The organism is Salinivibrio sp. PR932 (assembly GCF_001996125.1).
Taxonomy (GTDB): domain Bacteria; phylum Pseudomonadota; class Gammaproteobacteria; order Enterobacterales; family Vibrionaceae; genus Salinivibrio; species Salinivibrio proteolyticus.
Window position 1 is genome coordinate 1 of record NZ_MUFM01000021.1, and the last position, 53,108, is coordinate 53,108.

44 protein-coding genes and 13 tRNA genes are annotated in these 53,108 nt (G+C 49.6%); 17 read left to right on the forward strand and 40 right to left on the reverse strand.

The window, feature by feature from the left end:
- Positions 1-515 precede the first annotated feature (515 nt).
- The 5 genes from BZG84_RS10840 to BZG84_RS10860 form a co-directional block, all read right to left on the reverse strand.
- Positions 516-606 (reverse strand) — tRNA-Ser (locus BZG84_RS10840).
- A 130-nt stretch (positions 607-736) separates the two neighbouring features.
- Complete coding sequence (pstB, locus tag BZG84_RS10845) at positions 737-1,489, reverse strand: phosphate ABC transporter ATP-binding protein PstB (RefSeq protein WP_077479194.1); 753 nt, start codon at positions 1,487-1,489, stop codon at positions 737-739.
- Between the two features lie 133 nt (positions 1,490-1,622).
- Complete coding sequence (gene pstA / locus BZG84_RS10850; protein ID WP_077479195.1) at positions 1,623-2,927, reverse strand: phosphate ABC transporter permease PstA; 1,305 nt, start codon at positions 2,925-2,927, stop codon at positions 1,623-1,625.
- Positions 2,920-4,302: a phosphate ABC transporter permease subunit PstC gene (gene pstC, locus BZG84_RS10855; protein ID WP_077479196.1), complete on the reverse strand. Its 1,383-nt coding sequence runs from the start codon at positions 4,300-4,302 to the stop codon at positions 2,920-2,922. Before pstC ends, pstA begins: the two co-directional genes overlap by 8 nt.
- 66 nt (positions 4,303-4,368) lie before the next feature.
- Positions 4,369-5,409, reverse strand: a complete 1,041-nt coding sequence (locus BZG84_RS10860) for a substrate-binding domain-containing protein (RefSeq protein ID WP_069588285.1) — start codon at positions 5,407-5,409, stop codon at positions 4,369-4,371.
- Positions 5,410-5,743: 334 nt separating this feature from the next.
- Here BZG84_RS10860 and BZG84_RS10865 point away from each other — a divergent pair, with 334 nt between their 5' ends.
- Positions 5,744-6,217: a hypothetical protein gene (locus BZG84_RS10865; RefSeq protein ID WP_077479197.1), complete on the forward strand. Its 474-nt coding sequence runs from the start codon at positions 5,744-5,746 to the stop codon at positions 6,215-6,217.
- A 57-nt stretch (positions 6,218-6,274) separates the two neighbouring features.
- On the opposite strand, the gene BZG84_RS10870 is transcribed toward BZG84_RS10865, so the two are convergent.
- Positions 6,275-7,891, reverse strand: coding sequence for a methyl-accepting chemotaxis protein (locus tag BZG84_RS10870; RefSeq protein ID WP_198536729.1), 1,617 nt, complete (start codon positions 7,889-7,891; stop codon positions 6,275-6,277).
- A 151-nt stretch (positions 7,892-8,042) separates the two neighbouring features.
- Complete coding sequence (locus BZG84_RS10875; protein ID WP_232112141.1) at positions 8,043-8,504, reverse strand: DUF3429 domain-containing protein; 462 nt, start codon at positions 8,502-8,504, stop codon at positions 8,043-8,045.
- Positions 8,505-8,826: 322 nt separating this feature from the next.
- Here BZG84_RS10875 and BZG84_RS10880 point away from each other — a divergent pair, with 322 nt between their 5' ends.
- Entirely contained in the window at positions 8,827-10,509 is a 1,683-nt protein-coding gene (locus tag BZG84_RS10880) for a BCCT family transporter (protein ID WP_077479199.1), read from the forward strand.
- 63 nt (positions 10,510-10,572) lie between these two features.
- Here BZG84_RS10880 and glpC read toward each other — a convergent pair whose 3' ends face one another.
- From glpC to BZG84_RS10915, 7 genes are all read right to left on the reverse strand, one after another.
- The gene (gene glpC / locus BZG84_RS10885) at positions 10,573-11,829 is read right to left on the reverse strand and encodes an anaerobic glycerol-3-phosphate dehydrogenase subunit GlpC (protein ID WP_077479200.1); all 1,257 of its coding nucleotides are present in this window, start codon (positions 11,827-11,829) and stop codon (positions 10,573-10,575) included.
- Complete coding sequence (glpB, locus tag BZG84_RS10890) at positions 11,819-13,132, reverse strand: glycerol-3-phosphate dehydrogenase subunit GlpB (protein ID WP_069588276.1); 1,314 nt, start codon at positions 13,130-13,132, stop codon at positions 11,819-11,821. Before glpB ends, glpC begins: the two co-directional genes overlap by 11 nt.
- A complete protein-coding gene (glpA, locus tag BZG84_RS10895; protein ID WP_077678205.1) occupies positions 13,129-14,823 on the reverse strand; it encodes an anaerobic glycerol-3-phosphate dehydrogenase subunit A in 1,695 nt (564 codons plus the stop codon). Before glpA ends, glpB begins: the two co-directional genes overlap by 4 nt.
- Before the next feature lie 290 nt (positions 14,824-15,113).
- Positions 15,114-15,797, reverse strand: coding sequence for a YoaK family protein (locus BZG84_RS10900; RefSeq protein ID WP_077479202.1), 684 nt, complete (start codon positions 15,795-15,797; stop codon positions 15,114-15,116).
- Between the two features lie 8 nt (positions 15,798-15,805).
- Positions 15,806-16,573: a glucosaminidase domain-containing protein gene (locus BZG84_RS10905; protein WP_108743614.1), complete on the reverse strand. Its 768-nt coding sequence runs from the start codon at positions 16,571-16,573 to the stop codon at positions 15,806-15,808.
- A 100-nt stretch (positions 16,574-16,673) separates the two neighbouring features.
- A complete protein-coding gene (locus BZG84_RS10910; RefSeq protein ID WP_077479203.1) occupies positions 16,674-17,960 on the reverse strand; it encodes a HAMP domain-containing histidine kinase in 1,287 nt (428 codons plus the stop codon).
- 42 nt (positions 17,961-18,002) lie between these two features.
- A complete protein-coding gene (locus tag BZG84_RS10915) occupies positions 18,003-18,707 on the reverse strand; it encodes a response regulator (protein ID WP_077479204.1) in 705 nt (234 codons plus the stop codon).
- A gap of 175 nt (positions 18,708-18,882) precedes the next feature.
- Here BZG84_RS10915 and BZG84_RS10920 point away from each other — a divergent pair, with 175 nt between their 5' ends.
- Positions 18,883-19,662: a MipA/OmpV family protein gene (locus BZG84_RS10920; protein WP_443216365.1), complete on the forward strand. Its 780-nt coding sequence runs from the start codon at positions 18,883-18,885 to the stop codon at positions 19,660-19,662.
- A 251-nt stretch (positions 19,663-19,913) separates the two neighbouring features.
- Positions 19,914-21,083, forward strand: a complete 1,170-nt coding sequence (locus BZG84_RS10925) for an MFS transporter (RefSeq protein WP_077479206.1) — start codon at positions 19,914-19,916, stop codon at positions 21,081-21,083.
- A 32-nt stretch (positions 21,084-21,115) separates the two neighbouring features.
- On the opposite strand, the gene BZG84_RS10930 is transcribed toward BZG84_RS10925, so the two are convergent.
- The 7 genes from BZG84_RS10930 to BZG84_RS10960 form a co-directional block, all read right to left on the reverse strand.
- Entirely contained in the window at positions 21,116-21,928 is an 813-nt protein-coding gene (locus tag BZG84_RS10930) for a 4Fe-4S cluster-binding domain-containing protein (protein ID WP_077479207.1), read from the reverse strand.
- Entirely contained in the window at positions 21,915-23,474 is a 1,560-nt protein-coding gene (locus tag BZG84_RS10935; RefSeq protein ID WP_077479208.1) for a YjjI family glycine radical enzyme, read from the reverse strand. The genes BZG84_RS10930 and BZG84_RS10935 overlap by 14 nt, the downstream gene beginning before the upstream one ends.
- 97 nt (positions 23,475-23,571) lie before the next feature.
- Positions 23,572-24,456 (reverse strand): sterol desaturase family protein, encoded by an 885-nt coding sequence (locus tag BZG84_RS10940; RefSeq protein WP_241825780.1) that lies wholly within the window; start codon positions 24,454-24,456, stop codon positions 23,572-23,574.
- A gap of 188 nt (positions 24,457-24,644) precedes the next feature.
- The gene (locus BZG84_RS10945; protein ID WP_077479209.1) at positions 24,645-24,920 is read right to left on the reverse strand and encodes a hypothetical protein; all 276 of its coding nucleotides are present in this window, start codon (positions 24,918-24,920) and stop codon (positions 24,645-24,647) included.
- A 255-nt stretch (positions 24,921-25,175) separates the two neighbouring features.
- Positions 25,176-26,612, reverse strand: coding sequence for an esterase-like activity of phytase family protein (locus BZG84_RS10950; RefSeq protein WP_077479210.1), 1,437 nt, complete (start codon positions 26,610-26,612; stop codon positions 25,176-25,178).
- 708 nt (positions 26,613-27,320) lie between these two features.
- Positions 27,321-27,782, reverse strand: coding sequence for a GNAT family N-acetyltransferase (locus tag BZG84_RS10955; protein ID WP_131825047.1), 462 nt, complete (start codon positions 27,780-27,782; stop codon positions 27,321-27,323).
- A 174-nt stretch (positions 27,783-27,956) separates the two neighbouring features.
- A tRNA-Ser gene (locus BZG84_RS10960) sits at positions 27,957-28,047 on the reverse strand.
- 181 nt (positions 28,048-28,228) lie between these two features.
- On the opposite strand from BZG84_RS10960, the gene BZG84_RS10965 reads away from it, so the two are divergent.
- The gene (locus BZG84_RS10965; RefSeq protein ID WP_069586822.1) at positions 28,229-28,588 is read left to right on the forward strand and encodes a HopJ type III effector protein; all 360 of its coding nucleotides are present in this window, start codon (positions 28,229-28,231) and stop codon (positions 28,586-28,588) included.
- Positions 28,589-28,640: 52 nt separating this feature from the next.
- On the opposite strand, the gene BZG84_RS10970 is transcribed toward BZG84_RS10965, so the two are convergent.
- Positions 28,641-29,618 (reverse strand): arginine deiminase-related protein, encoded by a 978-nt coding sequence (locus BZG84_RS10970; protein ID WP_077479212.1) that lies wholly within the window; start codon positions 29,616-29,618, stop codon positions 28,641-28,643.
- A 320-nt stretch (positions 29,619-29,938) separates the two neighbouring features.
- On the reverse strand, positions 29,939-30,913 hold the full coding sequence (locus BZG84_RS10975) for an ABC transporter substrate-binding protein (protein ID WP_077479213.1): 975 nt from the start codon (positions 30,911-30,913) through the stop codon (positions 29,939-29,941).
- Positions 30,914-31,112: 199 nt separating this feature from the next.
- On the opposite strand from BZG84_RS10975, the gene BZG84_RS10980 reads away from it, so the two are divergent.
- Positions 31,113-32,072 (forward strand): sensor domain-containing diguanylate cyclase, encoded by a 960-nt coding sequence (locus BZG84_RS10980; protein WP_077479214.1) that lies wholly within the window; start codon positions 31,113-31,115, stop codon positions 32,070-32,072.
- A gap of 17 nt (positions 32,073-32,089) precedes the next feature.
- Here the strand turns inward: BZG84_RS10980 and BZG84_RS10985 are convergent.
- The 7 genes from BZG84_RS10985 to BZG84_RS11015 form a co-directional block, all read right to left on the reverse strand.
- Positions 32,090-32,165: transfer RNA gene (locus BZG84_RS10985), tRNA-Gly, on the reverse strand.
- Positions 32,166-32,297: 132 nt separating this feature from the next.
- A tRNA-Met gene (locus BZG84_RS10990) sits at positions 32,298-32,374 on the reverse strand.
- 37 nt (positions 32,375-32,411) lie between these two features.
- A tRNA-Gly gene (locus BZG84_RS10995) sits at positions 32,412-32,487 on the reverse strand.
- Positions 32,488-32,523: 36 nt separating this feature from the next.
- Positions 32,524-32,600, reverse strand: a tRNA-Met gene (locus BZG84_RS11000).
- A gap of 37 nt (positions 32,601-32,637) precedes the next feature.
- Positions 32,638-32,713, reverse strand: a tRNA-Gly gene (locus tag BZG84_RS11005).
- A 137-nt stretch (positions 32,714-32,850) separates the two neighbouring features.
- Positions 32,851-32,927, reverse strand: a tRNA-Met gene (locus BZG84_RS11010).
- Between the two features lie 29 nt (positions 32,928-32,956).
- Positions 32,957-33,030 (reverse strand) — tRNA-Cys (locus BZG84_RS11015).
- A 399-nt stretch (positions 33,031-33,429) separates the two neighbouring features.
- Here BZG84_RS11015 and BZG84_RS11020 point away from each other — a divergent pair.
- A complete protein-coding gene (locus BZG84_RS11020; protein WP_077479215.1) occupies positions 33,430-34,938 on the forward strand; it encodes a M28 family metallopeptidase in 1,509 nt (502 codons plus the stop codon).
- 33 nt (positions 34,939-34,971) lie between these two features.
- Here the strand turns inward: BZG84_RS11020 and BZG84_RS11025 are convergent, their stop codons facing one another.
- The 3 genes from BZG84_RS11025 to BZG84_RS11035 form a co-directional block, all read right to left on the reverse strand.
- Positions 34,972-35,544 (reverse strand): alpha-ketoglutarate-dependent dioxygenase AlkB family protein, encoded by a 573-nt coding sequence (locus BZG84_RS11025; RefSeq protein ID WP_077479237.1) that lies wholly within the window; start codon positions 35,542-35,544, stop codon positions 34,972-34,974.
- A gap of 116 nt (positions 35,545-35,660) precedes the next feature.
- Positions 35,661-36,269, reverse strand: a complete 609-nt coding sequence (locus tag BZG84_RS11030) for a 2OG-Fe(II) oxygenase (protein WP_077479216.1) — start codon at positions 36,267-36,269, stop codon at positions 35,661-35,663.
- Between the two features lie 115 nt (positions 36,270-36,384).
- Positions 36,385-37,665 carry an NAD(P)/FAD-dependent oxidoreductase gene (locus tag BZG84_RS11035; protein ID WP_077479217.1) on the reverse strand — a complete coding sequence of 427 codons (1,281 nt, stop codon included), beginning with the start codon at positions 37,663-37,665 and terminating at the stop codon, positions 36,385-36,387.
- A gap of 297 nt (positions 37,666-37,962) precedes the next feature.
- Here BZG84_RS11035 and BZG84_RS11040 point away from each other — a divergent pair, with 297 nt between their 5' ends.
- The 7 genes from BZG84_RS11040 (at position 37,963) to BZG84_RS11070 (ending at position 46,598) form a co-directional block, all read left to right on the forward strand.
- On the forward strand, positions 37,963-39,006 hold the full coding sequence (locus BZG84_RS11040; protein ID WP_077479218.1) for an ABC transporter substrate-binding protein: 1,044 nt from the start codon (positions 37,963-37,965) through the stop codon (positions 39,004-39,006).
- A 234-nt stretch (positions 39,007-39,240) separates the two neighbouring features.
- Positions 39,241-40,251 carry a low-specificity L-threonine aldolase gene (ltaE, locus tag BZG84_RS11045; RefSeq protein WP_077479219.1) on the forward strand — a complete coding sequence of 337 codons (1,011 nt, stop codon included), beginning with the start codon at positions 39,241-39,243 and terminating at the stop codon, positions 40,249-40,251.
- A gap of 181 nt (positions 40,252-40,432) precedes the next feature.
- Positions 40,433-42,823 (forward strand): Lon protease family protein, encoded by a 2,391-nt coding sequence (locus tag BZG84_RS11050; RefSeq protein WP_077479220.1) that lies wholly within the window; start codon positions 40,433-40,435, stop codon positions 42,821-42,823.
- 233 nt (positions 42,824-43,056) lie between these two features.
- A complete protein-coding gene (locus BZG84_RS11055) occupies positions 43,057-43,284 on the forward strand; it encodes a FeoA family protein (RefSeq protein WP_069589119.1) in 228 nt (75 codons plus the stop codon).
- A complete protein-coding gene (gene feoB, locus BZG84_RS11060) occupies positions 43,284-45,611 on the forward strand; it encodes a Fe(2+) transporter permease subunit FeoB (protein WP_077678206.1) in 2,328 nt (775 codons plus the stop codon). Before BZG84_RS11055 ends, feoB begins: the two co-directional genes overlap by 1 nt.
- The gene (locus BZG84_RS11065; RefSeq protein ID WP_069589117.1) at positions 45,562-45,783 is read left to right on the forward strand and encodes a FeoC-like transcriptional regulator; all 222 of its coding nucleotides are present in this window, start codon (positions 45,562-45,564) and stop codon (positions 45,781-45,783) included. The genes feoB and BZG84_RS11065 overlap by 50 nt, the downstream gene beginning before the upstream one ends.
- 185 nt (positions 45,784-45,968) lie before the next feature.
- Positions 45,969-46,598, forward strand: coding sequence for a Fic/DOC family protein (locus tag BZG84_RS11070; RefSeq protein WP_077678207.1), 630 nt, complete (start codon positions 45,969-45,971; stop codon positions 46,596-46,598).
- Between the two features lie 60 nt (positions 46,599-46,658).
- On the opposite strand, the gene BZG84_RS16335 is transcribed toward BZG84_RS11070, so the two are convergent.
- The 6 genes from BZG84_RS16335 to BZG84_RS11095 all read right to left on the reverse strand — a co-directional run bounded on the left by BZG84_RS16335 (position 46,659) and on the right by BZG84_RS11095 (position 48,286).
- A complete protein-coding gene (locus tag BZG84_RS16335) occupies positions 46,659-46,826 on the reverse strand; it encodes a hypothetical protein (protein ID WP_157891193.1) in 168 nt (55 codons plus the stop codon).
- Between the two features lie 176 nt (positions 46,827-47,002).
- Positions 47,003-47,089: transfer RNA gene (locus BZG84_RS11075), tRNA-Leu, on the reverse strand.
- 38 nt (positions 47,090-47,127) lie between these two features.
- Positions 47,128-47,203: transfer RNA gene (locus tag BZG84_RS11080), tRNA-Gly, on the reverse strand.
- A 101-nt stretch (positions 47,204-47,304) separates the two neighbouring features.
- Positions 47,305-47,381, reverse strand: a tRNA-Met gene (locus BZG84_RS11085).
- A gap of 24 nt (positions 47,382-47,405) precedes the next feature.
- Positions 47,406-47,479, reverse strand: a tRNA-Cys gene (locus BZG84_RS11090).
- Between the two features lie 219 nt (positions 47,480-47,698).
- The gene (locus BZG84_RS11095) at positions 47,699-48,286 is read right to left on the reverse strand and encodes a TfoX/Sxy family DNA transformation protein (RefSeq protein ID WP_077479223.1); all 588 of its coding nucleotides are present in this window, start codon (positions 48,284-48,286) and stop codon (positions 47,699-47,701) included.
- 283 nt (positions 48,287-48,569) lie between these two features.
- On the opposite strand from BZG84_RS11095, the gene BZG84_RS11100 reads away from it, so the two are divergent.
- From BZG84_RS11100 to BZG84_RS11110, 3 genes are all read left to right on the forward strand, one after another.
- Positions 48,570-49,157 (forward strand): LON peptidase substrate-binding domain-containing protein, encoded by a 588-nt coding sequence (locus BZG84_RS11100; protein ID WP_077479224.1) that lies wholly within the window; start codon positions 48,570-48,572, stop codon positions 49,155-49,157.
- A gap of 133 nt (positions 49,158-49,290) precedes the next feature.
- Entirely contained in the window at positions 49,291-50,214 is a 924-nt protein-coding gene (locus BZG84_RS11105; RefSeq protein WP_077662110.1) for an HDOD domain-containing protein, read from the forward strand.
- Between the two features lie 119 nt (positions 50,215-50,333).
- Positions 50,334-51,239 (forward strand): lysine exporter LysO family protein, encoded by a 906-nt coding sequence (locus BZG84_RS11110; RefSeq protein ID WP_077479226.1) that lies wholly within the window; start codon positions 50,334-50,336, stop codon positions 51,237-51,239.
- Between the two features lie 86 nt (positions 51,240-51,325).
- Here the strand turns inward: BZG84_RS11110 and ptsG are convergent, their stop codons facing one another.
- Complete coding sequence (gene ptsG, locus BZG84_RS11115; RefSeq protein WP_069589109.1) at positions 51,326-52,753, reverse strand: PTS glucose transporter subunit IIBC; 1,428 nt, start codon at positions 52,751-52,753, stop codon at positions 51,326-51,328.
- Positions 52,754-53,108 lie beyond the last annotated feature (355 nt).

The following is a 53,108-nucleotide window of genomic DNA, read 5'->3' on the forward strand; positions in this document are numbered from 1 at the left end:
ATATAAACCGTCTTCACTAACTTACTTTCTCCTTGGCTGAATAAAGTTAACATTGTATTAGTGCGCGTGCTCGATTTGTCAAAATCGTTATACGCCCTGTTTTATCCATAACCTCATGATACGCATGTGGTTTTTCCATCTATCTCATCAAGCTCTCTTCGGTGATAGTGTGCATGCCGCCTATCCCGGTTGAGGTATTCACATTATCCCCGCGCTTGTACTTTTAACCGATTGATTATTCGTGTTTTTTATTTTTTCGCCTAGGGAAAGTGTGAATAGGTCATGAGAAAGCGTGCATCCATGTGGGCGCTTTTGTTGCGTTCCACGCTACCGCCCTTCGGTTGGCGGCGTCCAAAAGGCCATGTAAGAGACAGAAATATAAAGGGTTAGCGTACCAGAGTGCAGAATAGCTGTTTAGACACAAGCGCCTAAAATGTTGGCAAGGTCAGGGTTTGGATGTTTGCGGGGGCATGAATGCAAAAAAGCCGCTGACTTATCAGCGGCTTTTCGGTATGTGGCGGAGAGATAGGGATTTGAACCCTAGAAGGGCTATTAACCCTTGCCGGTTTTCAAGACCGGTGCTTTCAACCACTCAGCCATCTCTCCGGAACGGGGCGTATACTAGAGGCAGCTCAGAGCGATGTAAAGTCCATTTTTACTTTTTCACACTTAAGTGCTGAAATTATCAGCAAAAGCCTATTTTCAGTGCTTTTCTCCACTATGCCCCGCCGTTTATTTAGCCAAATCGGCCATTAATGTAATCATGAGTCAGCTTGTGCTCTGGGTCGTTGAACACTTTTTCGGTGCTGTTCACCTCAACCAAACTCCCTAAGTGGAAATAGGCCGTTCGGTCAGACACACGCGAGGCTTGTTGCATGGAGTGCGTGACGATCACTATGCTGAAGTTTTTCTTCAGTTCGGCAATCAGCTCTTCAATAATACCGGTGGCAATCGGGTCAAGGGCTGAGCATGGTTCATCCATCAAAATCACTTCTGGCGCGACGGCAATGGTGCGAGCAATGCATAGACGCTGCTGCTGACCACCAGATAAGCCTGTGGCAGGCTGGTCGAGGCGATCTTTCACTTCGTTCCATAGCCCTGCTCGAGTCAGCGATTGCTCCACTAACTCATCGAGATCGGCTTTGCTGTCGATCAGTCCATGTATCCTCGGGCCATAAGCCACGTTGTCATACACCGATTTAGGGAACGGGTTAGGCCGCTGGAATACCATGCCCACTTGCGAGCGCAGTTCCACAATTTCTGTCTCTTTGTGGTGAATATCTTCACCGTCGAGAATGATATCGCCCGTCACCACACAGCCGGGAATGGTGTCATTCATTCGATTTAAACAGCGCAAAAAAGTGGATTTGCCGCAGCCTGATGGGCCGATCATCGCAAGAACTTCTTTCTCGCCAATATCAAGGCTCACGTCTGCGATCGCGGGTTTTGCGCCATGTTCGTAGTTCACAAAGACATTGCGCGCCGTCATTCGCGGGTTATCCACAAAGGGCACACCGCAGGTTTCTTTGGGGGCTGCGGTATTTTGGGGCGTCGCGTTCACTGTTTGCTCTGTAAGAGTTGCGTTAGTCATGGTTGTTGTCGTCATGGTTTTCTCTCCCGACTTACCAGCGTCGCTCGAGACGCTTACGCATAATCACGGCGCAGGCATTCATAAAAGCAAGGAATGCCAGCAGCACCATGATTGCGCCAGAGGTGTTTTCGACAAAGCCCTTTTCAGGATTCTCTGCCCATAAATAGATTTGTACAGGTAGCGCGGTCGCCGCATCGAGAGGCCCAGATGGAATGTCGACAATAAACGCCACCATGCCAATCATAAGAAGCGGTGCGGTTTCACCCAGCGCTTGTGCCATCCCAATGATGGTGCCGGTGAGCATGCCTGGCATCGCTAATGGCAGCACATGGTGAATAACCATTTGCATCTTGGAAGCCCCTACCCCTAACGCGGCGTCACGTACCGAGGGTGGAACTGCTTTGATGGAAGCACGGCTGGAAATAATGATGGTTGGCAGCGTCATAAGAGTAAGCACCAAGCCGCCCACAACCGGCGCAGAACGCGGTAGATCGGCAAAGTTGAGGAATACCGCCAATCCCAGCAAACCAAATACAATTGAGGGTACGGCCGCGAGGTTATTGATGTTAATTTCAATGATCTCGGTAATACGGTTGCGTGGCGCAAACTCTTCCAAGTAAATCGCCGCGGCTACCCCAATCGGAAAACTCAGTACTAGGGTGACCAGTAAGGTGTAGAAGGATCCGACCGTCGCCCCCCAAATTCCAGCGAGTTCGGCATCGCGGCTATCACCGTTGGTGAAAAAGCGGGTGTTAAACACGGTACGGATCCGATCATCGCTTTGCAGTTGGTTAAACCAACCGATGTGCTTGTCTTTAAACTGACGATAAGACTCCGGTAAGTTGCCGTCGATATTGCCTTTGTTGAACTGGTTAACGTTGTCTCCAGCAAGCGCCCAAATATCAATTTGCTGTCCAACAAGGCTAGGGTCTGCAGCCACACGGTCGCGCAAATCGTACTCCGCCCCCGTGGAAAGGAAGCGGAATAGCTCGCGCTTATCCGTACGTGACGTGACGTCCGGCAAGGTAGCAAAAATGGCATCGGCCAGCACCGAGCGATAGCTCAGGTATTGCAATGTTTCGTCATTGAGCGGTTTGCCCTCAATGCCAAGCTTTTCGGCGCTTAAATCGACCGTGAGACGAATTTCTGTGGTGTAGAAGGCGGTGTACCCTTGCGAGATAATTGATCCTAGCAATACCACCAAAAACGTAAACGCCAACAAAATCGACCCAATGCCATACCAACGAAAGCGTCCTTCGCGTCCACGTCGTTTGGCAAGGCCTGCTTTTACTCGGGCGCGCTTGTTTTGCGCGATCTGTGCAATTTTATCAGTCATATTGTTCTCGATATTTCTTCACAATACGGAGCGCAACAAAGTTCAGCGCTAACGTCACAACAAAGAGCGTTAAGCCCAGTGCAAACGCGGCCAACGTTTTCGGACTATCAAACTCTTGGTCGCCCACCAGCAGGGTTACGATCTGCACGGTAACCGTGGTGACCGAATCAAGTGGGTTCGCGGTGAGGTTGGCCGAAAGGCCTGCGGCCATGACCACAATCATGGTTTCGCCAATCGCACGGGATACGGCAAGCAAGAGCCCCCCGACAATGCCCGGTAACGCGGCTGGAATAACCACTTGGCGGATGGTTTCAGATGGCGTCGCCCCCAATCCGAGTGAGCCATCGCGCAATGACTGCGGCACCGCGGTGATCACGTCATCAGATAGTGATGACACAAACGGGATGATCATCACCCCCATGACAAACCCTGCAGCCAGTGCACTTTCCGAGGACGCACTCTCAAACCCAATCGCTTGTGCAATGTCGCGAATTACCGGAGCCGCGACCAAAGCGGCAAAAAAGCCATACACCACGGTCGGAATACCGGCGAGAATTTCAAGAATCGGCTTTACGATACTGCGTACGCGCGGTGAGGCGTATTCAGCGAGATAGATGGCACTCATCAGCCCCACTGGTGCGGCAATACACATGGCGATAATCGAGATCATCAAGGTGCCGGTGAACAGTGGAATCGCGCCAAAAGAGCCACTTGCTCCTTGCTGGTCTGCGCGTAAAGCAATTTGCGGTGACCATTCTGTCCCGAAGATAAAGTCGGTAATCGAGATCATTTGGAAAAAGCGCAGGGCTTCAAACAGCACTGAGAGCACAATGCCTAGGGTGGTTAGAATGGCTAACGTCGAACACAGCAGCAAAAACGCCTGCATCACGTTCTCGACACGGTTGCGGGCTCTTAACCGCGGCCGCAGCGAGCGCCATCCAAAGGCAAACCCGGCCAACGCCAATGTTGTCATGGCGGTAAAACGCAAGGTGTTCCCTAACGCATGGAGGGATTGATAGTGTTCAGCCGCTGCTAACAAGACAGCATCGTCAGTTTGGGTGATGCCACTGGCAATGTTCCCGATTTGGCTGTAAACCAAATCATGGCTATTGATGCGCACAAGGTAGCTATCTGGGATCTGTGCCATCACCAAACTGTGGATCAAGTTCGGCTCCACGGCTTGCCATAGCAGCAGTAAAATCAACGCCGGAATGGCGGCGAGAATCGCAACATAGGAGCCATAGTAATTGGGGCGAGAGTGAAGCTTGCTCAATCCACCTGCCATATCAGCCAGTTTGATTGAACGTGTTCGAGCAAGAAAGAAGCCTGAAATTGCAATCAGCGCAATTACGGTCATCAACATGGATGTGGTCATTGTTCCTCCTGAACACGAATAAAGGTGACACAGCGCGTGTGCCACCTTTTCGCGTTCACACTGCCATTACAGATTCGGGTTTAGATTCACCGCTGCAGTGCGTACGTTGTTCCATTCTTGGCTTGCCAATGGGATCAGACCACGGTCGGTCAGATAGCCCATTTCGCCGATAGCATCTTCTGCCGTGAAGGCATTCACATACTCTTTCAAGCCTGGGATCACATCTTCATGCGCTTTCTTCACGTAGAAGTAGAGTGAGCGTGATACGGGATACTCGCCACTACCAATCGCATCAAATGTCGGCTCAACACCGGCAATTTTTGCGCCTTGAACTTTATCGGCATTCTGCTCGAGGAAGCTGTACCCAAAGATACCGAATGCATCTGGATTCGCTTCAAGCTTTTGCACGATCAAGTTGTCGTTTTCGCCCGCTTCGATAAAGGCACCATCTTCACGCATGCCATGACAAATGGCTTTGAATTTATCTTCATCGCTGTCTTCTAGCGCGGCAATTTCAGGATATTGAGAACAGCCTGCTTCCATGGCGAGTTCAACAAACGCATCACGCGTGCCTGACGTTGGTGGTGGGCCTAGCACTTCAATCTTGGTTTTCGGCAGCGATGGGTTCACGTCTTTCCACGTTTTGTGTGGATTGTCGATGAAGTTACCTTTGCCGTCTGGCACGGTTTTAGCCAGTGCGGTGTAAAGATCTTTCAGTGATACGTCATATTGTGGCGATGCTTTTGAGTTCGCAAAGGCGATGCCGTCATAACCAATTTTGATTTCGACGATGTCGTCTACGCCATTGGCTTTACAACGCTCAATTTCAGAACTTTTGATTTTGCGTGATGCATTCGTGATATCTGGTGTATTTTCACCCACACCTGCACAGAACAGTTTCAAGCCACCGCCTGAACCGGTTGATTCGATTTTGGGTACTGAGTATTGCGACGTGCGACCGAAGCGCTCAGCAACCACAGTAGCAAAAGGGTAAACGGTAGAAGAGCCAACGATGCTAATGTAGTCACGGTTTGCGGCCGTTGCGCTACCCGCGGCCAATACGGCCATTGATACTGTAGTAGCAGCAAAGAGAGCTTTGAGTTTCACATCAACCTCCAAGTCGATTGTTTAAGTTAGTGCTGTGCAAATTGTCCAACCTGCACATGACGAAGAACTCGGTTAGCTGTGAAACACCTTAAGCAGGGTTCGTGACACTTCCTTGATGAGACGATGAAGCTTTAATGACAGGCTGATCCTTTGGTAAGCAACGCAAAAATTGGCGCTCGCCCGCTCGCGTTGCGCGGCGGTATCGCTAGGATATAGCTAAGCTTTTTCGTGCTGCAACGCCGGTTAGACACGGGTATAAGCACTATTTAAGTCGTGTGGCATGGGGCTGCACAACATCCTGGCGTAAAACAGGGAACAGCCGTAAGGATTCATCATGGCGGAGCCAAACGATAGCCTCGCGCGCTCAATTAAGTCGCATCGAGCGAGAATAAAAAACACCCAAACCCAACCCAGTAAACCGTCGGTTCTGTTTTTGTGTGATGGGCTTCAGGGCGCCTCGTTAATGGCAAGCGCCATTATGCAGAACAAAGCCGGAGCGTTTTTTGAGATCGTGTGCTGTCACACCAGCCCTGACATGGCAACCGAACCGGCCGCACGGGCGTTGATTCAATTTCAAATCTCAACCGCGGACATTGTGCCGGTGCCTTTGGCCGGCTTATCGTTGAACTATGTTGACTATTTAGTCGCCCTTTCGCCTGCCGCAGTGCAATCGGGCCTTGCACTGCCCAGCTATGGAAAATTTGTACCCTGGGATGTGTCCGAGCAGTCCAACGCCAGCACAACCGCGGTACTGCGAACCATCAATCACAACGTGAATTACTTTCTGTCTCTCTATTTATTTCGCTAGTTCAGTTCATCCCACAAAAAATGCGCCGGTTAGGCGCATTTTGCATCAAGGCTGCGGTTAGAGTCGAAACGCTTGGGCTTGCTCGCGAATGCTGGCGTTTTCTTTCTCTAGTCGCTCATAGGCGTCACGCGTTTTTTCTGCAGTCTCAGCTAGCGACTCCGCTGCACGGTGAATCGCCGATACATTTTGGTTCAGATCGGCCGCTGCCGTGGTTTGCTCCTCTGTGGCGGTCGCAATCGCTCCGGTCATTTCGGACACTCGCTGTGTCGCTGCATTAATCGTTTCTATCGCTTCTGCCGCGCGTTTCGCGTCGTCCAAGCCTTTTTGGGTGAGCGTCTGGCTATCCGTCATCACTTGATAGGCCTGGCGTGCTTTGGTTTGTAGTCCTTCAATGATTTGGTTGATCTCATCCGTGGATGATTGGGTTTTGGTCGCCAAGCCGCGAACCTCGTCAGCGACCACCGCAAAGCCACGGCCGGCCTCACCCGCTCTCGCTGCTTCAATCGCAGCATTCAGTGCCAACAGGTTGGTTTGTTCTGCAATCGTACTGATCACTTCAGACACTTTGCCGATATTTTCACTGTCTGCGCTTAAAGCCTCAATGACTTGCGACGCTTTATTCACTTGCTCCTGTGCCGCCACACTTTGCTGATACGACTGTTCAAAAATATCACGCCCTTGTTCAGCGTAATCGCGTGATTTATCTGTTTGCTCCGCCGCATTGACCGTATTGGTAGCAACTTCCCCAAAAGTGGATTCCATCTGCGTCATCGCGCTCGCCAATTGTGATAACTCGCCACGCTGTTGTTCAACACTCCTAACAGTGTCGGTCACTTGGTTTGATAGCTCATCACTCACCGCTTGCAAACGCTCAGTTCCCGCGACTAAAGCGCTAATCAGTGCCGTTACACTGCTTTGCATTTGGTCAAATGTCTGCGCTGCTTGCCCGATTTCATCACGATTAAACGCATCTAAGGTGAGACGTTGGGTTAAATCGCCGCTCTCGACTCGCTGCATCTGCGCCACCAAGCGCGCAAGCGGACCACGAATACGCTGTTGAAGAAGCAGGGCTACCCCCACCATCAAAGCGATCAGCGCGATAATGACCGCGATGCCAATATAAACTAGCTGTTCGATTTTATTCGCCTCACGCGTTTTAATCGCGTTAGCTTGGTCCTCTATAGATGCTTGTAAAGTGGCAAGGTTCGCCACAATCTGATCAAAAGGTGCCAGCATCGGCCCAAGCATTTTACGGCGCGCATCTTCCATCTGACCGTTATCGATCAAACTGATATAGTCGTTCTGCATTTGGCGATACGCATCCAGCCGATCGGCAATATCTGCCACCGCTAGACTATTGGCATCTCGCACAGTCAAGGCTTCCATGTCAGCCAAAGCTTGGCTAACTGCCTCATCATTGCGTTCAATTTTCACCAAAATATCACGGTGTTCTTGGCGGCTATCTGTAAGGCCATAATCCAGCGCGAAGCGACGATAGGTCACGGTAAAATAACGGAGATCAGAGACAGTACTAAGAAGCCGAACATTACGCTCAACAACGTCATTAAACTGCACTTTCACCGTTTTAATTTCGCTAAATAAATAAGCGCCGCTGACCGCAACAGCGACACCTAATGTGAGAAAAATTACTCGTAAGTATTGAATGATCGTCATTTTGCCCCCCGCTACACCTATTGGCATTGATAAAAGACTAATTATTCTTTTGTCAGTAAGCTAACGGGTACGACCAATCACTGTGATAGGTTCAATCTAAATCCGTTTTTCATTGTCAAGATAACTCGCGACAGTAGACCAAAAGCTAACGTTAAGCCACCAGTAACAGTAAGCCATGACAGCCCACAACACCCGCAGTCAAACGGCCACGCATCACTTGGTAAGCGGCGGGCTGCTCTTCCTCTCGTTCGCTCTTTCGGATCCATTTTTCAGCCAACCATACCGCCAAGTAACCCGCAGTGAGAATGCCAGTGGCGATCACGTATTGCGTTGCCCCTTGAATGAGTGCCCCCCATGCCAGTAGAGCGAATAAGTTACTCAGCAATAATGCATTACGGCTGAGTTTATGGGAAAAATGGTCGATACCATTGCCCCACAACACGCCAGATAAGAAACTTAAAATCACCGCACTGTAGCTTAAAAATAGCTGCTCACCACTGAGTCCAAATAAGGTTAAATCGGCCCAAGTAATAATTACCCCGCCAATAAACGGAACCAAACCCAGATAGCCAAGTTGCAGCATGGTATCGCGCGCAGAAGGTTGAGGTTTCATGAAGCTACTCCCATCAAAAAGCGGTCACGTTTAGGTCTGTTTTCAGTATACGAAGCCCAGTCTAACTTGGTCGTCTTATCGACATTTTTTGCTGATTTTCTCGGCGTTTTACAACTTTTAGCTGTGATTTATCCCTCATTTTTTTGCAAATATAGGGAATATTGAGTACATTGCTGCCCGAATTCGTTTTCACAGGCTGCCAACTTTTGCCGACAGCAGCCATGCGGCGAGCCGATAGTTCGTCAATTTTTCCGCTTGTTTAAGGAGCACCATTAGCGCTTACCGCTACCCCTATTTTTCGCGTTTGAAAGAGGAGTTATTCATGTCAACGCAACGTACACGAAGTACACCCGGCGCCGAATCAATGCGCCCGACTTATCACCCATTTGAAAACCGCGTAACCCAAAGCGGCCTTTTCAAAGGCGTTCACAAAAATATGATGATCGCCGCTACCCTTCTGGTTTTCGCCTTCGTACTGTTTACAGGCTTTAACACCGATCTTGCTGCCACGATTTTTGCAACTGCACGAGGCTGGGTCGAATCCACCTTTGGTTGGTACTACATGATGGTGCTGGTGTTGCTTCTCACGACCAGTTTGATCATTGCCGTCACGCGCTTAGGCAGCATCCGTCTGGGAGATGATGACGATCGCCCCGAGTTCAGCACGTTTTCTTGGTTAGCCATGCTTTTTTCGGCTGGTGTCGGGATTGGCGTACTGTTTTTTGGGGTAGCCGAACCCACGTTCTACTTTGATACAAGTGGTGCGTTCGGCTACCCCAACAACCCGTATGCCGATATGGCTGGGGCGACCGCCATGGGCTTTGATCGTGCCGCCGATGCGTTGCGAGTCACCTATTTCCATTGGGGCTTTCATGGCTGGGCGGTGTATGTGATTGTCGGGCTCGCGTTGGCCTATTTTTCGTTTCGTAAGAAACTGCCTCTGGCCCTACGTTCGACCGTCTATCCACTCATTGGTGAGCGTATTTATGGCCCGATGGGGCATGCCATCGATATTCTTGGCGTGCTGGGTTGTGTATTTGGTGTCGCGACCTCACTGGGGTTAGGCGTCAGCCAAATTGCCGTGGGGCTGGATCGTTTATTTGGGATTGATCCCGGTGTGGTCACTCAGGTGATACTCATTGCGCTGATCTCTGTGGCTTCCATTATGTCTGCGCTATCTGGCGTGGGTAAAGGGATTCGGATTATCTCTGAGTGGAACATTATTGTCTCGGCCCTTGTGATCGCCTACTTCCTGTTTGGTGGCCCGACAGCTTGGCTGATTCAGATTTTTGGCGTCTCGCTGGGTGACTACTTGGTGAACTTTATGCCAATGGGGCTGTGGTTCCCTGATGAGCAAGGTCCCGCTGCATGGCAAAATGCGTGGACCATTTTCTATTGGGGATGGTGGATTGCTTGGGCGCCCTTTATTGGCCTATTTATTGCGCGTATTTCACGCGGTCGTACCCTACGCGAATTTATCTTTGGTGTGCTGTGCGCGCCGACACTGATGATTTTTGCTTGGCTCGCTATCTTTGGTGGTAATGCCCTACATCAAGAGCTTGTCGCTGACACTGGGATTGGTAGCGCAGGGATCATTGATTTGGTGAATAGCTGGGACTTACCCGCTGCACTCTTTGCCAGTGCCGATGGGATCACCGGCGGTGGCATCACTGGATGGATCCTCAATGCCATGATGATTTTCTTGCTATTTAGCTGGTTTATCACCTCGTCCGACTCTAGCACGCTGGTGCTTACCACGATCCTTTCAATGGGCAATGAGCATCCACCGAAGCGTTTCCGTATTTTTTGGGGGTCGATGATCGGGGCGGTTGCCGCCGTGCTGTTGGTCGCAGGCGGATTGAAGGCACTGCAAACGGCCAATATGGTCACCGCATTGCCTATCAGTATTCTTCTGATCCTCATGACAATCAGTGTGCTGAAATCCTTGCTTGAAGAGTCGATGGGCAAATCGACTGCATCGAACACATCGCAAGCTAAGCAGTAAATCTGACTGGGCACGTAACAAAAGCGCCACCGTATTGGGTGGCGTTTTTCTTTGCAACGAATATTACGGCGCTGCTGGCTCTCCAACCGCCATCGCTAGCACACTCACCGGATGCAAAGCTTCCAGCGATGTGTTTTCTTCAATTTGCCATTTACAGGTTTCACAGTCGGTGATCGCAAAGTCCGCCTGCGCGGCTTCAATCTGAGCAAACAAGCCACTACCGATGGCAATCGAGGTTTGATAGTTCTCAGTTTTAAACCCATAGGTACCTGCCAAGCCACAACACTCACTATCGAGCACAATCACCTCTAAGCCTGGGATCATTCGTAACAGCTCAATGGTAAACATCGCATTACCACTGCGTTCCAAGTGACAAGGGGTATGGTAAACCACTCGCTTATTAATAGGCTTGAGCTTGGGCATCTCGCCATTCATGGCCGCTTTGAGTAAAAAGCGAGTCACAAAGCTGATTTGCCCTGCCACGTGGGCGTTATCCACTCCCAGTACGTGGGGATACTCTTCTTTTAACGTCAGCGCACACGATGAGGAGGTGGCTATTACAGGGCGATGCTCGGCAACCGAATCGGCAATCATCGCGGTATTGGCGGTCGCGTTGCGGCGCGCTTTATCGTAAAAGCCATTGGCAATTAGAGGCACGCCACAGCACTTATGTTTCTCGAGCAATTGCACGCCATACCCCATCGCATTCATCACTTTCACTAAGTCTTTACCAAGCTGCGGGTTGTTAAAATTCACATAGCAACCATGAAAGTAACTGACTTGTTTAGGATAATCCGCTTGTGTCGCTGCTTGGCTTTTCATCCAACGCCGAAAGGTGCCAAACGAATACTTGGGTAGAGATTTATGTTTATCCACCCCAATCGTGGCGTGCATCACCGCTTTCACCGGTTTCAGATCCGTCATCACGTTCACCAACGGTGCTACTGGATTAGCAAGCGTGCCAAACAAGTCGGTATGGCTTAGCACGTAATCACGCATCAACTTAGGATTGATATTTTTCTTGCCGTGTTTGCCGCGCGCCACCGCAATGATGTCGCCAATTTTCACCCCGGAAGGACAGGCGGTCTCACAGCGTTTGCAGTTGGTGCATAACTTGAGCAGGTCATCATAATAGTCAGGGTTTTTGATCCGCAGACGCTCACCATCCGGGCCACACTCTTTGGGGCCAGGATACGCAGGGTTCGCTTTTGATACCGGGCAATACACAGTACAGACCGTGCATTTAATGCATTGGTCAAAACTGGTGGGTTGCGGCGCATGGTCGCTATAGTCACGCTGTTTCAGCCATTCAGTTAGCATGGGACGCCTCCTTAGCGTTCGCCATCACAGCGAGCGCACGTTGCGCGGCGGCGTAGCCAGTTGCGATCGCAACGCCACCGCCACAGCCCTCATAGACGGGATCGTAACCACTGAGTACCGCACCACACACAAACAGGTTTTGGCAGCGCTTGCCGCGTGCGGTGGGACGCAGTTGGTTGTCGGTGTTGATGCCAAACGCCATAAAGGGGTGGCTTTGCTGACTGAAAAAGTCGTCGTTGCGCCACTCGCTGCGATCAGGGCTTTGCACCATGTCTAATCCCAACGTCGGTTCGCTCACCTGAGTGCGGTCGGCATTGAGACCGCGACTAAAATAGCTGCCCGTGGCCAAGATCACTGCCTCTGCGGTTAACGGAATATCTTCGAGTTGACGCGTATGCAAAGCGGTAAGGCGACCGTTGTCGTCAAATTCACCGCCAGTCACTTGATCGCCGCGCAGCAATACCCCACCCGCGCTAGCAAAAGCCCGCTGTAACGCACGCTCAATGCGGATCCCCAGCAGTGAAGGCGGCATGGTTGGCACTTCGTGAAAACAGCGATCGGTGCGCTGTTTAAGTGCATCCATCCCCCGCTCGCCGGCCACATCGGCAATGATGGCGGGTAAAATCACCAGCTCATCTGGGCCGGACTGCATGATTAGTTGCTCGCACAGACTGTCAAAGGCATCAGGCTCAGCCAATAAACGAGAAAGATCCACCGAGCGTAGCTCATTGCGGTTACGGCGTAATCGCTCGGCTCCCGGAATCGACAGCGTAATGGTGCGGCTTGGGCAGGATGCAAAATCACGCTGGGCGGTAATGGTGTCTTTCGCTAACGTCGGTTGCGCATCGCGATAGCCTTCAATGGCGACAAAACACAAACCAGAGAAACGACGCGGGCCGCGATGCTGATACACATGCCCTTGCGATAGCCAAGTCGGGCGCACAGTACCTAATGGCGTAATGCGGCCGTGGTTGGCGTTATCTTCTTGATGATACAGACACACCTTTTGCGCACTCAATTGGTGTTGGAACCAAGCGAGTGACTGGGTGATTTCCTCTAAACTGACTTTGGCATAGGGATGCTCAGGGTGCTGGCGCACCAGTTTCGGAATCGCTTCAAAAGGCTGACTGACCGGCTCACCATTGGGAAAATGGCCCAATACATCAATGGAGCCTGACGAGAAATGTAGCGCGCTTTGTCCGGCGCTAATCATTACGGTTTTCTTGCCCGCTTCCAGTGACCGCAATGCGGCAGTAAACCCGGCAATGCCGCCACCAATCACTGCGATATCGTAGTGGATCATTGTGATACCTCCTGATCAGCCGCTGACGTCGGTGCAGCACGCTTTATCTCAGCGCTACTGCGCGGTGCCTTCGGCGGCATTGGCACCTCACCGGCGCCAAATAATCCTTGATAAATCCAATAGCTAAATTCGGCTTCGCGTAGCGCATCGCCCCAAAAAATCGGTTTCACGCCTTTCCAGCGCTCTTCGAGAAAGTCCACCAGCAGCCCTGCACTGGCTTGGCCATCTATCCCAGCCAGCTCACTGAATAAGCTAGCGGCACGATAGCTGCACAACTCACCCTGACAAGGCCCCATACCCAGACGAGTGCGCCGACGCAGATCGGTGAGATTTTTCACATCCAGCGATTGAATCGCATAGTTCACCTCGCCCTTGGTCACCATTTCGCATTCGCAAATCACCGCTTGGCTGTCGTCACTTTCATCTAAAAAATGGCTAACGCGCTCACCGTGGCGGTAATAGGCGGATTGGTAGACAGGTTTCACCAAGCTGGCACTGGCTTTACGGATCCCTTTAGAAGGCTCAGAGCCCGGTAGCGGGCGAATCGCAGTTTGGCAACGGTTGCGGTTACCCAACTTTTCAGCCACCAAGTCTGTGGCTTGCTCGGCCATCAAACGATAGGTCATGAGCTTGCCACCAGTGATAGTGATCAAGCCTTCCAGCCCATCGCGTGCTTGGTGATCGAGTAACACAATGCCGCGACTGATATTACGACCACTGCCGTCGTCATCTACCGAGACCAAAGGCCGCACGCCAGCATAGGCGCGCAACACGCGTGTATTGGCCATGATGGGGGCGAGCTTAGCCCCTTCGCGCATCAGCACATCCACCTCTTGTGGCGTCACCGCGAGCTTATCAATCTGATCGTACTCGATGTGCTCAGAGGTGGTGCCGATTAAGGAAATGGTGTCACCGGGCACCAATATATCGGCGTCTGCCGGTTTCCGGCAGCGGTTGATCACCCGGTTATTAATCCGATAGTCGAGGATCAGCAATGAGCCCTTGGCGGGGAACATTTTGATATTCAGATCGGCATACTCACAGATTGTCTGCCCCCAAATCCCTGCGGCATTGATCACTTGCTTCGCCATAATGGCAAAACGCTCGCCGGTGAGGGTATGCAAACACTGGACGCCTTGCACCGTCGCCCCTTGACGAATTAATCCCGTCACTCGGGTATGGTTAAACACCTTGCCACCGTGCTCTTTGCCGTCCAACACATTCGCGGCACACAAACGAAAGGGGTCGATAATGCCATCCGGCACTTGCACCGCGCCAATCATCGCTGGATTCGCGTTGGGTTCGAGCGCTAACGCTTCACGTGGTGTCAGTTTTCGGGTCGGAATACCGGCTTTATCGCAACTGGCAATAAAGGTGTCTTGGTACGCTAAATCATCTTCCGGCAAGGTGATAAAAAGTCCGCTGGTGTCTTCCACGCAGTGGCGAGCAACGGATTTAAGGATGGTGTTTTCTTGAATGCATTCACGGGCCGATTCGGTATCTGTGACCGCGTAACGAGCCCCAGAGTGCAGCAGTCCATGGTTGCGCCCCGATGTCCCAGCCGCAATATCGTCACGTTCGAGCAAAATGCATGAGATACCACGCAGTGCGCAATCTCGCATGATGCCGGTGCCGGTTGCACCCCCACCGATGATGACCACATCCGTTTCAATATACTGGCTATTTGGCATGGGGCCTCCTTGTTACTGTATCGTAACGGGAGTGTGGCATTTTCCGTGTCACAAAGACGGCGAGATCATCACACAATGCGCGAATTCGAAATACAAACTCACACTTGTTTGATTTAAGACAAACTTTTAGCCGCCAAAAGACGCGCGAATGGTGACACGGGAAGCCACCGCTACAAGGGAAAGGCCCGACGATCGTACCGAAGGCTCCGTCAAGTTGGCTGACTCGATGCGATGCACAATAAATACATTAGAAAATGCGCGAAAACGCGCATTGTTAATGAGTTGTATAATTACTTGCTGCTAGTGCGGGTCACTAAACGCTGGCGTGTCATATACCCGCGATAACACAGAGCCACCACAAAACATAACCCTGCGGGAAACAGCAGGGCAGCAAAATGGAAGTGCGCAAAAAGCGCCGCACCCACTACCCCGCCGACGATAAAGCCAGACGCGATCAGTAAAAAGAGCATCAGTTTGCGCTTATCCACTGGATTGCCGCGCACCTTCCCCCCTAGCATCAATCCTAAATCGGTAAAGATGCCAGTTAAGTGGGTTGATCGCACGATCGCGCCGCTGTAGGTGGTCGCCATCGCATTCTGCAAGCCGCACGCTGCCGACGCGGCCAACTGACCAATGGCAAAACCGCGAGAAAGAAAATAAAACGCCACCACAATTAGCCCAGCTTCGACAAACAGTGCCGAGTCATAATGGCGACCCAATTTAAGCGTGCTGCCATGCAATAAGCATCCGGAAATCGCGGCACCGAGGAAAAAAGCCAACAATAAGCCACCCAGTTGGATAACTTGTGTCCATTGGCCTGCAAACAACCCCGAGCCAAATTGCGTCGCGGTGCCTGACACGTGCGACACGGCTTGATGTTCAAAGCCCAACAAACCGATCGCATTGATGGTACCGGCGATCAGCGCTAACACAAACGCCCCGGCTTCAACCCACCGAGGCAAACGGGTAATCATTGGCTTTCCTAGTCGTTATTGGATGAGGATGATGGCTGGTCGAGCATGTCCAGTTGGTTGTGGCGGATCATCGCTTGTAACTCGTCCACATAGGCCTGACCACGCTCTGAATAGCGTACCAGCCCATTGGCGAGTGCTGCGCCTGACAGTGGTTTATTCTGCTCACGCAGGTTGGCGCGGATCTCGCGTAGCCTTTGGTACGCGGCATGAGTATTTAAGTTATTGATATAGCTTTGTACCGAGGCTTGCGGGTTATCAAACGCTGCAACTTCGTGCACTTTCCCTTCCGCTCTTTGATTAGGGACCAGTCCACATCCTTTACTAAAGCACCACTGGCCGAAGTAGTTATTCCCTTCCCGTGCAAACCGCGACGTGCCCCACGCACTCTCGTTCGCCGCCTGTGCTAACACCAACGACGGAGGAATAATATCCACCCGTTGGATCAATGCCATCCAGTCTGCTTCTTGGTCGACGTTAAAGTCTTTAAGCTCATACTGTTCGGCGAGCGCTTGGACGCGTTTTATTTCTCGGCTACTTAGCTCACTTTTACGCGCATGCCATGCCATTAATGCGGTGCGATCCGCCAATATTTGGCTGTTAATGGCATTAACCACAGGGGTGAAGTAATCAAAAAACGCCTGCTTTCGCTCTGCCCCCGCGGCAAAAGATTGGAAATCAGGAACAAGGGGAGCTTGGGGGCGCTGACATGAGATCAAAATGGTGACGGTCACAGCAAAAATCGCCATGCCGATAAAGACGAAGGTACGATGTTTCATAGTGCCCCTAATGTTGTCGATGTGGGCGGTATTATACGCGAAATACCCGTTGGCGACGAATGCCGCCCTCTCAACTTAACACTGGCTGAGTCACATTATATTAACAAGGTAAGATGACCCGAAAGCATGCGCCGCCTAAATCACTATGGTCGATTTCAACATTGCCACCGTGGCGGGTGACAATTTGTTTGACGATCGCAAGCCCCAAACCATAGCCGGAACGCTTTTTATCGCGGGAACGATCTGCACTGTAAAACGCATCAAAGATAAACGGCCAATGTGACGGATCAACGCCCTCACCATCATCGTGGACCGCAATCACCAGCTGCGTATCCTCACAATAGACACGCACGGCGATTTGACTTACCGCATACTTCTCCGCATTACCAATTAAGTTGGTAATCACCCGTTTTAGCAGGTGTGGATCCGCCTCAATACTGGGCAAGTCCTGCGGTGCATCCAAGCTCACGGATTTGGTGCTTAGTGTCTGCCAACGCGGCCATTGTTCATTCATCCACACAGACGTATCTAACGTTTGTGGTGTGAAGAGTGTATTAGGATGATCAACGCGGGCCAAGTACAAGAGCTCATCAACGAGTGACGCCATTTCGTCGGTATCCTCAATAATACTGGCAACTTTTTGGCTCTGCTTGGTATCCAGCGGGCTCTCGCTAAGTAACTCTGCTTGCCACTGAATACGAAATACGGGAGTACGCAATTCATGTGCAACCGCATTGGTCAGTGCTCGACTGCTACTCACAAGATTGGCAATACGGTCTGCCATATGATTAAAGGTACGATTCAGCGACCCGACACGTTGGTGGCTACGTGTTGATGCGCGGGCATTTAAATCTCCCCCAGCAAACTGTAAAGCCGTTTTCTCTAACGCGCGAACACGACGGCTTAAAAACCACACCATAAAAAAGCTGTAAATGGCAAAGCCAACAAAAAGAAAAACAATCAGCAAATTATCTTCGAAGGCTATTGCACGATGTAATGGGGAGTTTGGATCCTCTTTTAAGGTGTAGAACACCTGCATATCCGCAAGGTGGAACCACAACTTGTCATCATCGTCGTAGTAGACATCAAATTGTCTATCGGTACGGTCGAAGTAATTTTTTACCGCGACAGGCAAGTGCTCAGCCGGGTGAGTATCTAGCGCATATTCAACTTTATGGGTGTATGCCTTTAGCGCATCCAGCGCCGCGTCCGTGCCTGAGGTTGCCTCAATGATATCCAACATATCAACAAGACCATCCGCTCGTCGTTCTAACAGAATAGCATCATGATCATCGGTGATTTCATACACCAAGACGACATACGTCACCAAGCTGGCAAAGAAAATAATAACCAAGCCAAAGAAGAACTCTAAATAAATGCGGCGCATGCCCCTACCTCAATCCAACGACCTATTGCACTTGGATAAGCACTACCAAGTATCAGGCACAAATAAATAGCCTTTACTCCGTACCGTAATAATCCGGCGCGGACTTGCAGAATCATCCATCAGTTTTTTGCGCAGCGTGACGATTTTGTTATCTACGGTTCGATCAATCCCATCATATTCAATCCCGCGCAGTGCTTGGGTAAGCGTGTCTCGAGATTGTACCGAATCGGGATGCGAGGCTAGTTGCCACAGGAGATCAAATTCACTTTCCGTTAAAGTGATACTTTGCTCATCTAGCTTACATTGCCGGCGTGCTTGATTAAGCACAAGGCCTCCATATTGCAGCACCCCTGGGGGAGCGGATGACATGACCGTGTCCGATTGACGACGCAACAGCATACGTACACGCGCCATAAGCACGCGGGGTTTAATCGGTTTACTGACAAAGTCATCGGCACCAATTTCCAGCGCAGCCACATGATCAAAATCGTCATCACTGGCAGTTAACATCAAAATTCTACCGTGGTAACCATTGCGGATCTGTCGACAAATTGTCAGCCCATCGTCGCCGGGCAGCATGAGATCCAGCAATACCAAATCGGGTTGCGCTGCCAATATTTTCTCTGCCGCGCCTGTGCCTTCTGCCAATGCCGTTACGGTGTAATCTTGCGCTTCGAAGTATTCCGTTAACATTGCGCGCATTTTGGGGTCGTCCTCGACCACAAACAGGTGCAGTTTCTCTTCCATTTTGATTGGTCACATCATCACTAAAAGGTAACAAGTATACCAATTTCCCTATCGATTCAACTGATTCCTGCTCTGACAGATGTCAGACAATTCCTGACGAACTGACGATATTCTCTGATTGCTAGTGCGCTTACATTACTGCCAACCCCAGTGGTGAACATCATTAAAGGAAGTAATCATGAAAAAACTAGCAATTATCATCGCGGCTATCGCCTCTAGTACTGCATATGCTGGCGACACCTATATTCGTAACGGCAACATTTATTCACATGAAGGCCAAGCAGTTGCCAGCATTGGCGTAGGTGTCACCAGCGATCTCTATAAAGACCAAGACAAAAACATCTATCCGCAGTTTAACCTCGGTTACAACGGCGAAAACTTTAACGCGGATCTTTCCAATGGCCTTAACTACCGCTTCTTGGGTAACAATGATGATACTGTGAACCTCAATGCCTATATTGGTCATTTAACGCCTGGCTACAAAAGCAAAGACGCAGATATTCTTAAAGGCATGAAAGATCGTGATCCAGCCATTGATGGCGGTATCAATATGGACATCAACACAGGCAAAGGTGGCGTATTGTCTACCTATGTAGGTCATGACATCACTGGTGAATACGATGGCTTCAATGCAGGCATGAAGTACATGCACCTCACCCACTTCGGCAATGTTGACTTTGTCCCTTATGCCGGTGTTGATTGGTTGAGCAAAGACTATGTTGACCACTATTTTGGTGTGAAAGACAGCGAAGCCACGGCACAACGCGCCGCCTATAAAGGTGATGATGCCTTTGCTTACAATGTTGGCTACAAACTTGTCGTACCAATGGGTGAAAACTGGGATATTAGCCAAACCACACAATATACCCGTTTAGGCAGCGACATTGCTGATTCGCCAATCGTCGATAGCGCGAACCAGTGGGCAGCTCAAGCGATGGTTAGCTATCACTTCTAAGTAACACGTCGGCCACTGGTTTATCTAGTGGTCGGCTCCTCTCAATTTCCTACGTAATACTTTGTTTATATTGTCAAAAATAGTTTCCTCCCCATCACAATCTATTTCAATGGGGTGTGATTGCAGCCTTCAGTCACATTTTGTTACATTCCTAACGCATAACACAGTTTCTCGCTTTTGTCCCCTCGCTATCCGCACGCTACATGGCGACACATTCGCGACTTTTCTCAGACTCACGCGCTAGGATGCCCATGAAAAACATCTTATTTTTACCCATTGCCATGTTTGCGTTCGGGATGGATGCCTATGTCGTGGCGGGCATTATTCCGGACATTTCGACCAGTTTTCAGATCACAGAAGCACAAACCGCACAGATGGTGACGGCTTTTACCTTGTGCTATGCCCTTTCTGCGCCAATCTTGGCGACATTGTTGGCGGGCTTTCCAACCAAAAAGGCGCTCGTGCTATCGATGCTGGTATTTATCTTCGCTAACCTTGTCACGATATTCAGCACCCACTTAACCATGTTGCTGGCAAGTCGTGCACTAGCCGGAATAGGCGCCGGTATTTTCTCTCCTTTAGCGGCGGCGAGTGCCGCCTCTTTGGTGCCTACAGAAAAGAAAGGTCGCGCACTAGGGCTGTTACTGGGTGGCATGAGTGCAGGTACTGTCATCGGCGTGCCTGCCGGCCTTGCTCTCGCCACTTGGCTGGGGTGGCAAGGCGTCTTCACCGTTGTAGTCGGTATCGCGTTTATTGGGCTGATTGGCGTGTTGCTTGGGGTGCCCCATATCTGTGTCGCACCACCGCCATCACTGAAAGCGCGTGTCGCATTGCTCGCCAATCGCTCGGTGTCTGCCACCATTGCTGTCACCTTCCTGACTGCTGTCACTAGCTTGGGGCTCTACGCTTATCTCGCACCTATAATTACGGGCATCACACAACACACTAACCTCACGCCATATTTATGGGTTTGGGGACTAGGCGGCATGATGGGTAGCTTCACCATCGGCCATTTGATCGACTGGGTAAAACACCCACGAGCCATCTTACTCGGGATACTAACGCTCATGTCCGTGGCCATCTTGAGCATTCCGAGTAGCTTGCCGTTGCCCTCCATCATTGCCTTTGTGCCATTTTTCTTGTGGGGCGCTGCCGGTTGGTCGTCGCTCGCGCCACAGCAACACACGCTGATTAGCCTCCAACCGGAGCACAGCGCTGCGGTGGTTGCACTGAATGGTTCGTCAAACTACCTTGGTGGTGCTGTGGGTACCCTTTTGGGTGGGCTGTGGCTCGGCCACGGCCTCTCGGTGACTCAGCTTGTCTATGCCGCCGCGGCAGTTGGTGGCGTAGCAATCGCTATTCAAATCGGGATTCTACGCCAAAGTATTCACGCCGTAGCGACAAGGTGCAAAAGTACCTAGTTTAGCAATATTCTAAGTATCCCACTTCTTCATTAAACGTTGAATTTACTTGCCTCAGTCGTCAGTAACTCAGGTGGTGGCATGGTCACGGTTTGCAGCCCTGCCGTTTGCAAGGCGATTTTTATGGTATCGAGATGCGCTTGTGTTGCCTCTGGCCAATTGGTGGCATCGCCCGTCACGCCTGCGCGGTGAAAGCCATTTAAACGCACGGAAAACACATTTCCCTGCGCCAACTGCATTTGCTGCAAATCATATAAATAGGCACAAAGTGGCGACAGATTAGCTTGCCAGTCGGTATACCCGGGGATCAGTAACAGCCGCACTTCGTGCAATTTTCCCTGCTTCGCCAGCCAACTTAGGCTATCACGCACACGGCGGGACGAATGCCCGGTCAGGGCCCGGTGCGCGTCATTTCCCCATGCTTTCATATCCACCATGGCACCGTCCATATAGGGTGACAACGCCTGCCAACGCTGGCATGGCACGCCGCCGTTAGTGTCGATCAAGCATGTAAGGTGCGCTAATTCAGAGTGCTGTTTGACCGCGCGAAAAAGCGCGCGGATAAAGCGCCATTGCAGACTGGCCTCACCGCCACTGACGGTAATTCCACGAATAAAGTGCCGTTGTTGATAAATCGCCGTCACTGCCTCGGCCAAAGACATACCGAATGCGCTTGCACTGTCACGCTCAATGGTTTCAGGGTTGTGGCACCCCGGGCAACGAAATTGGCAACCTTGCAGAAAAAATACCATCCGATTACCGGGACCATCGACACAGGAATAGGGCAACACACTTGCAACCCGAGCCACTGGACCCGATATTTTCTCCTGCTTAGGATGACTCATGAGTGTCCGTCCAACGCGCGCCAGCGAGAAATTCCGCGCTCACGACTCTTGGCTGCCGCGCTGTCACTGTCGTCATCTCAGAAGCTTCTGCGCCCAATACCGTGGTATTGGTCCGAGAGCCCGATTGTTTGAACTGGGCAATCTCGGATTTTTTCACCATATAGCCGGTGATACGCACGAGATCATTCCCATCTGTATTCGCCGTGAATTCGCGCAGCCCGGATTGCAGCGCCCCTAAACATAAATCGGTTAATGCATCGGGATTGCCTTTAATGGTGTCATCCAATGTCAGGATCTCGCTCACACCCGCTTCAAAGTAAGGGTGTAACGGCGCAAGCGCCTGCAAATGGGTGACAGGATCCGGTTCATAGCCGTAACGAATCCGCACCCCCGGAGTGGTCCCTTGGTCAATGGATAAGCCACCTTGCGCATGCAGCAACGCTCGCCCACGCCAACCATGCTTCACTGGAGTCTCTGCTACAAACGTACTTAATGCTTTGGTGATATCGTGTGCCATCTCATTCGCCGCTGCATCGTGGCCATATTCGCCACATAGGCCTTGGCGTGCCATCAGGGTATTGACCGCTTCAGCCATCGCATACACGCCAAACATGGGGACAAATTTTTTCTCATCAATCAAGCCTTCCTGCACTAGAAAGCTATTAAAAAAGTGTGATTCTTGATGCAGGAAGTGACTGCGTGCATCGATCAGCTCCACCATCAATGCGCCGTAATGCGGCAAGGTGTGCGAGAGCAATGTCGAGAGATCATTTGCTTCTTCTGCGACTTTTTTTAAGTTAAGGCGTACCAAGGTGTTCGCGCCGCCTCCAATCGGTAGCGCGTTGTAACAGCTCACAATCCCCACATTGGGCGAGTGAGCCTCTGCGTCACCAAATGTGGCTTGATGTACCGGCCAGTTAGCAATATGTGGCTTGCTACAGGCAATGATGTTATCTGTCGCCTGCCGAACTAGGGTGCGCGGGGTACGAGACGGGTCAACCATCAAGGTCAGGTTTGGGGCGACTTGTTGCAGTTCTGCGTCGATGCGCAAAATCATGCGACAAACACGATTATCATCTGGGCCAATGTTGGCATGCATAAATGCGTCTGGCAGTGTTCTGTCAAGCTGGATCCAGAACCGCTTCAGCGCTTGATACAAATGTTCATCACTCACATCATCGCAATATGGCAGCAAGAGTTGATCGAGGTAGCCCAAAAACACCGGGATATTGGTCACCGAAGGCACATGATGGTAAAGCACCATGAGCTTCATCAGCGCGTCCTCTAGATCGGTTGCCGGCGTTAACGCCAAATACTCCGAGCCACGTTTTAAAAAGCGGGCATAATCGGGCAACACATAACGCGGCTTAAAGGGAGCGTGACCCTCAAACATATCGCCGATCACACCCTGCTCCATCGCAGCCACGAGCGCTCGGCTGCAAGGTACGTAGGGTAAAGCCGCATCGGCTTGCGCAGCGAGCGCTAACGTTTTCTGCGAAGGGGTTAAGCTCGGATGGGTAACAATGGCATGCATAGCGTCGGTCATGCGGGGCTCCTGACAAGCTGAGTTCTAAAAATAACCCCATGAGAATAAAGGGTTATTTTCTTAGAATATGTTAGCTTGTCCACACGATGGAAAACCGCTACCTCTCACGTGATGCTTCCACGTCTGTCGTGTGACCTTGTGCTTGTTCTGGTGGTGCAAACAAGCACTGCCATCGTTGCCGAAAACTCAGACCGGGCTGCGTGGCGTCTCGCCACATTTGTTGCCATTCTGCAAAAGTTACCACCAGAGGGTTGAAACTATTCACTGGCTTGGGGATCCCATAGCGTACCGGCTCAGATTCCGCCTCGAAGGTGCCAAATAATTTGTCCCAAATAATTAAAATGCCCGCGTAGTTTTTGTCGATGTACTGAGGATTTACGCCATGATGAACGCGATGATGAGACGGGGTATTAAAAATCCACTCCACAGGCCCCAGTGTCTTTATCCATTGAGTGTGAACAAAAAACTGTAACCCTAAATTCAGCAGTACAACAAACACCACCCATTGCGGCGGAAATCCGATCACCACCAGCGGCAGCCAAAACAGCCACATCCCTGCCAGCGGGTACATTAAGCTTTGGCGAAACGCGGTGCTAAAGTTCATCCGCTCAGAGCTATGATGCACCACATGCGCCGCCCACATCCAGCGCACACGATGGCTAGCGCGGTGAAACCAGTAATAGCAAAAATCCTGCACGACCATCAGCAATAAGAACAAGCCTACCGACATTTCAATATCAAACAGCCGCCAGCCAAACCACCACAAATACACCTTGGCAATCAGCAGCCCGGTCAGTAAATCTGCAGCTTGATGCAGCCCCGCTAAGGTAAAATTGCAAAGCACTTCCGGCACGTAATAACGGGCATTATCGCCCAGTTTTCCGTGGCGCAGCGCCACCCAGTACTCCCCCAGCATGCATAAGAAAAACACGGGAGCGAGCACAAGCAGTAGCCATTCGGGATGGGAAATCAGTTCGGTCACGGGGCCTTTATCGCACGGTACAATTTATTAACATGTTAGGGGGTTCTACCTAACCTGTAAGGAAAAGTATCACCAAGCTGTTAGTTTGCGCACATATTGCAATGCGATGGATGTTCTTCATCAATGGTGAAAAGCGCCCAAACGGCGCTTTTCGCTATTCAATTAATTATCGCCGTAGTCAGGCTCGCTTAATCTCCGCCAAGTGGATTTTTACGGTTTTTATGATGAATACGCACCTCTCTGGCCTGCATGTGATGCTCACCGGTGACCTCAACGTTCATGCCAGGTTCTAGCTCATCAAGCATGTCAGGGTCAGCCTCAACCTTATAAAGTCCATCACTGGTGGCTACCATCATGTGGTCTTCTGCGATGTCCGTTACTTGCCCATTTACAACGCTGGGTTGCGCATCGGCCAACACACCAAAGCTAAAGAAAAAACTTAAAAGACAGAGTAGTTTTTTCATGGACGTTCCTCTTTGTATTCGCAATCTGCAGAAAACAAAGTAAAGAACAAGGGGGCAATCGTTGCCAGTGAAATGCTCGTTTAGTACCTCACCAATAAAAGTGGCTAAATAGATCTTTTCTTACCCATCACCACCCTAAATCGCTACGAACATCCCACTGTTCTGGGAGTGACTTATACCATCAATCTTACAGGCTCAGTTGGATTCGGTCGGATGGACGTCGCCCGGCTTTCGGGCGACAAAAACATATGAGTGTCACTCAGTGCGGAGGTCTACATCGACGATATATAATCGATTGCCATCCACAGTGTCGGTATCCAGCATTTTCTGTTCCAATTTACCGCTCGTGGCCCAGGTGGCAAAGTCGTCGTCATTCAATACGCCTAGATGACGATCATCAATCACCCATAGCCCTTCCATCTTATCGTGCGGATACCCTACTTTGGCAACCATATCTACCACTAGGGATTTGCTGACAGGCGTGATCCCAACTTCGGCTAAAGCACTCCAACCCTGTTCGAGAACAACCTCCTCAAGTGTCTTTCCCGATAATGTAAGACCAAGTTCCATATCCTGTTTAACATCACCGCTACTTGCGAGAGTTTCAAGGTTGGTTCCGGAGGTAAGATCAATGCGATAGATATGCTTTTGTACATCTGGAGCGGCAGCTTGTTCACCGTTAGGGCCACCGTAGAGAAAGCTTCCATCACGTTCGATCACCAGAAATTGTGTGTCGCTCAGCGCAACAATTTCGGAGTTCGAGTTTTGTGGTTTCTCCTGACGGTAGAGGTACTGCCCGATGTTACCGGACTCAAGATTAACGGTCACGATGCGAGTAATGTCTAGATCCTTCACCGCGCTATCGGGATGGTACATCGTTGATTGCATAATCCCTACAAGGGTTTTCTCATCCGGCGTAATAGCCAGCCCCTCCATGCCTCTATTGGCGCGCCGATTGCCGAATTCAGCAGGCAAGGTCAAATCAACCCGCTCATCGTTGGCAAACGCATTTATTCGGCCGATTTCCCTGCCTTCAGCGTCAAAATGGACAATATGTGGACCATACTCATCGCTGACCCAGAAAGTACCGCCCGATAGAGCTACTAGCCCCTCTCCATCTAGACCATAATCATCAAGCAAAAACGGATTGGTCATTTCATCATAAGGCTGGCTGTCATTTTTAAGAATCGGTCGGCCATCTGCGTGGTACGGCGTTTCACCGGTTCCGCCCAAGTCAGAGCTATTGGGAAGCCCAGTGATCAGGGACCCATCAGGATGTTTGAGTAGAATTGTATCGACTTGCTCAATTCGACCGTTCGATTTTACCTCAAATAATCCAATACGTGGGGTATAGTCCGGTGTTGGGAATATTTTTCCTTTACCGAGGCTGCCTTTAAATTTAGCATTAGGACCTCGATCAGTGAGAGCATAAAAGCGGTTTACATCCGAAGGATGTGCTGTCATTGCCGAACCGAAGCCACCATTACGAATCTCAAAAGCCTGCTGAGACTTAGCGTCAATGAGATCAGTCCTCAACACGTTGTAAGGTAGAAACACCCCCTCCTTCGGGTAACTGTCAAACACGGTTGCGCTGTTTTTTCTTGTATCATTGTTGCTGTATTTACAACCAGCGAGCACGAAAGATGCTATGAGAGGCACCAAGAACAGTTTATATTTATTTATCGACTTCATTGTCTATTTCCTTTTTATCTCATAAAGATCACAGCACAGCATCCTATCCCTTAAGCGATGCCTCACTGGCAAAATGCCGAGTCAAAACCATATACGAAAGCCGTCTTACTCTGAGAATCTGGAGAAAACCAAGGGGACAAGGATTTGAGCATATCAAAGGACTTGATCGCTCGGTTAACCACCTTCCGAGTGTAATCAGCAGATCCATCCTTGTGACGGAATGACAGCTCGGCCACTAACGGTGATTGGCATCCAGCATCACCTTATATTCTCGAGATGTGACATTAGGATTAGCCTTCACCATTGTATTCATCAATATCGCACTTATTAGAACCATGAAGCAGCGACAGGCCGTCATAACTTACTCCTTGAGATGTAACTAGGCCAACAGCCTAGTAGAATCAAAAAGATAGTGCCTCAACATGACAAGTACTATAACGTCGTATGACGATGCCATGATCAATTCATGACACCACTGAATCATGTAACTAATTGAATCAATTGATATCGCTATAGTCGCGGCGACCCACACACTGCAGACAATAGCGAATAGTAACCTCAGCTACATCTGACACTCCGAGACCTTTTCTATGGAAAGCAAAGCGGAAAAAACAAGGTCGTGAAAGAAAATAAATCATGTAAATAGAATAACTTATAGGACTAACGCTCTGCTTGCGTCAAACAACCAGACGCTCGCGTCACACGCCGCTAGTCCCCTACTTTTATCTCGTAAGTGGTAAAGCATTCACCCAGCATATGTGTTTTAAATACTCGTAGAGCACGTTGCGTTAAAAATGTGGATTCTCGACGGGTGTGCAGCAAATGAAGATAAACGACTTGATGACCAAGTTGTTCAGCGCGCGAGAGTAGAAACTTAAACACGTGCCGCCCAAGTCCCCAGTGCGAGGTATCCAACACGATCGCCAATTCAAAACCACATTCAGTACGCTGAATACCACACCATCCTACGAGGCAGTTGTTGACACTCACCGCCCTAACCAAACATCCGTCTTGAGTATCAATGTGTCTCTTCTCTCTCACCCATGTTTTGATGCTCTGTGCATCAAAAGGGGCATGTTCGATAAGATGCTGCCGAATGCTGGGTTTATTGAAGATAGGGATAAAGTCGTTTGGCGTGATGGCATCGAGTGGTAAGTAATTAATCATCATAACACTCCAGTATTGGGGCGACTGTAGGGGGCGAGCGACGTCAAGAGTCGCCAGACTAGGCTTACAGTATCAAACAGAAGAGGCTGGATCAGAACAAGGTGCGGAATGTGTTGATGGGATCTGTCTTTACACGATCAAAAAAGCCGCTGATTACTCAGCGGCTTTTTTGATATGTGGCGGAGGGACAGGGATTCGAACCCTGGAAGGGCTATTAACCCTTGCCGGTTTTCAAGACCGGTGCTTTCAACCGCTCAGCCATCCCTCCGAACAGGTTTGTATACTAATGATGGCCTTACGCAATGTAAAGTACTGCAACACTATTTTTTGTTTAAGTGATGGATATTTATCCATTATTCGCACACAGTGACTTCACATCGGAGGAGCAAGTTGGTACAACGTGTCTATCCTCCATGAAGAGGCCGCGTTTTAATAACTCAGGAACAGACATGACCATAGATAGTTTTCTCGTCAAAATCACAAAGACACCCGAGATGGTGACGTTTGATGAGACCTTGGCCGTGATCGATGCACATTACGATTACGCCCCGACTCGCTTTACTAATGGCAATCTCGCCAATAAAGCGGGCCAAAATACCGGTTCGTGTAAAGTGTTGGCATTTTGCCAACTGCACGAGTTAACCGAAGAGCAGACCCTAGCGTGTTTTGGCGGGTATTATCGTGAGGACGTGCTCAGTAATCCATCCGGCAACGACCACCAAAATATCCGCAATTTTATGGTCACCGGCTGGAAAGGTGTCGACTTCGACAAAATGCCACTTAAAGCGAAAGCAGGTGTGCATTCATAATCCATAAAAAACGGCGATCAAATGATCGCCGTTTTTACCGCTTAGCGATAATTTACACAGTTTGGTGCCGAGGCAGGAAGATTTCACCCATCATGCAACGCACACTCCCTCCGCCGACGGTTTCAATGGTGTTTACATCAATCGGCACCAGCTTGCCAAATTGACGTAAAGTCCGCTTTTGATCTTCAGTAAACGCACTATACGCGGAAAGAGACATCACAATTAACGACTCACCGTGACGATTGCGTAGCTGCAAAATATTGCCACACAGTTGATTCATCTGTGCCTCGCTGATTGAAACCAAGGTTTTGTCTTCGGCGAGCGTATTACACACGAGCTCACGTTGAGCAGGCTCGATGACCTCGTCACACACCACAGCAAACGCTTCACCCACCGCCATCATCACATTGGTGTGATACACAGGATTGCCGTCACTCATTGCCGTGTTAAAGCTAACAACTTGGCGCATACCCACTTTGGCTGCCCATTCGGTTAACAGAATGCTGTCACAGCGGTGAGAAAGTGCTGCATAGACACGCTGGTTGAGGTGATCAATCACCATCGCACCCGTACTTTCTAGAAACGCTTCGTCTTTGTCGTGACACTTTACTTTGTGCACATGGTTAACGGCGTAGCCCGCTTTATCAAGGGCCGCCATCAGGCGCTCAGGCTTAACCTCAAGTTGACGATTAGGACATGCCATCGGGTACAGATACAGTTCACCGCTTGGCAATGTACTAAACCAGTTGTTAGGAAATACAGCATCAGGCGTTGCTGGATCGGAGTCTGGATACTCCATCACGACGACATCAATACCATGGCGACGTAGCGTCATCACCATATTATTAAACTCTGCCATGGCGCGCGTTTTCACTTCCTCATCGGGCAACGCCAGCGCATGCTGGAAACCATTATCTTCACTGGTTTGTGCATTAAATTTAAAGTGCACAGGTGGCACCATGACCACCGCAGACGCTGCGTGTGGATGTGTAAGCGGATATTGGGTATCGCAGCTCGCTAAAAACGCCATAAGCAAACCTTCCAAAACAACATGATTAAAAGAGTATAGATGGCCTGTCGCGCACACGATCACTTGTCGGTGCACGCTGGCCCGAATGCTTGATAAATTTAATAACCGCAGGAAAATATCATTGAAACAACTCTTTTACAAACAGAGTTTTTTGATGCGACCTGATAACGCGAAATGCCGCAACGCTGTCGATGGTTGCTACCACAGGACAGGTCTTTTCTTGCTTAGCAGCAAGCCGGTTTTTGTCCGGATACCTCAACGCACAATTTGAAATTACACAAGCACCGCTCAAGCATAGGTAGGGCTAGCCACCGTTAGGATTAGCGAATCGGCACCCACTCCCGAGGCGGAGCTAAACCTAACTGAGCAAACTCCGATTTGCTGTAAATACCGGTTCCTTGGTGCCCGACAGAGATAGGGATTTGATCGGCTGGCATGCCGGCAAATACTTTATGGATGTAAACCGCAGCGTGAATGCCATGCTTTTCACCATCTAACACATACCCGCCGGCAGCCATACCCTCACCAACTGATACTTTCCAAAAAGCAAAAACAGGATGCTTCGCGTTTTGGTTCGTCCAAACAATCACTTGATTTGCATCGATATTCCTTCCCATCCTATCGCGCAATGTTTGGTAGCTACCCACAAAAAGCACATCATAGTCATCGTCTAGAACTGCTTTTTTCCAATCAGGAAACGTTGTAAACCTCTCGATCCTCGTGATCGTTTGATTTAACTTAGAAAAAAGGTTTGCCTGGCTTTGCAAATAACCGGTGTTGATTTTTGCAGTGGGACCATCATCGAAGAGAATTTTAATATTTTTAATCGGTTGATTAGAAAGCTGAATCACATCAGACAGCGAGCGATAAAAATGAGGCCGCTCAAGAACACCGGTCACGCGGACAGGCCCATTCAGGCTCTCGAGCAACGGCAGGGGATCGCCGTTTACGCCAAGAAAAACAACATCAATGTTTTCATGCTGCAGCCTAGGGAGCATATGATTCAGCGCGATATCATCACAAAGCAGGACGACATCAGGCTTTACCTTTTTATAAAAGGCGAATGCTTCGTCAGCTTTGCGCTGATGTGCTGATACTGGCAGCTTTTTAGCATTCATCTCAAAACGCGATACATGGATACTTTTGTCGAGCACCTTGTTCAGACCCAGTGTATAACTCTCGGTCCACGAGAATGTTTTATGGTAGCTATCAATGATCAATAATTTGTGATCCTGAGCGACGGCTTTACTCAGTAATCCCAAAGTGAGAATCATGCCTAAAATCAATGCTCTCATTAAATGCCCTCTTATCTATCGTCTTAATACTGTAGCCAAATAACAATGACACCTCTTGGTAACATTAAAAAACTGACGGTAATTGAGTGTCATTACGCGTTCAATCGCCCATACATGACCTAGCGAGATCCCATTGCGCTTTTTATATGACTATTGAGCTAAGGGTCTATACTGAATAAGCAGGGATGGAGGGCATAAAATGACACCGGCTCAGCCAACGAATAACGAAGTACAAAGGCTTCATTTACTTCATGATTTAGGCATTTTAGATACCGGTCATGAAGACAGGTTTGAGCGCATTGTTCGCGTTGCTGCCTATATCTCAGACTGCCCCATTGTTGCGATCAGCTTAGTAGACGAGCACCGTCAGTGGTTCAAAGCTAAGCGTGGACTGGCGGTGAATCAGACAGGACGTTCAGAGTCCATTTGTGGGCACGCCATCCACCAGCTAGAGCCGCTTGTGATTAATGATACGTATCTTGATGAGCGCTTTGCCGACAACCCCTTAGTCACAGGGCCTCCCTTTATCCGCTTTTACGCTGGCTTCCCATTTAGTTTGGATAACGAGCATATTCTCGGCACGCTGTGCGTGATAGACAGACAGCCTCGTGAACTCGATGGTTCCTGTCAACGGGCATTGGCAGATCTTGCGCACATTGTTGAACACGAGCTAATCATGACTCAACAGAATGTGTTAGACCCCTTAACAGGCCTGTTAAACCGGCGCGGTTTTAAGCGAGAAATTAGCGAATACCTCAATGATGACCTAGTGATCGAAGATCGCTACACACTATTACACTTCGACGTTCGCCAACTCCATCAACTTAATCATGACTATGGTAAGCTCGCGGGCGATCAGATTCTCAAAACCTTTGCGCGTTGTTTGAATGATGTGTTTGATGATGTGGGCTGGATAGGACGTATAGAGGGGTGTGAGTTTGCTGCGTTATTGATACAACAAGATGCAGATACAGTGGATAATCAGCTAGACCAATTATATATCAGACTATCACAACAACTTTCTTCGTATCGCTACCCATTTAGCTACACAGCTGGGCTTGCGCACTTCAGTGCCGTTGATCATACAGTCACGTTGGAAACCATGTTACTCGATGCCAGCAATGAAGTAAGACATTACCCATTACCAATGGAAAGATAACTGCTAAGGAAGGAAATTGGAGCGACATACGAGGTTCGAACTCGTGACCTCAACCTTGGCAAGGTTGCGCTCTACCAGCTGAGCTAATGTCGCTTTGTGACAAGCGTTTATAACGCTATATGAAATTGGTTGCGGGAGCCGGATTTTATCGCGCAATGCAATTGCGACGACCGCAGGTCTTATTAATAACCTTGCCTACGTTAATGACTTCACATACCTAAAATTTGGTTGCGGGAGCCGGATTTGAACCGACGACCTTCGGGTTATGAGCCCGACGAGCTACCAGACTGCTCCATCCCGCGTCCGTAACATCAATCGTTGCTTGATGTGGGCAAAACTTGGAGCGACATACGAGGTTCGAACTCGTGACCTCAACCTTGGCAAGGTTGCGCTCTACCAGCTGAGCTAATGTCGCTTTGTCGCAAGCGTTTTATAACGCTTTTGTAAAATTTGGTTGCGGGAGCTGGATTTGAACCAACGACCTTCGGGTTATGAGCCCGACGAGCTACCAGACTGCTCCATCCCGCGTCCGTAACATCAATCATTGCTTGATGTGGGCAAAACTTGGAGCGACATACGAGGTTCGAACTCGTGACCTCAACCTTGGCAAGGTTGCGCTCTACCAGCTGAGCTAATGTCGCTTTGTAAAATTGGTTGCGGGAGCTTTATTTATCGCGGAATGCAATTCGCGGAATGCAATTCGCGCAATGCAATTGCAACGACCGTAGGTCGTGTCAAATCGCTTTCAACTAAATAAATCGTCTCTACAACCTAAAATTGGTTGCGGGAGCTGGATTTGAACCAACGACCTTCGGGTTATGAGCCCGACGAGCTACCAAACTGCTCCATCCCGCGTCCGATTTTTACTCCGCCTAGTGGAAACATGGAGGCGCGTCCCGGAGTCGAACCGAGGTCCACGGATTTGCAATCCGCTGCATAGCCACTCTGCCAACGCGCCTTTCTTTTTGTTTCCGCCGCTGCGGTACGGGGAGGCATTCTACGGATTAACGTGATCGAGTCAACACTTATTATTTAATAAAAGTTTCAACTGCCTGCTTTGTAAACGAAAAAGCCAAATTTCGCGCGATTTGATGTGGTTTTCAGCATTTTATCTCTATTGTTATCGACTCACTCCGCGTTTTCCTTTGTGCAACACTGGGGATGATTAGGTCTACGTGCACAAAGCTATCTTCCCATCTCCTCCTCCGTTAAAAACAAAACTATCCACTATTAACAATTTTGTGACAATTAAACTATCCAATAATGGTTTTATAAATTTATCAGCAAGTTGTGTTTTTGCTCTACAGTCAAAAGGTCGCATGGAGTTTAGCGACCCTTATTCACTCAAGGAGGAATTATGCATTATAAACGCACGGCTCTGGCCGTTGTCCTTGCAACAAGCTGCACCCTCGCGCAGGCTGAAGATAAAAAAGTCTGGATCTCGATCGGTGCAGATGCACAACAAACCGCTTTGGCTTCTGGTGCACAGCCTTTATTAGCACAGTCAGTCGCACACAATGGGCAAGCATGGATTGGCGAAGTCAGTGAATCTGAGTTAGCCGCCCTCTCCCACGAGATGCACGAAAACCATCACCGCTGCGGTGGTTATATCGTGCACTCATCCGCCCAAAGTGCCATGGCTGCGAGTAACATGCCTCTTTCGCGCGCTAGCTTTGTCGCGCCTGCAATCAGTCAGCAAGCGTTAGTGACACCTTGGATTAGCCAAATTGATAGTGCACTCATCGTTAATACCATTGACCGTCTCACCGATTTTCCCAACCGTTTCTACACCACTACATCAGGAGCGCAGGCTTCCGATTGGATAAAGCAACGTTGGCAATCGCTCAGTGCAGGGTTAGCCGGTGCGTCCGTCACTCAGATTTCACACAATGGGTATAATCAAGAATCGGTGATGTTAACCATCGAGGGCTCAGAATCGCCCGACGAATGGGTCGTCGTCGGCGGCCACCTAGACTCGACGATTGGCTCCCGCACCAATGAGCAAAGTATTGCGCCTGGCGCCGATGATGATGCCTCAGGGATTGCTGCTGTCACAGAAGTGATCCGCGTCTTGGCGCAAAACAACTTCCAGCCTAAGCGGAGTATCGCATTTGTTGCCTACGCAGCAGAAGAAGTTGGATTGCGTGGTTCGCAAGACGTTGCCAACCAATTTAAGCAAGCGGGCAAAGAGGTTCGTGGTGTCTTACAACTGGACATGACAAACTATCAAGGATCTGCTGAAGACATTGTCTTTATCACCGACTATACCGACAGTCAGCTCACTCAGTATCTCACGCAGTTGCTTGACGAATACTTGCCTACCTTAAATTACGGCTTCGATACTTGTGGCTATGCCTGTTCCGATCACGCCTCGTGGCACCAAGTCGGCTATCCAGCCGCCATGCCGTTTGAAGCCAAATTTAATGATTACAACCCTAACATCCATACGCCGCAAGACACCTTGGCAAACAGCGATAGCGAAGGGGCTCACGCCGCGAAGTTCACGAAACTCGGTTTGGCCTATACGGTGGAGCTCGCGAACGCCGACAGCTCGCCCAATCCGGGTAACGAGCTGAAACTCGGAGAGCCCATCAATGGACTCTCTGGCGCTCGTGGGAATGAAAAGTACTTCAACTACCAGTTAGAACAATCCGGTGCGCTAGTGATCCGAACCTATGGCGGTTTTGGTGATGTAGACTTGTACGTCAAAGCCAACGGCGATGTCAGTAAGGAGAACTGGGATTGTCGCCCTTATCGCAGTGGCAATGATGAGGTTTGCCGGTTCGACAATGCAACGTCCGGCGACTATGCGGTCATGCTGCGAGGGTATAGTGCTTATGACAACGTTAGCCTGATTGTCGAGTAACGCCAGACCCACTGCCGATGAGCGGTAGTGGGTCTATTCTTTTCCTGACGACGACGTTATCCAGCGGAAAGTTAAATTAATCCGTGCGCCCACTGGTTTTTGTGTTTTGGGTAACGCATGTTGCCAATACGTTTGTGTTTGCCCAGCCATGACTAGTAACGCACCATGACTCAACAAAAACTCGCGTTTTTCTTTACTTTTGGTGTGACGGAATAAAAACCGTCGACTCGCGCCCAGACTCACCGATGCAATCGTCGGCTGCTCTCCTAATTCGGCTTCATCATCTTTGTGCCATCCCATGTAATCGCTGCCATCCCGATAGAGATTGAGCAATACGGTATTGAAACGGGCATGCGTGGCAGCCTCAACACGCGCCTTCAAATCCAATAGCTCAGGCGTCCAAGGGCGAGGAGATAATGTGAGTCCACTGTAGGTGTAAGCATGATCACCGTACCAAGCTAATAAACGCGGCTGCATCACGGTACGACCAAACATCGAAATGGGTAATTGTTGCCAAGGTGTGTGCTGATGCAATGCCGCCATGAGGTTATCGGCATCAGCCATAGGCAACCAATCTGGCTGCCAATGAACAGTCGCTTGTGGCATAGCAACGGCTTGCTGAGCGTCGAACTCGGCATGGTTAAAAAAGCTTTGCTGTTGCGGAGAACCCCTCATACTGACCGCTTGCTGGTTATCACTCGTAGCTGTCAGTATGCGGTTTGTTAGCGAATTGGATCAACCCGATGACCACTCATGCCGTTAATCCGGTACCAGCCCGCAATGCTAAACCGTTGTCGCTTCGCGGGTAGTACCTCATGAGGAAACTCTTCCGATAAGAAGGTCACAAGGCGACCGGCTTGGGGCCACAATGTTTTCAGATGGCTCCCATCGGCATGGTAAATGACGATTTCGCCCCCGTCCTCTTCACACCAGTCATGGTTCAAATAGAGCACTGTGGTGACTTTTCGGTTAGAGCGGCCTTTAAAGGCATCCACATGTTTGGCATAAAAATCACCGGGGTTATACTTGGCGAAATGCGCTTCATATTCAAAAAGGCCAAGAAAGAGATGACGATTAAACGCAAGCTGCAGTTCAGACATCTTATCGAGTAACGCATCAATGGCTGGGGCATGGCCGCGCTCTAACCAATGGATCTTGTCGGTGCGGATTTGGGTATTGGTATGTTGCTTCTGCTCGCGCCCAATACTGGCTTGCGTCCACTGCTCAGGCAAACACGCGTGTAAATCAGCCACTTCTTGTGCTGTTAAAAATTGATCGCACACGCTTAATCCGTGTGTCGCTAAATCATCAATGATGCTCAGTGTGTTCAAGCACTTACTCCCCGCTATTTGAAGGGCTACATTACTGCCTTCTTGGCGGGGAGCAACACGAGATCTTTATCGTGACGACAAGTATTTTTAATCGTTAACGGTTTGTACGTTGTCGCTACCCACCAAGCAGATCGGCAAGCTTCGCTTTCCAAATCGCGAGAGCCAATGCAGGGCTACGCAGCATTTTCGGGGTCGGGATCCAACCATGCTTTAAACGTGCAAACACATCAAAGCGGCTGGCTTGTCCGTCCATCGCTTCGGCAATCACGCGTCCTGCTATGTTCGTCAGCCCAACTCCATGGCCTGTGTATCCATGCGCGGTATAAATATCTTGGCCGAGGTGATCAATGTGTGGCATGTAACTGCGCGTCACGGCAAACAACCCGCCCCAGTGGTAGTCCATCTTCACATCACCTAACTGAGGAAAAACCCTTGTCATGCGTTGGTGTAGACGTTGAGCGGAGTCTTTATACTCACGATTAAACGGGTGGTTCACGCCACCAAATAAGAGACGTCCGTCTGCGGTGGGACGGTAGTAATCAAGACAGTTGTTGAGATCAGACATAGCCATGCGATTAGTAATGGGCATGCGATCGCCTAGTGGCTCTGTCACCGCAATAAAGGAGGCAACTGGGAGGACTTTCGCTTGCGCCTTGCGGTCTAAGCCATCGAGATAAGCATTGCATGCCAGCAATATGCGGGGAGCATTCACGTCACCTTGAGGCGTACGAACGCAATGAGTCTGCCCCTTCTTTATCGACTGCGCCGGGCTGTGCTCAAAGATTTGCACGCCTAAATCCTGCGCAGCTTTCGCTAACCCGAGTGTGTAATTGAGGGTGTGAATATGCGCACTATTCGGGTCGTATAATCCCCCTAAATAGCGCTCCGTATTCGCCACTTCTGCCACCTTAGCCTGATCCCACCATTGCGCCATCGGATACTGATAGTCACCTTGCTTTAAGGCGTGCCAACTTTGTAACTCGGTTTGTTGCGCCTTGTTTAACGCCAGTTCAATGTATCCCGGTTGGAAATCACAGGCTATTTGATGGCTATGAATCCTTTCACGCACGATATCAACCGCTTCAACGGAAAGATCCCAAAGTTGTTTACCCCATTGCGCGCCGTAGGTTTCATGCACCTCTCTAAGTCCGAGGCAATATCCCACTAAACATTGGCCGCCGTTACGTCCAGAGCCCCCCCACGCAATCGTCTTGGCATCCAATACAATCACTTGATAGCCGCGTTGACGTAATTCAATCGCGGCGTTTAATCCGGTTAATCCTGCGCCAATGATACAAACATCGGCGTGGTGACTACCGGTTAAAGGTGGAAAAGATAAGGATTGATTTTGCGTAGCAACATAGTAATTAGTGTCGGGGCGGTACGTTTTGACCATGTTCTCAATGGTTACTCATTTAGGTGATTCAATAAATAAGGCACAAGCTCAGGATACGAGTGTGAGGCTTGTACACAAAGCGCGCAGATAGTCGCATTGTCGTGCGCGACTCGCAAGCCAAAAATGACAGGATACTGCCCAATAATTTGGGGGCGCACGCAAGGGTTATGCTACCGTTAGCGGAACGTTTCACGAAACGCGATTTTGGTTAAAAAAAAGTCATTGACACAAAGGCTGGGTGCAATATGATGCGCCCCGACGTGTACTCGGCCAGCAAGCCATTGAAGGACCATGATAATGAACAAAATCACTCACGGAATTACCGCGACCGCACTCGCACTTTCAGCTGTATTTGCAACTGGGGTCAGCGCTGACGATAAAGTATTGAATCTCTACAACTGGGCGGAATATATGCCCATGGATGTGATCAATGCGTTTGAAGAAGAATACAAGGTGACGGTCAATTACTCGACCTTTGAGAGTAATGAAGCCATGTATGCCAAGTTGAAGCTACTGAATGGAAAAGGCTATGACCTCGCTTTCGCTTCAACCTATTTCATCGATCGCATGATCAAAGAAGACATGCTGGCCAAAATTGATAAATCAAAGATCAGCCACTTCGATGAGTTACGTCCCGGCCTACTGGGTCAACCGTTCGACAAAGCGAATGACTACTCCCTGCCCTATGTATTCGGCGTGACGGGTATCAGTTACAACAACCAATATGTCAACGGGGACAAAGTCACTAAGTGGGCCGACCTATGGCGTGATGACTTCAACGCACAAGTGATGCTTCTCAACGATGTGCGTGATGTCTTTGGCATGGCGTTAAAAGCGCAAGGACACAGTATTAACAGCAAAGACGAAGGCGAGATCAAGCAAGCGTACGAGTACCTTCGTCAATTGCGTGACAACGTTGTGGTCTATAACTCAGATGCGCCTCACGTTCCTTTTGTGACCGGTGAAGTGACTATTGGTCAGCAATGGAACGGCAACGCTTACATGGCGCAGCAAGAAATTGATGGCATCGAGTTTGTTTATCCGCAAGAAGGCGCGATTCTCTGGATGGATAACTACATTATCCCTAAAAATGCAGAGAACAAGACGCTGGCTCATCAATTCATCGATTTTATGTATCGTCCTGAGAACCAAGCCAAACTGGTCGAGGAATTTGGCTACCCGGCGCCCAATACCCGTGCGGCGGAGTACCTGGATGACGAGCTGAAAGAAAACACGACCATTTTCCCTACTGACGAAGCCGTCAACAGTGGCGAATTTACCGATGATGTGGGTGAAGCGGTGAAAATCTACCAAAAATACTGGCAGATGCTAAAAAGCTAATCATCGACTGATGGGTCTCATCTGTTTGGTATTCTCACCAAATGTCTAGGGAACCCCTTCAAGTCTCATTAATCAGGCCATATCACGGGTATGGCCTTTTTCGTGCGCGTATATTTGTCTATTCTTTGTGGTTAGGCCTAGAGCCAATCGCCGGTCTCAACTGCCAACTAACGAGCATTGTGTGTATTATTAGGCAACACGCTCGACGACCCTCACTCAGCAAGGATGTAATACATGATTGATTTTCGCTCCGATACCGTCACCAAACCCGACCAAGCCATGCGAGATGCGATGGCTAACGCTCACGTCGGCGATGATGTTTACGGTGATGACCCGAGTGTTAATGCATTAGAACGCTGGGCCGCAGAGCGCCATGGCTTTGATGCCGCCCTATTCACCACATCAGGTACGCAAGCGAACCTATTAGCGCTGATGTCGCACTGTGAGCGCGGTGACGAATACCTGTGTGGTCAGCAAGCGCACAACTACAAATATGAAGCCGGTGGTGCAGCGGTATTAGGCTCTATTCAGCCTCAACCCATTGAAAATGCCCCAGACGGTACGTTGCCATTTGAGAAGCTTGCCGCAGCCATTAAACCTAACGACTTTCATTTTGCACGCACCAAATTGCTCAGTTTAGAAAACACCATCGGCGGCCGCGTTCTACCCCTTTCCTACTTGGCCGAAGCTCGCATGTTTTGCAACAAGCATCAGCTAAGCCTTCACCTTGATGGCGCACGTGTTTACAACGCGGCGGTGGCACTGGATGTCGATATTACCGCGATAAGCTGCCATTTCGATTCTATGACTGTTTGCTTGTCAAAAGGATTAGGAGCACCGATCGGCTCCTTACTGTTGGGCTCGAAAGCCTTCATTGAAAAAGCTAGACGGCTACGAAAAATGCTGGGCGGTGGTATGCGTCAAGCCGGTATTCTCGCCGTTGCCGGACAAAAAGCACTCGAAGAAAATGTCGAACGTCTCGCTGAAGATCATGCTAACGCTCATTATTTAGCCAATGAAATCAATGAGATTGAAGGCTTTTCTACCCACAATTATGACGTTCAGACCAATATTGTGTATGTCGATATTGCCGACAACATCGATCGGGTTCGTCTCAATATGCGCCTGATGGATAACGGCTTTCGAGTGAGTTTAAATGGCACACCGGCCCGCTTTGTCACTCATAAAGACGTAAATCGTCAAGATATCGACGCATTGATAAACGCGATTAAAAAATCGCTCTAATCAGCCCTGCTTTTATGACGTATTCAAAAGGGCCTTTAATGGCCCTTCTTTGCTCATTTATTCGCCACCCAGTGCTAAACTGTGACCCTGTCGCAACTTTCTCCACCAGCATCACTAAAACAGTCACTTACACTCGCTACACTGAAAGCATCAATCGATAAAAGACCAAATAGGATCGATTATGGCGACTACCGTGGTGAACAGCGAACGTTTGTATCGCGAATCTAGCTTTAAACACAGTGACATCACCTCAACCAAGCACCTTGCGCCGTTGGATGAAATTGTTGGCCAAGACCGAGCACGACATGCCGTTGAGTTTGCCATGTCGATCAAGGAAAAGGGCTATAACATTTACGCCATTGGTCAGAACGGATTAGGCAAGCGCACCATGGTGATGCGCTATTTAAACCACCATTGGAAAAATGATACGTCTATCCATGATTGGTGCTACGTCGCTAATTTCCAAGAAGCCCGCGCGCCTGAATTCTTAAAGCTTCCCGCAGGGCGAGGAAATGAACTCAAAAAGCACGTTGAGCAGCTAATGGGAAAACTTGCCAATGCGCTGCCGCTCGCGTTCGACAACGAGATGTATTATCAGCGTGCTGAAACACTCAAAAATCAGCTCACCGAGCGCCAGCAAACCGTATTAAAAGCACTCAGTGATAGCGCAGAACAAAACAATGTTAGTTTGACGATCACCCCGCAGGGCGATTACCAGTTTGTTGCCCTTAACGGCGAAGAGCCTCACACTGAGGACACCTTCGATGCGCTCTCTCAAGAGGAGCAAATGGCATTCGGCAAGGTGATTGATAAACTCGAAACCGAACTGCGCAGCATTGTGCGTCAACTCGGCGAGTGGGAAGAAGACTATGCGGAAAAGCAACAAGCGCTGGATGAAGAAGTAGCGCGCGATGTGATTGCCGCCCAAATGAAGTCCGTCACCAAAGCGTTTGCAGATCTCCCTGACGTGCTGGCATTTCTGGAGGCGATGCAAGCGGATATGCTAGAGCATTTGGATATCTTTCTCGAAGACAGCGAGGATCAAGCGGCGCTCGCTTATGCCGCACTCGATAAAAAACTACCGCGCCGCTACCAAGTTAATGTCTTGGTGAGCCAAGACGACAACCAAGCCCCTGTCGTGGTAGAAGACAGCCCCAGTTATCACAACCTCTTTGGTTATGTTGAAAATGCCACTTTTAAGGGCACAGTGTTCACCGACTTCTCGCTGATCCGTGCGGGCAGTTTTCACCGCGCTAATGGCGGCGTGCTGCTGATGGATGCCATCAAGGTACTCGAGAAACCCTACGTCTGGGACGGCATCAAGCGCGCCCTAAGCACAAGACAGCTCAGCGTGAGCGCCCTTGAACGCGAAGTCACCCTTAGTGGCACTGTATCGCTCGACCCTGCCCCCATTCCACTTGATGTGAAAATCATCTTATTTGGTGATTACCAAACTTATCAATTGCTACAACGCTATGATGCCGAGTTCAGCGAGCTATTTCGGGTGACCGCGGACTTCGAAGACGACATGCCACGTAACGACAGCACAGAACAACAGTACGCGAAGTTTATCTCCAGCATTATCCACGACGGCGGTTTGCTACACTGCAGTCGCGGTGCGATTGCGCGTATTATTGAGCACAGTGCCCGACAGGCCGAAGATCAAAATCGCTTGTCGCTGCACTCCGCTGATATTGCTAACCTTTTGCGCGAATCCAACTACTGGGCCACGCAAGCCAACGCTAATAGTATTCGTGCTCTGCATGTTGAAAAAGCCTTGGCAAGCCGCAATATGCGGGTGAGCCGCGTGCGCGATAGCATGATGCAGAACTTTGAAAACGGCGTCACCTTAATCAATACCACCGGCTCTGCACTAGGCCAAGTCAACGGCTTATCGGTATTGAGTACATCTGATTTTAGCTTCGGACTCCCCAACCGGATTACTGCCACTACCGCGTATGGTGAAGGCGAAGTGCTCGATATTGAGCGCAGCGTTAAACTCGGTGGACGGATTCACTCTAAAGGGGTGATGATCTTGTCCGCGTACCTCGCCACCCTACTCGGCAAAACAGAACAAATCCCGCTCAAAACGCATATCACTTTTGAGCAATCTTACGGAGGCGTCGATGGAGACAGTGCGTCAATGGCAGAGTTTTGTGCGATTCTCTCGGCGATTACGGGCGTGCCCTTGCGTCAAGATCTGGCGATTACAGGATCCATGAACCAATTTGGCGAGGCGCAGCCGATTGGCGGCGTGAACGAAAAAATCGAGGGCTTCTTTGATGTATGCACCATTAAAGGTCCCACCGAGCAGCAAGGGGTGATCATTCCCGCCGCCAATATCCAAAACCTGATGCTGCGCAAGGATGTGGTCCATGCGGTTGAGAAAGGTGAGTTTCACATCTATGCGGTCTCCCATGTGGCCGAAGCGCTTTCGCTGCTTACCGGACAAAACGCAGGGTTTGGCCCAGATGCAATCACCACAGACAACCTCCTTGCAACCGCCAAAGCCAACTTAAATGATCAGCGGCGTAAAGCACAAAAAGAGTCATCATCGCATCACGCACGCTAATCTATCACTCGCTGGCAGTGGTTTGACTGCCAGCGAGTGAAATATTTTCTTACAAAGTTAGCGGCTAGTTTTTGCTTTTTCCCCTCACATATCTACTTTTTAACCACCATTTATTTCATCGTCTTACTTTCAAGACAAGCTGCTCACTAAAAATTGCTTGATCCTAAGCAAAAAACCACGTCAAATTTAAGCGTAACATCCAATGCAAACCATTCTTATTTGGATCTCGCGCTATGAAACTGTCGACTCTCGGTCGCGGCCAGGCCGCACGCATTACCAGTGTCCATCATGTGCCAGCTGTTATCCGCCATCGTCTTGCCGTTATGGGATTGATCCCGGGCACCGCCGTTGAGCTGGTCCGGCGTGCACCTCTGGGCGACCCATTGCAAATACGCCTCGACAACGAACAACTCATCGTCCGTCGTGAAATCGCCAAGCTGATCGATGTGGAGGCCATGTAATGAGTAAAACACGCATTCTTCTCGCCGGTAACCCCAACTGCGGAAAAACCACCTTGTTTAACGCATTAACCGGTTCTCGCCAAAAGGTTGGTAACTGGGCGGGCGTGACTGTGGATAAAAAAGTCGGTCAGCTTTCGCTCGATAATGCTGAGACCGAGATCACCGACTTGCCCGGCTTATACGCGCTAAACGCTGGCTTTGACGCGAGTTTAGATGAGCAAATCGCGACCTTTTCGATTGATAGCCGCGCCAGTGACGTCATCATTAACGTACTGGATGCTAACAGCCTAGAGCGTGGACTGTACTTGACGCTGCAGCTCCGTGAGCGTGGTGTGCCTATGGTGGTGCTGATCAACAAAATGGATCTGCTCGATAGGAACGGACAACAGCTTGATATTGCTAAACTGCAAGCGTGGTTAGGCTGTCCTGTCCTTACCGTCACCGCCTGCCAAGCAGACAGCGTCGCGACATTTCGCCACCAACTGTCCCATATTGTGAGCGACATCCCTCAGTGCGACGCCATGCAACTGAACTACGGTGAGCACATCGAAGCTTGGATACAAGCCCACCTTGGCGCCAGCTTTATTCGTACCGCGACCGGACAAGTGAACCAACGCGCGCACCTGTTAGAATGTCTCGAACGTGGTCGCCTGCCTGATGGCAGTGACGAGGCGCAACAACATATCTTTGCGCAAGCCTGCCAATCGCTCGCCGAGCATGATACTGATATTCTGATTGCCGATGCACGCTACAGCTATATCCGCGATTTGGTGCATGACGCCCGTCGTGAGCATCGCCACTTAAGTCGCAATAATACTGAAAAGCTTGATAAGGTTATTCTTAACCCCTTCTTATCGCTGCCTATTTTGCTCGCCGTGCTATACGCCATGTTTGTGTTTGCGATTAACATCGGCGGCGCATTTATCGACTTTTTTGATATTGCCGCGGGCGCGATTCTCGTCGATGGCACCCATCAGCTACTGGATGGGGTGCTTCCGACCGCCATCGTCACCGTTATCGCAGATGGTCTCGGCGGCGGGATCCAAACTGTCGCGACCTTTATTCCCGTCATTGCGGGCTTATACCTGTTCCTCACTGTTCTCGAAAGCACTGGGTATATGGCACGCGCCGCATTCTTACTCGATGGTTTAATGCAAAAGATCGGCTTGCCGGGCAAAGCCTTCGTCCCTTTAATTTTGGGCTTTGGCTGCACGGTACCAGCGGTGATGGCAACCCGTACCCTAGAACAAATCAATGAGCGCAAAACCGCGGCTACCATGGCTACCTTTATGTCCTGTGGTGCACGGCTGCCGGTGTACGCCTTGTTTGCTGCCGCTTTCTTCCCACAACAAGGGCAAAACCTGGTTTTTGGCCTTTATTTACTAGGCATTGTGGTGGCGATCATCACCGGCCTGATTTTGCGTCACACGCTTTATCCCGGGCACAGTGAAAGCCTGCTCATGGCGCTACCAGACTATGAATTGCCACGATTACGCCATGTAATGAGCAATACTTGGCAGAAGCTGCGCCGTTTTGTTTTGGGTGCCGGTAAAACCATTGTACTGGTGGTAACCATTTTAACCTTCTTCAACTCGCTCGGCACAGATGGTACATTCGGACACGAAGACAGCGACACGTCCGTGCTGTCTAAAGCCGCGCAAGTCGTGACACCTGCCCTCGCCCCGATAGGTATCGAAGAAGATAACTGGCCGGCCACCGTAGGTCTTGTCACCGGTTTGTTTGCCAAAGAAGCCGTCGTGGGTACGCTCAATAATCTTTATGCGCCTTCAGATATCGAGGAAACCCCCACCACGATCGGTGAGGCCTTGCTAGAAGCGGTACAAAGCATTCCTGCCAACTTGTTTGATATTGATTTCAGTGATCCATTGGCGGTAAGCGTAGGCGATATCGATAATCCCGAACTTGCCGCAGAGGAGCAAGAAGTCAGTCTCGCCACATTCGACAACCTGCATCATCACTTTAGTTCCACCGCTAGCGTGTTGGCCTACTTGATGTTTATTTTGCTCTATACCCCCTGTGTAGCAGCGATGGGCGCTTATACTCGCGAGTTTGGTCGCCGTTTCGCTATGTTCATTGCCAGTTGGTCAATGTTACTGGCCGTCAGCGGTGCGACCCTGTGTTTCCAACTCAGTCAGATCAGTGTTTCACCGGTTTCAGCTTCACTCTACATTGGCGGTATTTCGGCGCTACTCATCGCGGTCGTTGCCGCAATGCGCTACATCGGTAAGCATCCTCATTGGTTTAAGGAGACCTATTATGATCCTGCAAAAGCTCAAAGCCAGTGTCACTCAGGCGGGTGTCATTAGTGCCGAGGCGCTTGCCAAAGAGTATGGTCTGACCCCGGACGGCGTGGACGCCATGATGGAAACGTGGATAAAACGGGGGACCATCGTTCGTCAGTGCCCCTGTCAGGATCCTGCCGATATTCATTATCGCTTGGCACATCACAATGAGATCCATTGCCTCAGCATGGTCTAACCCCTTCCCTTTCAAGCAGCGTTTCGACGCTGCTTTTTTTACTTCTGCATCCCGCATAACACCCATTATCTATCCACTATACTCAAAGCCTATGGCATAACAGCCATCGCAACAGGCAACATAACTGATCATGGCGAATGTCGTATCCCTAAGACCATGGTGACAGATAAGCAAGGAAGACAGGTATGACACGTTATGAGACGCAAGCCTCAGAGGCGCAATATCAACCTGGATCGAATGAGCAAGTCTTGCGTAACTTACTCGGTATCACGCAATTGCACGACATAGAAGATATTGAGGCAGTGCTTTTGTCTAAACTCTACGAAAGGGTTTTTACCGGTGGACACTTTCCTCGCGCACTGCGCTTTAACACTATGGCCAGTTGGCACCGGCAATGGCTCGGGAATGTCTATTTGTGGGCTGGGCAGGTGCGAAATGTCGAACTGAGTAAGGCGGGATTTCGCTTCACCTCACCGAAACAAATTGGTCCTTGTCTCGCTCAGTTTGAACGAGATTACTTAACGGATTATCCCAATTTACCAACGATGACACGCACAGAGCTCATTCACTTTTTAGCGCAAAGCCATGTTGAATTCATTCTTATCCATCCATTCCGAGAGGGAAATGGACGCATTTCTCGCTTATTGATTGATGTGATGTGTCAAAAGGCAGGAATAGGGTTGCTGGATTATCAGCTATGGGAGGAAAACAAAGATTTTTATATCGCCGCTATTCAGGCGGGCGTCGGGCATGATTACCAGCATATGGAACGCTTAGTAAAAGATGTATTGCCACCCAGTTCCCTAATGGGTTAACAAGGTCATCGCCAATTGCCGGTAATATTGGCTTCTCGCCGTCCTTACTGCAGTGAGTGGCTAATCAGCCAATGCGAGCGCTTGGTATTTTTGCCGATTTTCTTTTAATTTCGCTTCTACTTCTTCCGTGGTTGCTTGCGTTTCGATTGCCGTCGAGCTTGCCACCGCGCGATCAATCATTTTTTGTGTGACTTGTTTTGCTTTTTTTTGCATCTCTGGCCTGTGCATACTGCCCTCATTCGTTATGGTTAAATTTTAGGCAAAAAAGCATCTAAATTCAATGGTGATATGTTTATCACTTAGACAATATTGTGACTGGGATACGGCTTTTAATACAGTGCGCAAACTCGCTGTCTGTTAAACGCAAAAACGGCGACCAATCTGGTCGCCGTTTTCTTTTTTAATGGTGCCCCGGGCCGGACTTGAACCGGCACAGCGCGAACGCCGAGGGATTTTAAATCCCTTGTGTCTACCAATTCCACCACCGGGGCACACAATTCTTTCAGCCGCTTACGCCACTGTTTTAATTTGGAGCGACATACGAGGTTCGAACTCGTGACCTCAACCTTGGCAAGGTTGCGCTCTACCAGCTGAGCTAATGTCGCTTTGGTTGCGGTAGCCGGATTTATCGCGCAATGCAATTGCGACTACCGTAGGTCGTGTTGAATAAACTTCAACCGGACAAACTATTTTTACAACCTAAAATTGGTTGCGGGAGCCGGATTTGAACCGACGACCTTCGGGTTATGAGCCCGACGAGCTACCAAACTGCTCCATCCCGCGTCCGTATTGTTTTAGCCAAGTGCATGGAGGCGCGTCCCGGAGTCGAACCGAGGTCCACGGATTTGCAATCCGCTGCATAGCCACTCTGCCAACGCGCCTTTACGTTTCACCTCTCGGCTAAGTGGTTTGAATTCTACATAACTTTTTTCGCCTGTCACGTATAAATCGCACTTTTATGGTTTAACCGTCGATTATTTATCCAAGCGTCACATTTTTCGCACAATCTGAGTATATTCGCGCCACCCGCCTCACTTAGCTAGACCCTAAACATAAAAAAGCCGACCTATTCGGCCGGCTGTCTGCGCGCAAAATGGGTATTAAACAGCGGCAAGTAAACGATCGCGCTCTTCTTTTTCAATCAGCTTCCAGTGACAACCTTGTTGCGCACCAGCAAATTTCCACAACAGGGAGACATCCACATCTTTGCCATGAGTCATCTGCACACGGCGAAACAGCTCCTCGGGAGTAAGCTGATTAAATGTACGCACATCTTCAACGCCAGATTTCTTCAGCATACGCTCAATGGTCAGTCGTAGATTAGGCAGATCGCGTAATCGACGGCTCTCTAGGCTCTCTTTGCGTTTTTTATCTGCCACCGCAATATCGATCGATGTTTTGACAAGCTGACCTAATTCGGGATCGTCTTGAATGTATAAGCTGGTTATTTCGTAATAATTAACAACCGCGGTTGAGCTTTTCTTGACATGGACAAATTTACGACACGTTTTGTCGAGTAGTCTTTCTGATAATGCGCCACCGCCTCGCAAATACAGTCGCTTATCCGTCAGCAACATAAACATCGCGCCGTCGTAGAAAAACCCTGTTCCGCCAAACATTGAGCGTTGTTCCATTTCACCGAAGTTGCTCAAGTACTTAACAATATGGGCTTTAAATACCACACTCATCGGTAACTCCTATTTCTCTCCTGAGCGAAAAAAGTGATGACCAAAAAAGCGGCCACCAAGCCTAATAATTCGACACGCGAAATAGTGCATGATGTTGATATGAAATTCTATGCATTAGATCACTGTACAGAAATTTAACCCTTAAAAAGACATATGGTTAATGAGGGCACTTAAAAAAGCATTCGTATTTCGTTTTAAACTGAAAGGAAGAGTGATGAAGACTTAACCAACTTAGCCAAGTGCGCTAGATTTAAGGAAGAGACATTTTATACTCGAGGATACGATGTTACCTAAGCCAGTTTTAATTAGAACCAGTCACTTACTCCCCGGAGGCTTACACACTTACATTGTGCCAGAAGCCCTTTACCTGAGCGTGTTGGCGCAGGCTGGGACTCCGCCTGAGCTTCTGATTGCTATGCAAGAAGAAGGGAGCGAACTTGAGATACCTAGTGCGATTTCTCCTATCGTTACCCTTTGCCACATCGCGGACTTTGATCGCCACGATACCCACCATATGGCGCTAACGCTGCAAGGGGTCGAATGTGTAAAAGTCGAATCTATGACACTGGGTGACAATGACGTAAAGTTAGGCACATATTCGCCATTACCCCAATGGCGACAACAAAATACCCCGCAAGAGTATGAATATTTAAGCAACAAACTAGCGCAATACTATCGCTCAAACCCCACGTTACATCACCACTTTAATCTTGCACAATATGACGAACTTGGGTGGGTGTGTTTGCGTTGGCTGGAGCTGCTGCCTATTGAAGTCAAACAAAAACAGCTATTGCTGTCACAACCTAGCCCAAATCAGGTCGCAGAGTTTATCGATAAATTGCTACGTTACCCGCTCGAAAACGACGAGTGACGCTAACGCCTACTCCAAGTTGTTCAAAGTATCAACAAAGGAACGAAAAAAGCGAGTAATCCACAAGTTCGCGGTTCTCTTTCCTGTGCGTCCGCATTACCATACAAGACGGTAAAAAATAGAATCAGGACTTATGGACCATCTGTCATTCTTTTGGGTCTCCCCCGATCGCGATAAATACTTACGCGGCATAGAATCTGAGTTTTACAAACGCGCCATTGAAACCATCCGTGTCAATCGCCTTGCCCTCCCTCCTTTACCGGATGTCGTTCTGTCAATCCAGCGCGCCAGCAAACAGCCTCATACCACGATGCGCGATATTGCCAACTTATTGATCGATGATCCTAGCCTCTGTGGTGCGGTACTCAAGGCAGCAAACTCCGCTTTATTTGCACCACGGGCCACCGGCAAATGCAACGACATCCAAACTGCAGTCTCCCGATTAGGGGTCGATCGTGTGTTAGGGATAGTGACCGCCGCAGCGATTTATCAATTAAAAAGCCAAGCCAAATTTGGCCCACAGTGCAATCACATTTTGAAGCGAAGCGCGCAAAAATCCCGTGAGTTTGCTGCCGCTATGGCGTTGGTGACCCAGAAAATTCATAACTATTGCGATGAGCCCTTGTCGGTTGAGCCAGAAAAAGCCTTAATCATTGGTCTACTCGCAGATATTGGTTTGTACAGCATCATCGGCGAATTTCAGCGCTTTCTCGATGAAGGCCACTACCTTAAGTTTGATATCGCCGAACAAGTCTTCTTTAACTTATCGGGCGATTGCAGTCGACTCATCCTTCAAAACTGGCACTTTGAGCGTGATTACATTGAAGTGGCGATTAATACCAAGCTATACACACACGCTCGCCCAGACATTACCTATTTAGATATTGCACGCATGGCGAATCACTTACTCATGTTCCGTAACCATGATGACGCCATTGATGATCATGACGTTGAACTCACCGCGCCCGGGGCTGAAGCTCTTTATGAACTCTCTAACTTGAACGAGTTGGACTTTACCCGTGAGCTTGACGCTGTCATCGAAGCGAGCAGTATCTAACGCCAATGCGCCTGTCACGCTGTGGTGTGATTCCATATCACAGCTGTCTGATTTTATTGACCAGACTATTAACCGATTGATAACCTCGATGAACTCTTTCTTTATTGTGAGCAAAATCGATGTTCTCAGGGATGTTACTGATCTTTTTACCCCTTATCGTGGGCTACCTCATACCTCTTAAGCGGCCTCAGCATGTTCATTGGGTTAATACGCTAACCGTCCGACTGGTGATCGTGATTTTATTGCTGATGGGCCTGAGCTTAGCTTCTCTCGACAACCTAGGGAGTAACATTTCCACTATTGGTGTCTACGCAGCAACCTTCTTTGTCTGTATTGGGGGGGCCAACCTCCTCGCGTTACCCGTTTTAGATAAAATCTGGCCGACGGACACGCAGGGCCATCAACACAAACTAAAGCTAAGCACCATGATGTCTGAATCCGGCAAACTGATAGCCGCCGTCTTTGTGGGGCTCGCCGCTGGCCTGATCGTAGAAATGAACTTATCTTGGGTCGATACCGCCAGCGAAATCATTCTGCTACTTCTGCTGTTCTTGATTGGTATTCAGTTACGCAATAGTGGCATGACACTTAAACAAATTGTACTGAATAAAAAAGGTGTGGTGATCGCCGCGCTCATCGTCATCACCTCACTGCCGGGTGGTTTATTGGCCGCATGGTTACTCGATTTGCCTTATCATCACGGCCTTGCGATGGCATCCGGGTTCGGCTGGTATTCCTTGGCAGGGATCTTAATGGGAGATGGGCTGGGCCCCGTCTATGGTGGCGCCTCGTTTATTGTCGAACTTGCCCGCGAGCTGGTGGCCATTATGTTGATTCCCATGATTATTAGCCGTTATCCACTCACGGCGATTGGCTATGGTGGCGCAACCGCGATGGACTTTACCTTACCCATTATTCAAAGCACCGGCGGGATTCGCTGTGTGCCGATCGCGATCGTCAGCGGCTTTATTTTAAGTCTGCTGGTTCCGGTACTAATGCTATTCTTTCTCTCGCTCGGCGCATAACGCTCCCTCACCTTTTCTCATCGTGGCAAATACACATAAAAAAAGGAGAGCCAATGGCTCTCCTTTCGCTTGGACGATGTCACTGGTTAGTGACTGCGCATCCAATCATCCATTTCCGTACGCAGGTTGTCTGATTTCGTACCGAAGATAGCTTGTACGCCACCAGATACAACTACAACACCCGCTGCACCAAGTTGCTTAAGCTTGTCTTGGTTAACAATTTCAGTGTCTGCCACAGAAACACGTAGGCGTGTAATACATGCGTCAAGACCTGTGATGTTGTCTTTACCACCGAAGGCTGCAACCAAGTCACCCGCTAGCTCAGAGCCAGTCGCTGTTGAGGTTTCAGTGGTTTCGTCTTCACGACCTGGGGTTTTCAGGTCAAGAGCACGGATCACCACGCGGAATACGATGTAGTAAAGAACACCATAACCCAGGCCAAGCAGTACCAGTGTGGTCACGTTCTCAGCACGTGGCATTTGTACGATAAAGTCGATGAAACCGTTAGAGAAAGTATGGCCGTGTACCACGCCCAGTGCGTTGGTCAACACATAAGCCAAGCCCGCCATCACCGCGTGAATACCGTACAGTACAGGTGCGATGAACAAGAACGAGAATTCGATAGGTTCAGTAATACCAGTAAGGAATGAAGTCAGTGCTGCTGACGCCATGATACCCATGATTTTGGCACGGTTTTCTGGTTTTGCAGAATGTGCAATCGCAAACGCAGCGGCTGGTAGGCCGAACATTTTGAACAAGTAACCACCAGCTAACTGACCGAAGCCGTTACCTGCTTCACGAGTCGCGTCGTTAGCGGTCAAGAAGCAAGTCATGATGCCATTCACTTGCTCGCCTGCATTGTTCACACAGCTACCTGCTTCGTAGAAGAAAGGTACGTTCCAGATGTGATGCAGGCCGAATGGGATCAAGGCACGCTCGACAATACCGTAGATACCAAATGCGGTCACAGGGTTTTGCTCTGCAGCCCAGTGAGAGAAGGTAGCGATCGCACCACCGATTGGTGGCCAGATAACAGAAAGGATGACACCCAGCGCGATAGAGAGGAAACCGGTGATAATTGGCACCGAACGTTTGCCCGCAAAGAAACCAAGGTAGTCAGGCAGCTGAATGGTGTAGAAGCGGTTAAACGTCCACGCAGCCACAGCACCGGCAAGAATACCGCCAAGTACACCCGTCTTGATTTCTTCAGCGCCCATCACAGGAGCCATCACGTTAAGTGTTGCCACCATGATGCCGTAACCGACGATCGCAGACAGACCGGAAACACCGTCGTTGTTAGTAAAGCCCAGCGCGACACCCACGGCGAACAGCAGTGCCATTTGGCCGAACACAGACCCACCAGCTTGTTCCATCAGATGAGAAACAATATCTGGCATCCAGCTAAAGTTGGCCGCACCAACACCTAGCAATATACCTGCTACCGGTAGCACGGATACTGGTAGCATCAGCGCCTTACCGACTTTTTGCAGGTTAGCGAAGAGGTTTTTTGACATAGTCTTGCTCCTGACAAGGAAGTTAACAATGCATGCTCTCGTGGCTAACCATTCGGCTCCCCCGCTACAGGTGGCCCGAAAACGTCGGACGCCTGAGAGTCATTGCGATTTGTGATTATTGAACTCACCCAAACTATAAGGTGCGAATCATCACCCTGCCTACGTACGATGATTTTACTGATTAAAAAGTAAATATAGATCACAATTAAACTTGCTGACAAAATCAGCAATAATATTCATAAACAACTGATTTAAAAATATTTTTTATTTCAAAAAGCAAGAATTGAAAAAGTACAACAAGTGCGATGAGAAAAAAGTGGAAAGTTATTTTACGTAACGAATTAATACACTAAGT

Excerpts from the sequence above, each read along its gene's own strand:
- glpA (WP_077678205.1), bottom strand. The coding sequence starts at position 14,823 with ATGCCAAATAGCCAGTATATTGAAACGGATGTGGTCATCATCGGTGGG.
- BZG84_RS10975 (WP_077479213.1), bottom strand. The coding sequence starts at position 30,913 with ATGAGAGCATTGATTTTAGGCATGATTCTCACTTTGGGATTACTGAGT.
- BZG84_RS11110 (WP_077479226.1), top strand. The coding sequence starts at position 50,334 with ATGTTCTCAGGGATGTTACTGATCTTTTTACCCCTTATCGTGGGCTAC.
- BZG84_RS11035 (WP_077479217.1), bottom strand. The coding sequence starts at position 37,665 with ATGGTCAAAACGTACCGCCCCGACACTAATTACTATGTTGCTACGCAA.
- BZG84_RS10865 (WP_077479197.1), top strand. The coding sequence starts at position 5,744 with ATGGCGGAGCCAAACGATAGCCTCGCGCGCTCAATTAAGTCGCATCGA.
- BZG84_RS11070 (WP_077678207.1), top strand. The coding sequence starts at position 45,969 with ATGACACGTTATGAGACGCAAGCCTCAGAGGCGCAATATCAACCTGGA.
- BZG84_RS10950 (WP_077479210.1), bottom strand. The coding sequence starts at position 26,612 with ATGAAGTCGATAAATAAATATAAACTGTTCTTGGTGCCTCTCATAGCA.
- BZG84_RS10970 (WP_077479212.1), bottom strand. The coding sequence starts at position 29,618 with ATGGCGTTTTTAGCGAGCTGCGATACCCAATATCCGCTTACACATCCA.
- BZG84_RS11040 (WP_077479218.1), top strand. The coding sequence starts at position 37,963 with ATGAACAAAATCACTCACGGAATTACCGCGACCGCACTCGCACTTTCA.
- BZG84_RS10930 (WP_077479207.1), bottom strand. The coding sequence starts at position 21,928 with ATGAGTCATCCTAAGCAGGAGAAAATATCGGGTCCAGTGGCTCGGGTT.
- BZG84_RS11050 (WP_077479220.1), top strand. The coding sequence starts at position 40,433 with ATGGCGACTACCGTGGTGAACAGCGAACGTTTGTATCGCGAATCTAGC.
- BZG84_RS10905 (WP_108743614.1), bottom strand. The coding sequence starts at position 16,573 with ATGAAACATCGTACCTTCGTCTTTATCGGCATGGCGATTTTTGCTGTG.
- BZG84_RS10935 (WP_077479208.1), bottom strand. The coding sequence starts at position 23,474 with ATGACCGACGCTATGCATGCCATTGTTACCCATCCGAGCTTAACCCCT.
- BZG84_RS10980 (WP_077479214.1), top strand. The coding sequence starts at position 31,113 with ATGACACCGGCTCAGCCAACGAATAACGAAGTACAAAGGCTTCATTTA.
- BZG84_RS11065 (WP_069589117.1), top strand. The coding sequence starts at position 45,562 with ATGATCCTGCAAAAGCTCAAAGCCAGTGTCACTCAGGCGGGTGTCATT.
- BZG84_RS10915 (WP_077479204.1), bottom strand. The coding sequence starts at position 18,707 with ATGGAAGAGAAACTGCACCTGTTTGTGGTCGAGGACGACCCCAAAATG.
- pstC (WP_077479196.1), bottom strand. The coding sequence starts at position 4,302 with ATGACCACATCCATGTTGATGACCGTAATTGCGCTGATTGCAATTTCA.
- pstB (WP_077479194.1), bottom strand. The coding sequence starts at position 1,489 with ATGACGGCGCGCAATGTCTTTGTGAACTACGAACATGGCGCAAAACCC.
- BZG84_RS16335 (WP_157891193.1), bottom strand. The coding sequence starts at position 46,826 with ATGCACAGGCCAGAGATGCAAAAAAAAGCAAAACAAGTCACACAAAAA.
- BZG84_RS10870 (WP_198536729.1), bottom strand. The coding sequence starts at position 7,891 with ATGACGATCATTCAATACTTACGAGTAATTTTTCTCACATTAGGTGTC.
- BZG84_RS10900 (WP_077479202.1), bottom strand. The coding sequence starts at position 15,797 with ATGATTACCCGTTTGCCTCGGTGGGTTGAAGCCGGGGCGTTTGTGTTA.
- BZG84_RS11055 (WP_069589119.1), top strand. The coding sequence starts at position 43,057 with ATGAAACTGTCGACTCTCGGTCGCGGCCAGGCCGCACGCATTACCAGT.
- glpC (WP_077479200.1), bottom strand. The coding sequence starts at position 11,829 with ATGCTAACTGAATGGCTGAAACAGCGTGACTATAGCGACCATGCGCCG.
- BZG84_RS10945 (WP_077479209.1), bottom strand. The coding sequence starts at position 24,920 with ATGAAAAAACTACTCTGTCTTTTAAGTTTTTTCTTTAGCTTTGGTGTG.
- BZG84_RS10880 (WP_077479199.1), top strand. The coding sequence starts at position 8,827 with ATGTCAACGCAACGTACACGAAGTACACCCGGCGCCGAATCAATGCGC.
- BZG84_RS10925 (WP_077479206.1), top strand. The coding sequence starts at position 19,914 with ATGAAAAACATCTTATTTTTACCCATTGCCATGTTTGCGTTCGGGATG.
- BZG84_RS11105 (WP_077662110.1), top strand. The coding sequence starts at position 49,291 with ATGGACCATCTGTCATTCTTTTGGGTCTCCCCCGATCGCGATAAATAC.
- BZG84_RS10965 (WP_069586822.1), top strand. The coding sequence starts at position 28,229 with ATGACCATAGATAGTTTTCTCGTCAAAATCACAAAGACACCCGAGATG.
- ltaE (WP_077479219.1), top strand. The coding sequence starts at position 39,241 with ATGATTGATTTTCGCTCCGATACCGTCACCAAACCCGACCAAGCCATG.
- BZG84_RS11020 (WP_077479215.1), top strand. The coding sequence starts at position 33,430 with ATGCATTATAAACGCACGGCTCTGGCCGTTGTCCTTGCAACAAGCTGC.
- BZG84_RS10910 (WP_077479203.1), bottom strand. The coding sequence starts at position 17,960 with ATGCGCCGCATTTATTTAGAGTTCTTCTTTGGCTTGGTTATTATTTTC.
- BZG84_RS11095 (WP_077479223.1), bottom strand. The coding sequence starts at position 48,286 with ATGAGTGTGGTATTTAAAGCCCATATTGTTAAGTACTTGAGCAACTTC.
- ptsG (WP_069589109.1), bottom strand. The coding sequence starts at position 52,753 with ATGTCAAAAAACCTCTTCGCTAACCTGCAAAAAGTCGGTAAGGCGCTG.
- BZG84_RS10875 (WP_232112141.1), bottom strand. The coding sequence starts at position 8,504 with ATGAAACCTCAACCTTCTGCGCGCGATACCATGCTGCAACTTGGCTAT.
- BZG84_RS11025 (WP_077479237.1), bottom strand. The coding sequence starts at position 35,544 with ATGCCACAAGCGACTGTTCATTGGCAGCCAGATTGGTTGCCTATGGCT.
- pstA (WP_077479195.1), bottom strand. The coding sequence starts at position 2,927 with ATGACTGATAAAATTGCACAGATCGCGCAAAACAAGCGCGCCCGAGTA.
- glpB (WP_069588276.1), bottom strand. The coding sequence starts at position 13,132 with ATGATCCACTACGATATCGCAGTGATTGGTGGCGGCATTGCCGGGTTT.
- BZG84_RS11100 (WP_077479224.1), top strand. The coding sequence starts at position 48,570 with ATGTTACCTAAGCCAGTTTTAATTAGAACCAGTCACTTACTCCCCGGA.
- BZG84_RS10955 (WP_131825047.1), bottom strand. The coding sequence starts at position 27,782 with ATGATGATTAATTACTTACCACTCGATGCCATCACGCCAAACGACTTT.
- feoB (WP_077678206.1), top strand. The coding sequence starts at position 43,284 with ATGAGTAAAACACGCATTCTTCTCGCCGGTAACCCCAACTGCGGAAAA.